General features: G+C 67.9%; 45 protein-coding genes, 2 pseudogenes and 1 riboswitch (2 of these 48 cut by a window edge). Of the genes and pseudogenes, 20 read left to right on the forward strand and 27 right to left on the reverse strand.

Going from position 1 to position 56,792, the window contains the following annotated elements; all coding sequences use genetic code 11:
- The 3 genes in view from AACH06_RS16405 to AACH06_RS16415 are tightly spaced (each overlapping or abutting the next) and all read right to left on the reverse strand, a layout consistent with a single transcriptional unit that may run on beyond the window.
- Window positions 1–509, reverse strand: partial view of an aminotransferase-like domain-containing protein gene (locus AACH06_RS16405; RefSeq protein WP_341426820.1) — the beginning only. Its footprint begins 718 nt before the window's first position; 509 of the gene's 1,227 nt are visible here — the first part of the coding sequence; it begins with the start codon at window positions 507–509; its stop codon lies off the left edge, out of view.
- The gene (locus AACH06_RS16410; RefSeq protein ID WP_341426821.1) at window positions 506–1,231 is read right to left on the reverse strand and encodes an aspartate/glutamate racemase family protein; all 726 of its coding nucleotides are present in this window, start codon (window positions 1,229–1,231) and stop codon (window positions 506–508) included. Before AACH06_RS16410 ends, AACH06_RS16405 begins: the two co-directional genes overlap by 4 nt.
- Window positions 1,228–2,190, reverse strand: coding sequence for a DMT family transporter (locus AACH06_RS16415; protein WP_341426822.1), 963 nt, complete (start codon window positions 2,188–2,190; stop codon window positions 1,228–1,230). Before AACH06_RS16415 ends, AACH06_RS16410 begins: the two co-directional genes overlap by 4 nt.
- Before the next feature lie 91 nt (window positions 2,191–2,281).
- Between AACH06_RS16415 and AACH06_RS16420 the strand changes: the two genes are divergently transcribed.
- From AACH06_RS16420 to AACH06_RS16430, 3 genes are all read left to right on the forward strand, one after another.
- Window positions 2,282–3,721: an aminotransferase-like domain-containing protein gene (locus tag AACH06_RS16420; protein WP_341426823.1), complete on the forward strand. Its 1,440-nt coding sequence runs from the start codon at window positions 2,282–2,284 to the stop codon at window positions 3,719–3,721.
- Between the two features lie 62 nt (window positions 3,722–3,783).
- On the forward strand, window positions 3,784–4,578 hold the full coding sequence (locus AACH06_RS16425; protein ID WP_341426824.1) for a hypothetical protein: 795 nt from the start codon (window positions 3,784–3,786) through the stop codon (window positions 4,576–4,578).
- A gap of 1,246 nt (window positions 4,579–5,824) precedes the next feature.
- Entirely contained in the window at window positions 5,825–6,517 is a 693-nt protein-coding gene (locus tag AACH06_RS16430) for a hypothetical protein (RefSeq protein WP_341426825.1), read from the forward strand.
- A gap of 360 nt (window positions 6,518–6,877) precedes the next feature.
- Here AACH06_RS16430 and AACH06_RS16435 read toward each other — a convergent pair whose 3' ends face one another.
- On the reverse strand, window positions 6,878–8,839 hold the full coding sequence (locus tag AACH06_RS16435) for an aminotransferase class I/II-fold pyridoxal phosphate-dependent enzyme (RefSeq protein ID WP_341426826.1): 1,962 nt from the start codon (window positions 8,837–8,839) through the stop codon (window positions 6,878–6,880).
- Window positions 8,840–8,998: 159 nt separating this feature from the next.
- The gene (locus AACH06_RS16440) at window positions 8,999–10,162 is read right to left on the reverse strand and encodes a benzoate/H(+) symporter BenE family transporter (RefSeq protein ID WP_341426827.1); all 1,164 of its coding nucleotides are present in this window, start codon (window positions 10,160–10,162) and stop codon (window positions 8,999–9,001) included.
- A gap of 71 nt (window positions 10,163–10,233) precedes the next feature.
- On the opposite strand from AACH06_RS16440, the gene AACH06_RS16445 reads away from it, so the two are divergent.
- Window positions 10,234–11,523 (forward strand): M16 family metallopeptidase, encoded by a 1,290-nt coding sequence (locus AACH06_RS16445; protein ID WP_341426828.1) that lies wholly within the window; start codon window positions 10,234–10,236, stop codon window positions 11,521–11,523.
- 3 nt (window positions 11,524–11,526) lie between these two features.
- On the opposite strand, the gene AACH06_RS16450 is transcribed toward AACH06_RS16445, so the two are convergent.
- Window positions 11,527–13,413, reverse strand: coding sequence for a potassium transporter Kup (locus AACH06_RS16450; RefSeq protein WP_341426829.1), 1,887 nt, complete (start codon window positions 13,411–13,413; stop codon window positions 11,527–11,529).
- A gap of 121 nt (window positions 13,414–13,534) precedes the next feature.
- Between AACH06_RS16450 and AACH06_RS16455 the strand changes: the two genes are divergently transcribed.
- On the forward strand, window positions 13,535–17,299 hold the full coding sequence (locus AACH06_RS16455; protein WP_341426830.1) for a glycosyltransferase family 2 protein: 3,765 nt from the start codon (window positions 13,535–13,537) through the stop codon (window positions 17,297–17,299).
- A gap of 41 nt (window positions 17,300–17,340) precedes the next feature.
- On the opposite strand, the gene glmU is transcribed toward AACH06_RS16455, so the two are convergent.
- The 5 genes and pseudogenes from glmU to AACH06_RS16480 all read right to left on the reverse strand — a co-directional run.
- Window positions 17,341–18,717 (reverse strand): bifunctional UDP-N-acetylglucosamine diphosphorylase/glucosamine-1-phosphate N-acetyltransferase GlmU, encoded by a 1,377-nt coding sequence (glmU, locus tag AACH06_RS16460; RefSeq protein ID WP_341426831.1) that lies wholly within the window; start codon window positions 18,715–18,717, stop codon window positions 17,341–17,343.
- 80 nt (window positions 18,718–18,797) lie between these two features.
- On the reverse strand, window positions 18,798–19,436 hold the full coding sequence (locus AACH06_RS16465) for a DUF4136 domain-containing protein (RefSeq protein WP_341426832.1): 639 nt from the start codon (window positions 19,434–19,436) through the stop codon (window positions 18,798–18,800).
- Window positions 19,437–19,486: 50 nt separating this feature from the next.
- Window positions 19,487–20,434, reverse strand: coding sequence for a tRNA 2-thiocytidine(32) synthetase TtcA (gene ttcA, locus AACH06_RS16470; RefSeq protein WP_341426833.1), 948 nt, complete (start codon window positions 20,432–20,434; stop codon window positions 19,487–19,489).
- A 60-nt stretch (window positions 20,435–20,494) separates the two neighbouring features.
- Entirely contained in the window at window positions 20,495–20,869 is a 375-nt protein-coding gene (locus AACH06_RS16475) for a dihydroneopterin aldolase (protein ID WP_341426945.1), read from the reverse strand.
- A gap of 426 nt (window positions 20,870–21,295) precedes the next feature.
- Window positions 21,296–21,829: pseudogene (locus tag AACH06_RS16480) on the reverse strand (NAD(P)/FAD-dependent oxidoreductase); the annotation flags it as partial.
- 71 nt (window positions 21,830–21,900) lie between these two features.
- Between AACH06_RS16480 and AACH06_RS16485 the strand changes: the two are divergent.
- A complete protein-coding gene (locus AACH06_RS16485) occupies window positions 21,901–23,013 on the forward strand; it encodes a class I SAM-dependent methyltransferase (protein ID WP_341426834.1) in 1,113 nt (370 codons plus the stop codon).
- Window positions 23,014–23,298: 285 nt separating this feature from the next.
- The gene (locus AACH06_RS16490) at window positions 23,299–26,898 is read left to right on the forward strand and encodes an indolepyruvate ferredoxin oxidoreductase family protein (protein WP_341426835.1); all 3,600 of its coding nucleotides are present in this window, start codon (window positions 23,299–23,301) and stop codon (window positions 26,896–26,898) included.
- Window positions 26,899–26,910: 12 nt separating this feature from the next.
- Here AACH06_RS16490 and AACH06_RS16495 read toward each other — a convergent pair whose 3' ends face one another.
- The 5 genes from AACH06_RS16495 to AACH06_RS16515 all read right to left on the reverse strand — a co-directional run bounded on the left by AACH06_RS16495 (window position 26,911) and on the right by AACH06_RS16515 (window position 33,052).
- Entirely contained in the window at window positions 26,911–28,146 is a 1,236-nt protein-coding gene (locus AACH06_RS16495; protein ID WP_341426836.1) for a multifunctional CCA addition/repair protein, read from the reverse strand.
- Window positions 28,143–29,132 carry a complex I NDUFA9 subunit family protein gene (locus AACH06_RS16500; RefSeq protein ID WP_341426837.1) on the reverse strand — a complete coding sequence of 330 codons (990 nt, stop codon included), beginning with the start codon at window positions 29,130–29,132 and terminating at the stop codon, window positions 28,143–28,145. Before AACH06_RS16500 ends, AACH06_RS16495 begins: the two co-directional genes overlap by 4 nt.
- A gap of 22 nt (window positions 29,133–29,154) precedes the next feature.
- The gene (locus AACH06_RS16505) at window positions 29,155–31,173 is read right to left on the reverse strand and encodes a lytic transglycosylase domain-containing protein (RefSeq protein WP_423222045.1); all 2,019 of its coding nucleotides are present in this window, start codon (window positions 31,171–31,173) and stop codon (window positions 29,155–29,157) included.
- A gap of 115 nt (window positions 31,174–31,288) precedes the next feature.
- Window positions 31,289–31,972, reverse strand: a complete 684-nt coding sequence (locus tag AACH06_RS16510) for a glutathione S-transferase family protein (RefSeq protein WP_341426839.1) — start codon at window positions 31,970–31,972, stop codon at window positions 31,289–31,291.
- A 75-nt stretch (window positions 31,973–32,047) separates the two neighbouring features.
- On the reverse strand, window positions 32,048–33,052 hold the full coding sequence (locus tag AACH06_RS16515) for a LysR family transcriptional regulator (protein WP_341426840.1): 1,005 nt from the start codon (window positions 33,050–33,052) through the stop codon (window positions 32,048–32,050).
- A 107-nt stretch (window positions 33,053–33,159) separates the two neighbouring features.
- Between AACH06_RS16515 and AACH06_RS16520 the strand changes: the two genes are divergently transcribed.
- Window positions 33,160–33,615 carry a DUF2917 domain-containing protein gene (locus tag AACH06_RS16520; RefSeq protein ID WP_341426841.1) on the forward strand — a complete coding sequence of 152 codons (456 nt, stop codon included), beginning with the start codon at window positions 33,160–33,162 and terminating at the stop codon, window positions 33,613–33,615.
- On the opposite strand, the pseudogene AACH06_RS16525 reads toward AACH06_RS16520, so the two are convergent.
- Window positions 33,600–33,863 (reverse strand): annotated as a pseudogene (locus AACH06_RS16525) (TfoX/Sxy family protein); the annotation flags it as partial. The gene AACH06_RS16520 and the pseudogene AACH06_RS16525 overlap by 16 nt on opposite strands.
- Before the next feature lie 304 nt (window positions 33,864–34,167).
- The gene (locus tag AACH06_RS16530) at window positions 34,168–35,130 is read right to left on the reverse strand and encodes a porin (RefSeq protein ID WP_341426842.1); all 963 of its coding nucleotides are present in this window, start codon (window positions 35,128–35,130) and stop codon (window positions 34,168–34,170) included.
- A 244-nt stretch (window positions 35,131–35,374) separates the two neighbouring features.
- Here AACH06_RS16530 and AACH06_RS16535 point away from each other — a divergent pair, with 244 nt between their 5' ends.
- The gene (locus AACH06_RS16535; RefSeq protein ID WP_341426843.1) at window positions 35,375–35,965 is read left to right on the forward strand and encodes a 5-formyltetrahydrofolate cyclo-ligase; all 591 of its coding nucleotides are present in this window, start codon (window positions 35,375–35,377) and stop codon (window positions 35,963–35,965) included.
- Between the two features lie 104 nt (window positions 35,966–36,069).
- Here AACH06_RS16535 and AACH06_RS16540 read toward each other — a convergent pair whose 3' ends face one another.
- From AACH06_RS16540 to AACH06_RS16560, 5 genes are all read right to left on the reverse strand, one after another.
- Window positions 36,070–36,681 carry an OmpW/AlkL family protein gene (locus AACH06_RS16540; protein ID WP_341426844.1) on the reverse strand — a complete coding sequence of 204 codons (612 nt, stop codon included), beginning with the start codon at window positions 36,679–36,681 and terminating at the stop codon, window positions 36,070–36,072.
- Window positions 36,682–36,869: 188 nt separating this feature from the next.
- Window positions 36,870–37,727, reverse strand: a complete 858-nt coding sequence (metF, locus tag AACH06_RS16545) for a methylenetetrahydrofolate reductase [NAD(P)H] (RefSeq protein ID WP_341426845.1) — start codon at window positions 37,725–37,727, stop codon at window positions 36,870–36,872.
- Window positions 37,728–37,736: 9 nt separating this feature from the next.
- A complete protein-coding gene (locus AACH06_RS16550; RefSeq protein ID WP_341426846.1) occupies window positions 37,737–38,501 on the reverse strand; it encodes a TlyA family RNA methyltransferase in 765 nt (254 codons plus the stop codon).
- Window positions 38,502–38,641: 140 nt separating this feature from the next.
- Window positions 38,642–40,072 carry an adenosylhomocysteinase gene (gene ahcY, locus AACH06_RS16555; protein WP_341426847.1) on the reverse strand — a complete coding sequence of 477 codons (1,431 nt, stop codon included), beginning with the start codon at window positions 40,070–40,072 and terminating at the stop codon, window positions 38,642–38,644.
- Between the two features lie 94 nt (window positions 40,073–40,166).
- Window positions 40,167–40,323: riboswitch (S-adenosyl-L-homocysteine riboswitch) on the reverse strand.
- Between the two features lie 10 nt (window positions 40,324–40,333).
- Complete coding sequence (locus tag AACH06_RS16560) at window positions 40,334–41,578, reverse strand: aminotransferase class V-fold PLP-dependent enzyme (protein WP_341426849.1); 1,245 nt, start codon at window positions 41,576–41,578, stop codon at window positions 40,334–40,336.
- 35 nt (window positions 41,579–41,613) lie between these two features.
- On the opposite strand from AACH06_RS16560, the gene AACH06_RS16565 reads away from it, so the two are divergent.
- Entirely contained in the window at window positions 41,614–42,420 is an 807-nt protein-coding gene (locus AACH06_RS16565; RefSeq protein ID WP_341426850.1) for an HAD family hydrolase, read from the forward strand.
- 27 nt (window positions 42,421–42,447) lie between these two features.
- On the opposite strand, the gene AACH06_RS16570 is transcribed toward AACH06_RS16565, so the two are convergent.
- Window positions 42,448–43,548, reverse strand: coding sequence for a DNA glycosylase AlkZ-like family protein (locus AACH06_RS16570; RefSeq protein ID WP_341426851.1), 1,101 nt, complete (start codon window positions 43,546–43,548; stop codon window positions 42,448–42,450).
- Between the two features lie 142 nt (window positions 43,549–43,690).
- Here AACH06_RS16570 and purT point away from each other — a divergent pair, with 142 nt between their 5' ends.
- The 3 genes from purT (at window position 43,691) to AACH06_RS16585 (ending at window position 46,685) form a co-directional block, all read left to right on the forward strand.
- The gene (gene purT, locus AACH06_RS16575; RefSeq protein WP_341426852.1) at window positions 43,691–44,908 is read left to right on the forward strand and encodes a formate-dependent phosphoribosylglycinamide formyltransferase; all 1,218 of its coding nucleotides are present in this window, start codon (window positions 43,691–43,693) and stop codon (window positions 44,906–44,908) included.
- Window positions 44,909–45,299: 391 nt separating this feature from the next.
- Complete coding sequence (locus tag AACH06_RS16580; protein WP_341426853.1) at window positions 45,300–46,259, forward strand: chemotaxis protein CheX; 960 nt, start codon at window positions 45,300–45,302, stop codon at window positions 46,257–46,259.
- A gap of 54 nt (window positions 46,260–46,313) precedes the next feature.
- A complete protein-coding gene (locus AACH06_RS16585; RefSeq protein WP_341426854.1) occupies window positions 46,314–46,685 on the forward strand; it encodes a response regulator in 372 nt (123 codons plus the stop codon).
- A gap of 99 nt (window positions 46,686–46,784) precedes the next feature.
- Here AACH06_RS16585 and metK read toward each other — a convergent pair whose 3' ends face one another.
- Window positions 46,785–47,963: a methionine adenosyltransferase gene (gene metK, locus AACH06_RS16590; protein WP_341426855.1), complete on the reverse strand. Its 1,179-nt coding sequence runs from the start codon at window positions 47,961–47,963 to the stop codon at window positions 46,785–46,787.
- A 224-nt stretch (window positions 47,964–48,187) separates the two neighbouring features.
- On the opposite strand from metK, the gene AACH06_RS16595 reads away from it, so the two are divergent.
- From AACH06_RS16595 to AACH06_RS16615, 5 genes are all read left to right on the forward strand, one after another.
- Window positions 48,188–49,048 (forward strand): lysophospholipid acyltransferase family protein, encoded by an 861-nt coding sequence (locus AACH06_RS16595; protein WP_341426856.1) that lies wholly within the window; start codon window positions 48,188–48,190, stop codon window positions 49,046–49,048.
- A 24-nt stretch (window positions 49,049–49,072) separates the two neighbouring features.
- Window positions 49,073–49,969 (forward strand): LpxL/LpxP family acyltransferase, encoded by an 897-nt coding sequence (locus tag AACH06_RS16600; protein ID WP_341426857.1) that lies wholly within the window; start codon window positions 49,073–49,075, stop codon window positions 49,967–49,969.
- 396 nt (window positions 49,970–50,365) lie between these two features.
- Complete coding sequence (gene dapF, locus AACH06_RS16605; RefSeq protein WP_341426858.1) at window positions 50,366–51,247, forward strand: diaminopimelate epimerase; 882 nt, start codon at window positions 50,366–50,368, stop codon at window positions 51,245–51,247.
- Window positions 51,244–51,942 carry a DUF484 family protein gene (locus AACH06_RS16610; protein ID WP_341426859.1) on the forward strand — a complete coding sequence of 233 codons (699 nt, stop codon included), beginning with the start codon at window positions 51,244–51,246 and terminating at the stop codon, window positions 51,940–51,942. The genes dapF and AACH06_RS16610 overlap by 4 nt, the downstream gene beginning before the upstream one ends.
- Before the next feature lie 57 nt (window positions 51,943–51,999).
- Window positions 52,000–52,920, forward strand: coding sequence for a tyrosine recombinase XerC (locus AACH06_RS16615; protein ID WP_341426860.1), 921 nt, complete (start codon window positions 52,000–52,002; stop codon window positions 52,918–52,920).
- 37 nt (window positions 52,921–52,957) lie between these two features.
- Here AACH06_RS16615 and AACH06_RS16620 read toward each other — a convergent pair whose 3' ends face one another.
- Window positions 52,958–53,539: a hypothetical protein gene (locus tag AACH06_RS16620; protein ID WP_341426861.1), complete on the reverse strand. Its 582-nt coding sequence runs from the start codon at window positions 53,537–53,539 to the stop codon at window positions 52,958–52,960.
- 186 nt (window positions 53,540–53,725) lie between these two features.
- On the opposite strand from AACH06_RS16620, the gene AACH06_RS16625 reads away from it, so the two are divergent.
- Both AACH06_RS16625 and AACH06_RS16630 read left to right on the forward strand, forming a co-directional pair.
- Window positions 53,726–55,090: a M48 family metallopeptidase gene (locus AACH06_RS16625; RefSeq protein ID WP_341426862.1), complete on the forward strand. Its 1,365-nt coding sequence runs from the start codon at window positions 53,726–53,728 to the stop codon at window positions 55,088–55,090.
- Window positions 55,091–55,158: 68 nt separating this feature from the next.
- A complete protein-coding gene (locus tag AACH06_RS16630; RefSeq protein WP_341426863.1) occupies window positions 55,159–56,394 on the forward strand; it encodes an outer membrane protein assembly factor BamB family protein in 1,236 nt (411 codons plus the stop codon).
- A gap of 84 nt (window positions 56,395–56,478) precedes the next feature.
- Here the strand turns inward: AACH06_RS16630 and AACH06_RS16635 are convergent, their stop codons facing one another.
- Window positions 56,479–56,792: the 3' portion of a hypothetical protein gene (locus AACH06_RS16635; protein WP_341426864.1), read on the reverse strand. Its footprint extends 79 nt past the window's final position; 314 of the gene's 393 nt are visible here — the last part of the coding sequence; the start codon falls outside the window, past its right edge; its stop codon occupies window positions 56,479–56,481.

Consider the following 56,792-nt stretch of genomic DNA (forward strand, 5'->3'; position numbering starts at 1 on the left):
CCGGGCGCATCGTGGGGCAGGCGTTCGATGGCCTCGGGCAGCGGCCCCGAGCCGTCGCTTTCCAGGCTGCGGAAGATGGGTTCGTAGGGGGCGAACGCCTGCAGCGCGCCCAGGTAAGTGGGCGTCTCGACGGCCACCGGGGCGCCCGCATCGATCAACACCTTGCCCACCAGGTCCAGGCCTTGCTGCGAGCCGGTGGTGATCAGCACTTGGGCCGGGGTCACCTTCAGCCCGCGCTGGTTCAGCTGGGCGGCCACCCATTCGCGCAGCGGGCCGAAGCCTTCACTGGCAGCGTACTGCAGGGCTTCCTTGGGCGTGTCGGCCAGCACCTTGGCGGTGGCCTCGCGCATCGCCTCGATCGGGAAGGTCTCGGGCGAGGGCAGGCCGCCGGCCAACGACAGCACGCCGGGCTGTTCGGTCACCTTCAAGATCTCACGGATGATCGAAGGGTTCATGCGCGCCGCGCGTTGCGCCAGATGCCAGGCGCTGGCAGGGGTGGTGATGGTCATGGTGAAGTCTCCTCAAGCAACATCCATTGCACAGCCTCGTGAGCGTGCAAGGCGGTGGTGTCGAACAGTGGCAGCGGCCAGCCGTTCGGTTCGGGGGGGTGATCGGGTGGGGTGAGCAAGGCGATCTCGGTGCAACCGAGGATGACCGCCTCGCAGCCCTGGTCGGCCAGTCGGGCCATGATCTGTACAAATGTCTCGCGCGATGCCGGGCGGGTCAAGCCGCGGCACAGCTCGTCGAAGATCACCCGGTGCACTTCGTCGCGGTCCGCGGCGCCGGGGATCACGGTGGACACCCCGTGGCGCTCGGCCAAGTGATCGACGAGAAAGCGATCTTCCATCGTGAAGCGGGTGCCCAGCAGGCCGACGCGCTGGTGGCCGGCGTGGCGCAGGGCCCGTCCGGTCGCGTCACCGATGTGCAGCAACGGCAGGCCGCAGGCCTCGACGATCGGCGCCGCCACCTTGTGCATCGTGTTGCTCGCGATGAGCAGGCCTTCTGCCCCCGCCAACTTCAACTGCCGCGCCGTCTGGCCGAGCGCCGCGGCGGCGCCCGCCCAGTCCCCTTGGCGCTGTTGGGCCGCGATGCCGTCGAAATCGACGCTGGCGAGCCTCAGGGGGGCGCTGTGCAGCCCGCCCAGCCGCTGCGCGACGCCCTGGTTGAGCAGCCGGTAATAGACGAGCGTGGATTCCCAGCTCATGCCGCCGAGGATGCCGAGTGTTCTCATGCCGTGGGGTCCGTGGTGGCGTTGGATCTCGTCGCGGCCGCGCGGTGGCCAGGCGCCTGCACCGGCATGCGCTTGCCAATGACCACCGTGGCGAGCACCGCCAGGGCGAACAGCACGGTCGTCGGCTCCAGTGTTTCGCCCAGAACCGGCACGGCGAACAGCAGGGCGAGGAAGGGTTGCAGCAGCTGCACCTGGCTCACTCGCAAGGTGCCGCCCAGGGCCAGCCCGCGGTACCAGGCGAAAAAGCCGAGCCACATCGAGAACAGCGTGACATAGCCGAAGCCCCACCAGGCCGAGGCGGCCACCGGCTGAGTGGGCCAGCTGAACCAGGCTGCGGGCAAGGTGAGCGGCAGGCTCAGGCACAGCACCCAGGAGATCACCTGCTCGGCCGGCATTTGAGTGGCCAGCTTCGCGCCGGCCACGTAGCCGCCGCTGGCGCTGAGCACCGCCATCAACAGCCAGCCGTCGGCGGTGGTGAGCCGACCGCCGCCCTCCCGGAAGGCGAAGGCCAGCACCAGGGCGCAGCCGGCGACGGCGCAGATCCAGAAGCCGGCGGAGGCCCGTTGGCGCAAGGCCGCTGCGGCGATCGCGGCGGTGGCCAGCGGCAACACGCCAGTGACCACCGCCGCGTGCATGGCCGGCACCTCACGCAGCGCCAGAGCGATGCCGAGCGGGAAGCCCACCACCGTGCCCAGGGCGCTCAGGCCCAGGGCCACCAGGTGCTGGCGCTGTGGCCGCGGGGCCCCGGTGAGCCACAAGTACAGCAGGCTCAGCAGGCCGGCGCCGGCGGCGCGGCCGGCGGTGACGAAGGCTGGTGGCAACTGCGGTGCGTCCTGCGGCCCGACGGCCAGGCGCGTCATGGGAAAGGTCAACGCGAAGATCACCACGCCCAGGGCGCCGAGCATCAGGCCGCGCTGGGTGGCGTCGACGCGGGGGGCGGTGGCAACAGCGCTGGGCATCTGGACAGTCTAGGTGGCCGACCAGTACAGTGCCGATACAGATCAGCGGCGCAGGAGACCAAACTGTATTGGTCATCGCGCCGACACACCGATGAACACCCGCGACGCTTTCGCCCTCACCCGCGCTGCCGGGGCCACCCTCACCGAGCAGCTGGCCAGCCAGTTCGCCGAGCGCATCCGGCAGCGGCTGCTGGCACCCGGTGCTCGCCTGCCCTCGGTGCGCGACTGTGCGCGGCGTCACGGCGTCAGCGCCCACACGGTGGTGGCGGCCTACGACCAGTTGCTGGCGCAAGGCTTGGTCGAGGCGCGCCGGCAGCGGGGTTTCTTCGTTCGCGAGTCCCAGCGTGCGCCTGCTTCGGGCCCGCATGTGGCGCCCGCGGCGGTGGCGGCCGAGGTGCCGGTGCGCGTGGCGCCGGTGGACGCCACGGCGCTGATCCGCGGCATGTTCCACGGGGTGAGCCACCTTCCCGCGCCGGGCCTGGGCACCCTGCCGCCGGATTGGCTGGACCTGCCGATGCTCGCCAGCGCGCTGCGCCGTGTGCTGAGCCACGGCGACGCCACCTTGGCGCTGCAGTACGGCCAACCCGCCGGCGATGTGCGCTTGCGCGAAGCCCTGGCCACCAAGCTGGCCGACTTCGGCGTGCGCGCACGTTCATCGCAGATCGTGACCGCCACCGGCGCCACCCATGCGCTGGACATCGTGTCGCGTGCGCTGCTGTCGCCCGGCGACGCGGTGCTGGTCGACGAGCCGGGCTGGGCGGTCGAATACGCGCGATTGACGCAGCTGGGCATGCGGCTCTTGCCGGTGCCTCGCACCGCCGACGGCCCGGATCTGGCGGTGATGGCCACGCTGGCGCGCGAACACCGGCCGCGCATGTACGTGACGGTGTCGGTGCTGCACAACCCGACCGGCCATTCCATCAGCCTGGGCGACGCACACCAGGTGCTGAAGCTGGCGGAGGCGCACGACTTTTTCATCGTGGAAGACGACACCTACGCCCACCTGGCGCCGGCCCACCTGCCGCGGCTGGCGGCGCTCGACGGCCTGCAACGCACCTTGTACGTGTCGGGCTTCTCCAAGATCCTCACGCCAAGCTGGCGTGTGGGCTATGTGGCCGCGCCGCCCTCACTCGTGGAGCGGCTGATCGACGTCAAGTTGCTCTCGACCCTCACCACGCCTGCCGTGCTGGAACAAGCGGTGGCGCATTGCCTGGAGCAAGGCAGCCTGCGGCGCCACGCCGAGCGAGTCACCGCCCGCCTGGACGCCGCCCGCCACCGCAGCGTGCAACTCGCCCAGGCCCACGGTTGCCGCTTCGTGACCCCCCCTCAGGGCCTGTTCGGTTGGGTCGACACCGGCGTCGATACCGAATCCCTGGCCCAGACCCTTCTGGATGAGGGCTGGCTCCTCGCCCCCGGCCACCTGTTCCATGCCACCCGCCGCCCGAGCACGGTCATGCGCATCAACTTCGCCACCTCGCAAGATGCTCGCTTCTGGCAGGCGTTTGGGCGGGGGCGGCATCCCTCCTCGTGACAAGCCTGACGGCATGGGTCGAGCAGGTACAGTGCCTGCCATCCAAGATCTTGGGAGATCCCATGCAAACTCGAGAATCGTCTTCGCGCCTGACGTGGCGTTGGTTGGCGGTCGCTTCGGTCGCCAGCCTGATGCTCGCTGGCTGCGGCGGTGGCGGTGATGATGAAGGTGGCGATGACACCACCGGCCTGGTGCCCACCGCGCCGACGCTCGGCGCCACGCTGTACAACGACGCCACGGTGTTGCGGCCGTTGGTGGATGGCGCGAGCTGGTCATACGCCGGCGTGAACGCCGATGGCGTCGCTTACACCAATGTGGTGACGCACGAAGGCGTCAGTTCGGGTGTCGAAGAGACCGCCTCCGACACCTTTGACGCTGGTGAGGGCAGCGTGCACGTGATCGCCTCGAACGGCTCGATCATTCAGCCGGACCCGATCGATGTCAACGAAGACGGCATCCCGGACATCGCCTCGGCCGTCGAACTTCGCTCGCCGGTGCGGGTGAACGACCAGTTCGTCGCACTGGACAAGCGCCTGTCGAACATGGTGCCGGACATCGACGGCGACGGCCGCGGAGAAGCACTCGACCTGGCCACCTATGCCCGCGTGATCGGCAATGAAGACGTCGTCTTGAGCGGCCTGCCGACGATGACCGCCGTGCGCATCGATCGCATCACCGCGGCGCGCGTGGTGTTGTCGAAAGACGGGAGCAAGCTGCCCACCGTCACCTCCACCATCTCGACGTGGTACGCGCCGTCCATTGGCATCATTCGACGGCGCCTGGATGCCCCGGCCGAATCGGGTGTGGGTCGCGATGTGACCGACGAGCGGATCACCGGTTGGTCGGGCCTGCCCTGAGGGAGCGGTCTGGTCTTTGGTTCGCGCACTGGCCACATTCCGCGGGACACACGGCCTCAGGGAAGATCTGATCGGAGCGCTTCTGGCTGTTCGTGAGTGAATGGGTGCGTTGGCCAGATACTGTCCGGCGCGGCACGCACGCCATGGATCGGCATACCAACCAGCCAATTGATCGCATCAGCATCTGCGTGGACAGCGGTCTGGCCTTGTGCGCGACGCCCGCGATGTCCTGACGCGTACCGTGCCGAGTGCTGTTGCGCTTGGGGAGCCCTGGACAGTTGTCGTCGCCACGCCGTCACCCGGAACGCACGCATCCGAGTCCCGACCGTCCGTCGCCGACGTTTCCTCTCATCATGTGGGCAACGATGTCGTAGGCAAGTAACAGGCTGGCGTTCACATCGCCATGCTTCATTGACTCACGGGTCGTTTGGCATGGACTCGCCGCCTTCAAGCTTGGGAACGTCGAGGTCAGTGTCGATCGGCGCGTGGTGGGGCGCCGGACTGACAATTCCCTCAAACTGATTGTTCGGTTCGACGGTCCTCAGCACGCTAGGAATCGACCTGCTTCGGCTTCCGCGTGCTGCACTCAACGCGGCGCGGCTCGCTGACATCAACGGCTTGTTCAGCGTTGCCTTTGATTCATTCTTGGTGCTCGCGCCGTGTGGCCTACTCCGCTGAGAAGCTTCATGAGAGCTTCGGATGGGAATGCGCTGACATCCCGGTCATCCTCGCCTGCCGCCGGTCAATCGTTGCGCAACGAGAGGGTTCACAGGTCGCGTACGCAAGCATTGGCGGAGAGCGTCAAGGGCCTGGACTGGCGGACAGCGGGCGTGCGTTGGTCGCTGGCTGCGCGTCGACCAAGGACCAGACTGGGCTAAGCGGCGCGATCCACGAGAAGCGGACATCGATCCAACAATGCGCCATGCGTCACTGCTTCACTCGCCGTGCTTCGCGAGGGCGCTCAGACTTTCGCACGTTGGCGATTCGAGTCCGGAAGGTCGATGCAGAGTGTCTTCATGGATCAACGGAGGACACGTTCATGAATCGCAATGGCATCGGGCCAGTTCCTGCTCATCCGATGGACTGGGCCCCTACCGGGCCGGCCCAGCAAGACCCCCACGGTCGGCCAGCACTGAATCAAGGACCAGCCCCGCAAGGCTACGGACCACTGAGCAGTCGTGATGGGCCACGGCCGCTTTCGCTTCCGCCTCGCACCCATTTGCGTTTGGCCAATACTGTCGACCCCATGCTTGAGCGCCTTGAGACACAGCCCAACATGGAGGGAGTCCAACTGATGGCGGGTACGGCTGTAGGCTTGCTCGCGCAGTCTGACATCCAGCCACGCCTAGGCGGCAGCATTGCCGCGCGCATCAACGGAGCGCCGCGGCAGCCGCAAGACATCGACCTCGAGTTGCGCAGCCCGACCACCTTGCGGCGAGCGTTCGAGACCCTGGTCAACGCCGATGCCGATGTGGTTCGCGAAGACGGCGCGCAGTTCCGCGTGACGGGCCAGCGCGTTGGGGACCTGACCGACGGCTTGGGCGGTATGGTGCGGCTCGACTTCACCCACCAGCAGTCGGGCGAGCGGCGATCGGTTAACGTCGATCTCACGAACGAGAACAACCCCGTTTTCAATCGACACCTGATTTCCCCGGCGGAGCGCGGGGTGCGCCCAGCCGAACCGCAGTACGTGACGCCGCCCGAGCTGGTCATGAACTACCTCGATCGACTGATGCACAAGACCGATGTCGGCGTTGCCAAAGGGGATGCCGTGCAGATTGCCAGCATTCTGCGGCAGGCCAACTTTGATCCCAACAACCCAGCCGATATTCGCCACATGCGAGAACAGATCGGCGGGCTGGTTCGACCGGAGTCGAGAGCCGCCTTTGGCGAGAAGTTCGACGAACTGGCCCACGCGATGCGTTCAGGTCACCTTTGACGGTTCTTACGCAGGAGCGCAGTTGGTCACGCCGGAGCGGGCCGAGATTGTGGAGCTGTCGGCTGAGCCCGCAAGGCCGAAGCTTGAGCGACACCGCAAGAGCGGCGCCTGCGGCTCACTTTGGGCAGGACGTATTGCGATGTACGCCTGGATTGCCTCGATGACGGGGCGCTGGCTCATTACGCTGATGCGTAAAGGGCGGCGATCGGCCCGAGCGGGTACTTCAGCAGGGAGGCAGCAGGGGCGATTCGAACAATGCTGGCTCCGTGGCACAGCGCAAATCTGCTCCTTGATGATCGGGTCTGTGCCCTGAGGTTCCAGGACCCCACAGTGGCCGTGGCCTCGCCACGGCCAATCGGATCAACGGCTCGGCAGCGCCCGCCGCTCGGCCTCGCTGAGCACCCGCAGGTGCATCTCGCCGTCGACCAGTGCGAGCCCGTGCAGGTCGATCGACTTCTGTGTCTGCAGCAGGCGCACCAGGTAGGCCACGATGTTGGCCTCGATCACCTGGCCGGGCACCAGCACCGGAATGCCGGGCGGGTAGGGCACGATCTGGTCGCAGCAGACGCGGCCTGTCAGCGCCGCGTTCGGCTGCCCCTGCTCGTCGAGCAGCGGCAGGCGCTCGCCGGCTTCGTAGAACGCGTCGCGCGGCAGACAGGCCAGCTCGGTGAAGCGCGGCGCTTCGGGCACGCGGGCATAGGCGCGCGGGGCCCGTTTTTCCTTGGCCAGGCGCAACATGGCGTCGAACAGACGGCTCACCTTGCTGCGCGTGGTGCCAATGGTCAGCAGCAGCGTCAGCGTGTTGTGCGTGTTCTTCTCGACCTGGATGTTGTAGCGTCCGATCAGTTCGTCGCGCAGCTCGTCGGCTGAGTAGCCGCTTTGCGAGATGTCGATCGTCAGCTTGGTCGGATCAAGCCGGATGCCGTCGCCCTTGACTTCATCGGGCAGCAGATCGTCCAGCTCGAGCACGCGGAACGCGCCGGTGGCATTGATCTTCTCGCGCAACTCGTGCGCGAACTTCAGCGACCGGTCCAGCAGGCGGTAGCCCTCCATCACGGCCTGCTTGCGCGCCACGTCGAGGCTGGCAATGAGGTTGTACTGCGGGCTGGTCGACGCATGCATGTTGAAGTTCTCGCGGAACAGGTGCTCGTCGAAACCCGGGTCGTTGACGTGCACCATGCTGGCCTGCGAGAAGGCCGACAGGATCTTGTGCGTGCTCTGCGTGGCGTAGTCGGCACCGCACTCCAGCGCAGTGGGCCGCAACTCGGGGTGGAAGCGGGCATGGCCGAACCAGGCCTCGTCGATGATGACCTTGATGCCGGCTGCGTGCGCCATTGCGATGATGGGCTTCAGGTCGTAGCGCAGGCCGTCGTAGGTGCAGCTGGTGAGGATGAGCACCTTGGCGTCCGGGTGGGCCTCGATCGCCGCCGCCAGCGTGGCCTTGGGCACCGGGCCGAAGATGCCGTAGTGGCGATTGACGGAAGAATCGAGGTACACCGGCCGCGCACCCGAGAGGATCACCCCATGGTGGACCGACTTGTGGCAGTTGCGGTCCAGCAGCAGCTTGTCGCCCGGCGCCAGCAGCGTCTGGAAGATGACCTTGTTCGCGGTCGAGGTGCCGTTGGTGGCGAAGTAGGTCTTGCGCGCGCCGAAGGCCTTGGCCGCCAGCTTTTGCGATTGAGCGATCACGCCCATCGGGTGCAGCAGTGAGTCGAGCTCGGGCACGCTCACCGACAGGTCGGCGCGCAGCATCTGCTCGCCGACGAAGTCGTAGAAGTCACCCACCCACGGGCTGCCCTTGAACGAGTCGCCACCGCCATGGCCGGGGGTGTGCCAGCTGTCCTTCGCCTGGGCCACGTAGGCTTTCAGCGCATCGTAGAACGGCGTCTCGGCCTTTTCGGCCACTTCGGCGGCGATGATGCGGAACCAGCCGTTGTAGTCGTGCTCGCCGCGGAAGAAGTAGCCATCGACGGCATCGCTGGCCAATTGCTCGACCAACAGCTTGTCGGCATCGTCTTCCAGCACCATGTAGAGCGACAGCTCGGGGCGTGCTTCGATGATGCGTTGGGCTGTTCGCACGGCGGGGGCGCCCGTCGAGCTGGCGCCACGGGGTCCGTGATCGATGACGACGACCTGCAGATCCGCCTGCGTGGGGCTGGTGGCGAGTACAGCCTCGACCGTCGCGTCCCCACAGGGGCAACCCACGGCCATCAGGCCCAGCGAGTTGTCGAGCCGCCCTGCGGCTTGGTTGAGGCCCTGCACGACTTCGGTGCGCCAGTCTTCGTCCGCACTGACGACCAGTACATGGGTGGCGGGGTTCATCGTGGGCTCTCCTGCTCGTCAGTGGCCGCTGCGCGGCGCGAAACTTGACAGTTTAGAGGGCTGGCTGCCGACGAAAACTCGGTTCGACCCGCGGTAGACCACGGTTTTGTTCAGCGCCGCGAGGTGCCATGGTCTTGATGGAGCCCGGGCGGTTGCGCTTCAGCCGCCGGCCCGTCGCTGCATCGCCAGTGCCACACCGCCCGCCACCACGCCCCAGAAGGCCGAGCCGATGCCGCCGATCGTGAGGCCGGAGAGCGTGACGATGAAGGTCAACAGGGCGGCGTCGCGGTGGGTCTCGTCTTTCAGGGCGGTGGCCAACCCGGCGGCGATGGTGCCCAGCAGCGCCAGCCCCGCCACGGCGGCCACCAACTCGGGCGGGAAGGCCTTCAGCAGGCCGGCCACCGCGCCGCCGGCGAGGCCGAGCGCGATGTAGAACACGCCAGCCATCGCCGAGGCGGTGTAGCGTTTGGCGGGGTCTTCGTGGGCTTCCCGGCCCATGCAGATGGCCGCGGTGATGGCGGCCAGGTTGAAGGCGTAGCCGCCGAATGGCGCCAGAACCAGGCTGGCGACCCCGGTGGCACCGATCACCGGCGACACCGGGGTCTGGTATCCCGACGCCCGCTGCGCCGCCACGCCAGGCAGATTCTGGGATGCCATCGTCACGACGAACAGCGGCAGCCCGATGCCGATCAACGCGCCGATGCTGAAGGTGGGACTGGTGAACACCGGCTGCGTCCACGCCAGGTGCACCTCGGCCAGGTTGATGCGGCCTTGCAAGGCGGCGATGCCGATGCCGACGACCAGCACCCCCGGCACCGCGTAGCGGGGCCACCAGCGTCGGCCTGCCAGGTAGGCCAAGGCCATGCCAATGACCAACCACGGCGCGGTTCCGGTGGCCAGCGCGGCCTTCAGCGCGAACTGTGACAACACCCCGGCGAGCAGGGCGGCGGCGATCGCCATGGGGATACGACCCATCACGCGTTCGAACAGGCCCGAGTAGCCGGCTACGGTGATCAGCACGGCGCAGGCGATGAAGGCGCCGGTGGCCTCGGGCAAACCCACGCCCTGCGAGGCAGCGATCAGTGCGGCACCGGGGGTGGACCAGGCGGTCAGCACCGGCTGGCGGTAGTACAGCGACAGGCCCAGGCTGGTGACGCCCATCCCGAGGCCCAGCGCCCAGATCCACGACGCGGTTTCGGCGGTGCTCGCGCCCAGCGCCTGCGCGGCAGCGAACACGATGGCGACCGAGCTGGTGAAGCCGACCAGCACCGCCACGAACCCGGCCACGGCGGCAGGCAGGCTGAGATCTCGAAAATCTGGCATCGGGCAGGGGTGAGGCATGGGCGGCGAGCATAGCGGCGACCGGCCTTGCCCTTAAGCTGGCGGGACTTCCGATGAGCACCACCTTCACCCCCGACCCCGACACCCGCGTGCACACGCTGCCCAACGGCGTGCGCGTGCTGACCCTCCAACTGCCCCGGATCGACAGCGTCTGCGTGAGCATCTTCGTGCGCACCGGCAGCCGCCACGAGAGCCCGCGCCTGAATGGCATCAGCCACATGGCCGAGCACATGGCATTCAAGGGCACCCGACACCGCAGCTGCCAGCAGATCAACCTTGACGCCGAGAGGCTGGGCGCCGAAGTCAATGCGCACACCGACAAGGACCACACCGCGTACCACATGCAGGGTCTGGCCGAGCATGCGCCGCTGTTCGTGCGGATGCTGGGTGAGATCGTGCGCGATTCCAGCTTTCCGGCCGATGAGCTGGAGCGTGAGCGCCAGGTCATCCTGCAGGAGTTTGCCGAGACCGAAGACGACGCGTTCGACACGGCCTTCAGGTTGTTCGACGAGGCCTGCTACGGGGCGCACCCGCAAGCGCAGCCGGTGATCGGCCGGCGGCGCAACATCGAACGCTTCACCCGAGAACAGCTGCAGGACTACGTTTCCCGCCAGTACACCGGCAGCAACATCGTGGTCGCCGTCGCGGGAAAGGTCGACGTCCGGACGATCGTGCGTGAGGCCCGCCAGGCGCTGGGTGGCTTGCCGACCGGCCAACCCAACGAATCCGTGCCACCCGAGTTCCAGGGGGGCATCGGCCTGCGTCGTCTCGCCGGCCACAGCCAGGCGCATGTGGTGCTGGGGTTCCCGGCGCCGCCGGTCACCGCACCGCGTCATGCCGCCCACCAGATGGCCGCTGCCTTGTTGGGCGAGGGCATGAGCTCGCCCCTGATGGACAGCCTGCGTGAACGGCTGGGATTGGTGTACTACGCGGCCTGCTCGGCCGACCTGGGTGATCTGGCCGGCCAATTCGTCATCGAAGCGTCCATGTCGCCCGACAACATCCAGGCGTTCACCGATGAGGTCGTTCGCTTGATGCAGGCGCAAACCGAACGCATCGACCCGCTGCAGATGGAGCGGGCGCGCAACCAGGTGGCGGTTCGCCGCCTTCAAACCTGGGAGCGACCCGCGCGGCGGCTGGAAGAGGCGGTGCTCGACCTCTACACCTTCGGTCGGGTGCGTTCCCGCGAGGAGCGGCGTCAGGCCCTGGCACGGGTGACGCCCCGGCAGCTGCGCGCCGTGTTTGCGCAGATGCTGGCCGGCCCGGTGGCCGTGGCGGCTGCAGGGCGCCTGGGCCGTGCAGGCGTCGAGCGACTGAAGGCCGTGGCCGCCGTCCGCGCCTAAAAACTAGATCTCGACCTTTGCACCCAGCTCGACGATGCGGTTCGACGGCAGCGAGAGGAAATCCGCCATGTCGGCCGCGTTGCGATGCATGCTGGCAAACAGCTTCTCGCGCCACATGGCCATGCCTTCGCCGAAGGTCGGGATCACGGTGTCGCGGCTGAGGAAGTAGCTCGTGTCCATCTCGTCGAGCGGCACGCCGCGGCCTTCAAGCAGGCGCAGCGCCTCCGGCACGTCGGGGTCGTTCTTGAACCCGAAGTTCAGCGTGATCTGCCAGCAATCGTGCCCGAGCGACTCCATGGCCAGCCGCTTGTCGAAGCCGATCCAGGGCACCTCGTGGTGCTTCACATGCACGAACAGGTTGTGCTCGTGCAGCACCTTGTTGTGCTTCAGGTTGTGCATCAGCGCGTTGGGCGCCAGGCCCTCTTCGGCCACCAGGAACACGGCGGTGCCGGGCACCCGCACCGGGGGGCTGACGAACACGGCGTCGAGGAAGCCGCGCAGCTCGATCGCCTCGTTGCGCACCCGCTCGTGCATGATCGCCCGGCCCTGCTTCCAGGTGAGCATCAGCACGAACATGCCCGCGCCGATGACCAGCGGGAACCAGCCGCCTGCCAGCAGCTTGAGCGTGTTGGACAGGAAGAACGTGACGTCGATGATGAAGAAGAATCCGGTGGCGAGCACGCACAGCGTCAGCGGATAGCGCCAACCGTAGCGGATCACGAAGAAGGTCATGACGGTGGTGATCGTCATGTCCAGCGTCACTGCGATGCCATAGGCCGAAGCCAGGTTGGACGAGCTCTTGAACAGGGCCACCGCGAGGACGATGAACACGTACAGGCCCCAGTTGATGAAGGGCACATAGATCTGCCCCGTGTCGCGCACCGAGGTGTGGCGCACGCTCATGCGCGGCAGGATGCCGAGCTGGATGGCCTGCTTGGTCACGGAGAAGGCCGCCGAGATCAGGGCCTGCGAAGCGATGACGGTCGCCGCCGTGGCCAGCACCACCAGGGGCAGGCGCATCGACTCGGGGGCCATCAGGTAGAACGGGTTTTCCACCGCATCGGGCGTGCCCAGCAGCAGCGCACCCTGGCCGAAGTAGTTGACCACCAGTGCCGGCATCACGATCGCGTACCAGGCAATGCGGATTGGGCGGCGGCCGAAGTGGCCCATGTCGGCATACAGTGCTTCGCCGCCGGTGACGCACAGCACTACCGCTCCCAGGGCGATGAAAGCCGTCTTCGGATGGCTGGCGAAAAAGCCGATGGCATAACGCGGGTCGAGCGCGATGAGCACGTCCGGGTTCGAGATCACATGGGGCAGCCCCAACGCGACCAGCGCCATGAACCAGACCATGGTGATCGGGCCGAAGAACTTGCCGATGCCGCCCGTGCCAAAGCGTTGCACCGCAAACAGGCCCGTCAGCACCACCAGGGTGATCGGGATCACCCAATCGTGCATGCCCGGGGCGATCACCTGCAGGCCCTCGACGGCCGAGAGCACCGAGATCGCCGGCGTGATCACGCCGTCGCCGTAAAAGATGGCGGTGCCGAACAGGCCGACCACCATCAGCGTGCGGCGAAGCGTTGGCTTTTCGCGCACCGCGGTGGTGGCCAGCGCCAGCATGGCGATCAGCCCGCCCTCGCCGTTGTTGTCCGCCCGCAGGATGAGCAGCACGTACTTCAGCGAGACGATGATCGTCATCGTCCAGAAGATGAGGCTCAGAACGCCGAGTATGTTGACCGGAGTGGTCGGTACGTGGCCGGCGTGGAAGACCTCTTTGAGCGCGTACAGCGGGCTGGTGCCAATGTCACCATACACGACACCCAGCGCAGCCAGCGTCAACGAGGCCAGGGCCGGCAGCGAGCGGCTGGCTGAAGCAGAGGAACTCAAAACAATCTAGGGGGGCGCGGACGGGCCGCTGAAGCTTCTATTGTGCTCGCAGGCCGCAGAGGGGCGAAATCGCCGAAAATCGATATCACCTTCTTTGTCGCTTCGTTGCGCCACGAGTGTCATGCCCGCCGACGCACCAGCCACCACTTCTGACAGCCCCAGCTTGCGGCCCAACGGCGCGCCGGCTGACCTCGAACTCGACCTGGAATTGCCGATGGCCGTGTCGCCCGCGGCCAAGCTGGTGGTCGAGCGCCTGGAGGGCGTGCTGCTCGTCGGCTGGGCCTACGACCCTGCGGCGCCGGGCCGGGAGCCGCTGAGCCTGGTCTGTGGGGATGAGGCCTTGCCGGCGCAGATCCGCCGGGTCTCTCGTGCTGATGTCGCCCGGGCCGTGGGAGCCCAGGGTGGGCTGTTGCTCGGCTTCGAACTGGAGTTGCCGCTGTCGACTTGGGAGGCCCTTGCGCGCCACCCCGGTGCTCTGTGCATGCGATTCGGCGCTGATGGCCTGCCGGTCAAATCGCCCCAGCAGCCGAGCGTGCTGCAGCTGCAAGACTGGATGGCGGCGCTGCGGCAACGCCCCGAGGTGGATCGCATCCAGGCGGAGCTGGCGTCGCTCGCGCCACACCTTGAACACGCGATCCGCTGGGCTGATGCCGCCGTGACCGCCCCGGCTGCAACGCCGCCCGCGCCATCCACACCGTGTCACGTGGAGGGCTGGACGGGTCTGTTGCTGCGCGGTTGGTTGGCTGATACGCCGGAAGTGCGTCAGCCATTGCGCCTGCGTTGTGGCGATCGCCGCTTCGATGTGCCCGTGCGCCGCACTTCCCGTGGCGATGTGGCCAAGAGCCTGAAGCTGGAGCACGACGAGGTCGGTTTCCTGGTCGAAGTGCCGGGCACGTTGTGGAAGGAGTTTCCCACCGCCGAAGAACTGGTGCTGCAGTTGGAAGGCCCTCGTGGCCCGATCGGGCCGCCATGGCGACTCCCTCGCGTCGAACTGCCGGCGCGGCTGAACGAGGCGTTGGACTGGCCCGAGGCAGCCCAGCGCGGCCAGTTGGCGCTGCTGGCGATGGAGCATCTCGCGTGGGCCGGTTTGCTGGGCGAGGTGGCGGGGGCGCCCCGGCAGGCCTTGGCGGTGCTGGCCGAATCGGCCGGTGTCGGCGCCTGGCTCTCGGTGGATTTGCCGTCGCACGGGCCCGACGCTGAGCGCTTTCGCACGCCTTTTCGCATCACGCCACGCGGCCGCCTCGGCCGCTGGCTGCTTCAACCGGCCAATGCAGACCGGGCCCTGAAGTTCCTGCAACGTCTACAGCGACGTCCCAGCACCCAGGGCATGGCGCGGCGTCTCGAAGTGGTGCTGACCCGTGCGGTAGGGCTGTTCGACAAGGGGTGCTACGACCGCCAGATTTCTCCCGCTGAGCGGCAAGACATGCCGGCGCTGCGGCACTATGTGGAGCACGGCGACGCACGGTCGCTGATGCCGATGGTGTTGTTCGATGCGCGTCACTACACCGGGCAGCTTCCTGGGCGCCAGCACCCCGGCATCAATCGACTCCTGCACTACGCGCTCGTGGGGCGCCACCAAGGTTTGTCGCCCTGCGCATGGTTCGACCCGGACTTTTATCTGGCCAACAACGTCGATGTGCGGGGCAAGGGCTTCGATCCCCTGACCCACTTCGTCAATTTCGGCTGGAAGGAACGGCGCCGCCCGGCACCGCGTTTCGAGCCGACCACCGGGACACGCAGCCTGCTGCAACGCCTGCAGCAAGGGCCGGCGCGCGAATCCAATGCCCCCGTCGACCCGATGCAGCGGTACCTGCTCGATGGCCTGCCCGCCGATGCCCAGCCGGTGGACTCTGGCCGTTTGCCGTGGGCGGCACCGGCGCGGCTGGACGGGCGTGACTATCTGAACATCGACCCATGGCGCCACCTGCCGCGGCCGACAGGCGAGCCCCGCGTGGATGTGGTGGTGCCCGTCTACGCCGGCGCCCAGGAAACGCTGCGATGCCTCTGGAGCGTGTTGTCATCGTGGGTCGACACGCCTTACCAGTTGGTGGTGATCGACGATTGCAGCCCCGAGCCGGCGTTGTCGGCGCACCTGCGCGAGCTGGCGGCCATGGGCCTGATCCACCTGATGGTCAACGAGCGCAACCGGGGTTTTGTGGCCACGGTCAATCGGGGGCTGAAGCTGCATTGGGACCGCGACGTCGTCATCCTCAACGCCGACACGCGTGTGCACGCGGGCTGGCTCGACCGGTTGGTGGCCCATGGCGAGGCCGAGCCGAGGGCTGCGTCGGTGACGCCGTTGTCGAACAACGCGACCGTCTGCAGCTATCCCCGGATGCTGCACAGCAACTGGGAGAAGCTCGAGCTGGATGATGGCGAGATCGACGCCCTGGCCGCCCGCGTGAACCGCGGCCGTCATGTCGAGGTGCCGACGGGCGTGGGCTTTTGCATGTGGATGCGCCGTGCGGCGCTCGATGCGATTGGCCTGTTCGACGTTGAGCGCTTCGGTCGCGGCTACGGCGAAGAGAACGACTGGTGCATGCGCGCCAACGCGGCGGGCTGGGTGCAGTTGGTCGCCAGCGACACCTATGTGCTACATCAGGGCTCGGTCAGCTTTGCGGTCGAGTCCAACGCCCGCACCCGTGCGGCCATCGTCACGCTGCTGCAGCGCCATCCGGACTACCAGCAGCGCATCGACGAGTGGATTGCGCACGATCCGCTGATGCCGGAGCGGGCCCGGCTTGATGCTGCGCGTCTGAAGCGCGCCGCTGAGGTCAACGAGGGCGGCGGCTTGGTGCTGATGATCAACCATGCCCGTGGCGGCGGCGCGGCGCGACACGAGTCCGAAGAGGCTGAACGCCTGCGCCGTGAGCGGGGTCTCGGTGTGGTGACGATGCATCCGTCGCGCAAGCCCGGCTGCGTGACCTTGGCCGCGACGCACGGCCACGGCGAGACGCTGGATCTGCCTGCACTGCAGGCGGTACCGTTGCTGACCGACGGCCGGCACGGGCCATGCCACCCGGCCCAAGCCCTGCTCGACGTGCTGGCGGCGCTCGACCTGCGCGAGATCCACCTGCACCACCTGGTCGATCACCCGCCGGTCCTGCGCGAGTTGCTGCCCTACGTCTCCAAGACTCTGGGCGTGCCGCTGTCGGTGACGGTCCATGACTACCACCTGATCTGTCCGCGCATCAATCTCGTCGATGCCAGCGGCCGTTACTGTGGCGAGCCCGATCGCGACACCTGCAACCGGTGTCTGCAGCGCGACGAGTTGGGCCAGGCTGCCGGGCGCATCGGCCCGTGGCGAGCCGCGCATGGCCAGTTGCTGGCGCAGGCGCAACGGGTGATCGTCCCCGACGAAGACGTGGCGGCCCGCCTGTCGAACTACTTCCCCACCGTGCGGGTGCAGGTGCAGCCGCATGAGCCGCTGCACCTGCCAGCGAATCTACCGCCACGCGGCCCGGTACGCCGGGTGCTGGTGATTGGCGCGCTCAGCCCCATCAAGGGGCTGCACGTGTTGCGGGGGCTCGCGAGCAGCCGCGCTGCGGCCGAACTGGGCCTGCACTTCACCTTGCTCGGCTACTCGTCCGACGATGCGGCGTTGCGAGCAGCCGGTGTCGAGGTGCTGGGACGCTATGAGGACAAGACGCTGCCCGCGCGCATCGAGGCGGCAGCACCTGACCTGATCCTGCTGCCGTCGGTCTGGCCCGAGACCTTCTGCTATGTGTTGACCTCGGCAGCTGAATCGGGTCGGCCGGTGGCGGTGTTCGACCTCGGTGCCCAGGCTCGGCGGTTGAAAGAGGCCAAGGCGCCGGCGGTCTACCTGCCGATCGAACTTGCGAGTCAGCCCGAGCTGCTGGCGCGGGCGCTCGTCGCCGGTCGTTGAACGGTCGTTGAGCGGCCGGCCCGGGCGCACCGGGCACGGGTTTACTTCGGCTGCTTTTTCGGACGCTGCCAGCCCGCGAGGCTGACCTGCTTGGCGCGAGCCACGGTGAGCTGCCCGGCCGGTGCATCCTTGGCGATCGTCGACCCCCCACCGATGGTGGCGCCGTCGCCCAGCGTCAGGGGAGCGATCAGCACGCAGTTGCTGCCCACATGCACGTCGTTGCCGATGACGGTGCGGTGCTTGTTCGCACCGTCGTAATTCGCGGTGATCGCGCCGGCGCCGTAGTTCACCCGCTCGCCCACCGTGGCATCGCCCAGGTAGGCTAGGTGGTTGGCCTTGGCCCCCTTGGCGAGCGTCGAGTTCTTCACCTCGACGAAGTTGCCGATGTGCACCTCGTCGCCCAGCACAGCGCCCGGGCGCAGGCGGGCGAAGGGGCCGATCAGCGCACCCGCGCCGATCTGAACGCCCTGCGCTTCGCCGTCGATGTGGGTGAAGGGGTGGATCACCGTGCCAGCGGCGATGCGGGCGTTGCGGATCACGCAGTTCGCGCCGACACGCACGTCATCGCCCAGGTCGACCGAGCCTTCGAACACGCAGTTCACGTCGATCTCGACATCGCGGCCATGCCGCAGCGTGCCACGCAGGTCGAAACGCGCCGGGTCGGCCAGACGCAGGCCGGCGTTCATCAGCGCGTCGGCTTGTCGCCGCTGCAGGCGGCGCTCGAGATCGGCCAGTTGCGCGGGGCTGTTGACGCCCAAGACTTCGGTTTCGTCCGCGGCGGCGGTGGCGACCACCGGCACGCCGTCGGCCACCGCCATCGCGACGATGTCGGTCAGGTAGTACTCGCGCTGGGCGTTGTCGTTCTTCAGCGCCATCACCCAGCGCTTGAGCATCGCGGTGGGCGCGGCCATCATGCCGGTGTACACCTCGCTGATGGTTCGCTGCTCGGCCGTGGCGTCTTTGTGCTCGACGATGGCCTTCACCGCATCGCCGTGGCGCACGATCCGTCCGTAGCCGGTGGCGTCTTCCAGCGTCACAGTGAGCAGCGCCAGGCGCCGGCCGCTGCAGGCCGCTGCCAGCGCAGCGGCAGTGTCGCTGCCGATCAGCGGCACATCGCCGTTGAGGATCAGCGTGGTGTCCGCCGCGTCATCGAGAGCGGGCACGGTCTGCTGCACGGCGTGGCCGGTGCCGCACTGCGGCTCCTGGCGCACACAGACGGCGGTGGCGCCCACCAGTTGTTCCACCCGCTGCGCACCGTGCCCGGTGACCACCACCTGCCGATGGGGTGCGAGGGGCGCGACCCGGTCCAGCACATGCTGCAGCAAGGGCCGGCCCGCCAGCTTGTGCAGCACCTTCGGGGTGGCTGAGTGCATGCGGGTGCCCTTGCCCGCGGCCATGATGACGACGTTCAGCGCCATGGCGTGTTCCTTGATCGTGGTGCGAAAAAAGAGCCGGCGCCCTGGGCGCCGGCTCGGTGGGTGATTATCGGGCGCGGGCCTCAGGGCAGGCTGATCGCCACGTCGTGCGGCTCGTTCTGCACCTTGGGGAACTCCTTCAGCGCGGCGGTGAACATCGCGGTGAGCATCGGCTGGCCACCGTTGGTGATGCCGTCGTTACGGGCTCGCGCCTCGTACAGCGGTTGGCCGGTGGCCCGGTCACGAATCAGCACGCCCACCTCACGCTGGTATTCGGATTCGGTGCGCATGCGCCAAGACCAGAACGGCGAATACGGCCCGGGCCAGCCGGGATAGGCCCAGCGCGGCGACCACGGGCCGCCGTAGGGGCGGGCCCACAGCGGATCCTCCCACGGTGCCCGATCGAAGCGGGTGACCCGGGCGCCGATCTGAACGATCACGTCCGAGGTGGCGCCTTCTTGTGCCGGCACGAATCCGGCGGCCTGCAGCGCCTGGTGGGCACTTTGCTCGATGGCCTGTTGCTGTGCCGAGGTCGATGGCGCCTGCTGCGACGGCATCCGCTCGATCACGTAGGTGCCGGCGGGGCGCTTGTCGGGCCACTCGCCGTAAGTGCTGACTTCGCTGGAAATCGTCTTGAATGATGCACACCCGCCCAGCAGCGAGGTGGCGAGCAGGCCGGCGGCCAGCCAGCGGGAAACAAGCGGACGAGGCGCAGAGGTCATGTCGGGGCTCCTTGGGGCCTTCGCGCCGGATCACGCGTCAGCCAGACAGGCTACTTCAGACCCCATTGAACGACCTGTGGTTCATTCGAGTTGACGGTGGGGGTGCCGCAGCCCTCGTCGTCCTCGTCGAACGCCTTGTCGCCGGCCGGGTCGGGCTGGCCGGTCGCGCGGATGCTGGTGAAGGGGTGGAGCGACCGGTCCATCATGTGCGACAGCGTGATGTTGCCCATCGCCGTGAACATGTTGTCGATCCGGCCCGGGTGCTTTTTCTCCCAGTCGCGGATCATCGCCTTGATCTGGACACGCTGGAGGTTCTCCTGGCTGCCGCACAAGCTGCAGGGGATGATGGGGAACTGGCGGTGAGCGGCCCACTTTTCCAAGTCGGTCTCGGCCACATAGGCCAGCGGGCGGATCACCACATGCTCGCCGTTGTCGCTGACCAGCTTGGGCGGCATGCCCTTCATGCGCGAGCCGAAGAACATGTTCATCAGCAGCGTCACCACCATGTCGTCACGGTGGTGGCCGAGAGCGATCTTGGTCGCGCCCAGCTCGCGCGCCACGCGGTAGAGGATGCCCCGGCGCAGCCGCGAACACAGGCTGCACATGGTCTTCCCCTCGGGGATCATGTTCTTCACGATCGAGTAGGTGTCCTGCTCCTCGATGTGGAAGGGCACGCCGCGCGAGCGCAGGTAGTTCGGCAGCACCTCTTCCGGGAACCCGGGTTGCTTCTGGTCGAGGTTGACGGCGACCAGCTCGAAGCGGATCGGCGCGCGTTGTTGCAGGTTCAGCAGGATGTCGAGCAGCGAGTAGCTGTCTTTGCCCCCCGACAGGCAGACCATCACCTTGTCGCCGTCTTCGATCATGTTGAAGTCGGTGATCGCCTGGCCCACCTGGCGATGCAGCCGCTTGCTCAGCTTGTTGGTTTCGAAGGCGGCCTTCTTCTCTGCGGCGGCGGCCGAGTCCAAGGCGGTCGTTTCAGGGGTCGCTACGTTGTTCATCTCAATCCATCCATCCGGGCGCCCAACCGAGTCGCCACCTGACATTTTCCCCTGCGGGGGTCACCACACCCCGGCTTCGCAGCGGATGGCCACTTCGCAGTCGTCGAAGATCTCGAGTTTGGCCACCTTGATGCGAACGCCCAGCACGCCGGGCAGGCCCATCAGGCGCACGCAGAGTTTGGCGAGCAATGATTCGAGCAGGTCGGTGTGCTCGCGGGTGCACTCGTCAATGATGATTTGGCGCACCTTGCGGTAGTCCAGCACGTGGCTGAGGTCGGCATCGCGCGCCAGCGCAGGCTGGCGGCCCAGGTTCAGCTCCGCATCCACCTGGATGGGTTGAGGGCCGTCGCGCTCGTGGGCCAGCACACCCAGGTTGGCTCCGAACCGAAGCCCGTTCAGGTGCAGGATCTGGCTGTTGAGCGTTGAAGGCGGCACCTTCGCGGCCGAGCCGACCTGATCCGCCCGCGAGGGGTGCAGGAAGGCGGCCACCTGCTGCGCAGCGGCCACGCCGTCGGCCAAGGCGGTCTGCACGCAAGGGTGCCAGCGTCCGCTGGCATCTCCCGCCACAAAGACGCCCAGCGCTTCGGCCGGTTGGCCGGCCGGCACGGTCGGGGTGGGCGAGCCGGCCACCTGCAGCGCCTGGGCCAGCCAATGCCAGGGGGCGGGCTCGGGCTCGTAGCCGAACAGCACGGCCACATGGTCGAACGTCTCGGTGCCGTAGGCCGCCGAGTCCACCGCCACGCTTCCATCGGGAAGGGGCTGCAGCGAGAGCGGCAGCGGGGTGCGTACGCGCTGGGTCACGGTGGGCACTCGATCCAGTCCCGAGACCAGGGCGGCCTGGCCGCGGTAGTCACCGCGCGTCCAGATGGTGACCGCGTGGCCGCGGCCGGCCAGGTAGGCTGCGTTTTCCAGGGCGTTGTCTCCGCCGCCCAGCAACAGCACCCGCCCGGGTGTGAGCCGATCGCGCCGGGCGGTGAGCGAGACGGCATCGAGGGTGCCCGCGCCCGGCCCGAAATACGCCGTCGGGCGCACTGGGCGTACACCGGTGGCCAGCACCAGCGCCGGAGCCGTGAGTTGCTCGCCTGTCGACAGGGCAACCTGCCATCCGCCGGCGGTTCGCTGCAGGCCGCTCACGGTTTGCCCGAGACACCAGCGCAGCCCGGCCATGCCCAGAGCGTGGGCGGCCAGCCGCTCGCCGATCTGGGCCAGCCGAGCGTGCGGATGGCCCAGCACCCAGTCCTGCTCGAAATCCAGCCCGGCCAGCGTGGCGCACGGCGCGGCGGCCCGCTCGACCACGGCCACGCGCAGCCCCATCTGGGCGGCCCACGAAGCGGCGCTGCAGCCGGCCGGGCCGGCGCCGATGACGATGCAGTCGAGCAGGGAGGATGTGTTCATCGGAGGAAGCGGCCGGCCAGAGCTGGCGGCGCAGGCGGTGCGGCGGGGTGGGCGCTTCCTACAATCGGGCGATGACAGAAAGCGAAGCCGGCAGTGTATCGGCGCCCCTGGGCGCGCGCATTCGGGCCGAAATGGACGCGGCCGGCGGCTGGCTGCCCTTCGACCGCTTCATGGCGCTGGCGCTGTACACGCCCGACCTGGGCTATTACGCCAACGCCCACCCCAAGCTCGGCCGCATGCCGGCCGACGGCAGCGACTTCGTCACGGCACCCGAGATGTCACCGTTGTTTGGCCAGGCCTTGGCGGCGCAGGTGCGCGAGGGCCTCGTCGCCACCGGGGGGCAGACGGTGTATGAATTCGGTGCCGGATCGGGGGCCCTGGCCGAGCAGTTGCTGCAGGCGCTGGGTGACGCGGTGCAGCGCTACATCATCGTCGACCTGTCGGGCACGTTGCGGGCGCGCCAAGCCGAGCGTCTGAAGCCGTTCGCGCCGCGCGTGGCGTGGTGCGATACCTTGCCGGATGAACTGCACGGCGTGATCGTGGGCAACGAGGTGCTCGACGCGATGCCGGTGCAGTTGCTGCACTTCGATGGGGGCCAGTGGTCCGAGCGCGGTGTTGCCGTGGATGCCGCCGGCGCCTTCGTCTGGGCCGACCGGCCGACGTCTGCACGGCCGCCGGTGGACGCCCCCTTTGTGCCGGGCACCGTGACCGAGATCCACCCGCAGGCGCAGGCCTTCATTCGCACGCTGGCCGGCCGGATGACGCGGGCCCTGGCGCTGTTCATCGACTATGGCTTTCCGGAGGCGGAGTACTGGCTGCCCCAGCGCCACATGGGCACCCTGGTCTGCCACCGTGCGCACCGGGTGGATGCCGATCCGCTGGCCGACGTGGGCACCAAGGACATCACCGCCCATGTGGACTTCACCGGCGTGGCGCTCGCCGCGCAGGAAGCAGGGCTGGAGGTGGTGGGCTACACCTCGCAAGCGCGCTTTCTCATCAACTGCGGCATCGTGGATCTGATGGCGCAGGCGGGCGTCGCCGAACGCGCGATGGCGCAGAAGCTCATCACCGAGCACGAGATGGGCGAGCTGTTCAAGGTGGTGGCGCTGGCACGGGGCCTGGAGGGGCCGGCCGACCAGCCCCTCGTCGGCTTTCGCGAAGGCGATCGCACGCACCGGCTGTAGGCCGCGGCCCTCATGGTTGCGGCGGCCTCGGCATGGGCCCGCCGGTGGGTTCGTCAGGAGTGATCGCTGCCTATCAGGGTCTGCGTCCGCCGGCAACGATGTTCCGGTGGTCTGCATGGCCTTCGCATCCGATCAACAACTGTCATCGAATCGCAGTCCAACGCCCGGTTGGAAACGTTTTCCGTCGGCCGTCGCGGGTGCTCGCGGAGCAAGATCCTTCAAATTAGGGATATGGACACCCCCACATTGTCGCGAAATTGACAATCTCTGAGCGACAGGAGATGTATGGGCGCCACTCTGATCCGGCCCAAGGCTGAGCGGCATTCGGCAGCGGGGGGAGACCCGGCAGCCGCCGTGCAGGCCTCCATCGTCAATGGCACGCAAGCGTTGCTGGCCTTGCTCATCGCGCAGCGGCGCCGCGATCGGGCCGGCGGATTGTCGACCGCGGCGTTCGTCAGCGGCTACCGGGGCAGCCCGCTGGGGCGTCTCGATCAACTGCTGGGCCAGCAGCAGTCGCTGCTCAAACGCTGGGACATCGAGTTCCTTCCGGCCATCAATGAGGAATTCGCCGCCACCGCCTGCCTGGGCGCTCAGCGGGTGTCGCTGGATCCGCGCCGGCGCGTCGACGGCGTGCACTGCCTCTGGTACGGCAAGGGCCCGGGCCTCGATCGGGCAGGCGACGCGCTGCGCCACGGCCACGTGTATGGCAGCAGCCGGCTGGGCGGCGTGCTGGTGGTGGTGGGTGAAGACCACGGCTGCATGTCATCGACGATGTCGTTTCAGAGCGATGCGGTGATGCAAGCCTGGTCCATGCCGGTGCTGCACCCGGCGGACGTGGCCGAGTACATCGAGTTCGGCCTGTACGGCTGGGCGCTGTCGCGCTTTTCTGGCGCCTGGGTGGGCTTCAAGGCGGTGTCGGAGGTGGTGGCCTCCACGTCGACGGTGGATGTGCGCCCGGTGCCGCTGTTCAGCCCCGTGCAGGTGCGCTGGAAGCCCCCCGAGCCGGTGCATGTGAGGGCGTCCGATCCGCCTTCGTTGGCGCTGGAAGCCCGGTTGGAAACCAAGCTGCAGGCGGTGCGCGAATTCGCTCGGGTCCACGCGGTGGACCGCGTGCTGGCCGATCCCGTCGACGCCAAGTTGGGCGTCATCACCGTCGGCAAGGCGCATGGCGATTTCGTCGAAGTGCTGCGCCGCGAAGGCATGGGCATGCCGCAGCTGGAGGCCGCAGGCATCCGCCTGTACAAGGTGGGTCTGGTCTACCCGCTGGAGCCGACCCGTGTGCGGGCGCTGATGAGCGGCCTCGACCATGTGCTGGTCATCGAGGAGAAGGCACCCATCGTCGAGCGGCAATTGCGTGATCTGTTGTACGACCTGCCGGCCGGCGAGCGGCCCCAGGTCTGCGGCAAGCACGATGTGTGGGGTCGCCCCCTGCTGCCCAGCGTCGAGCCATTGCGGCCCTCGATGATCGAGATAGCCTGGCAAACCTGGCGGGGCCAGGCGCGCGGCATCACGCCGCCTCCGCGCCCTGTGCTGTCGTTGGTGCCGGCTGAAGCGCCGGCCGCGGAAGCAACGCTGCCCCAGCGCGAGCCTTACTTCTGCGGCGGCTGCCCGCACAGCACTTCCACCCAGGTGCCGGCGGGCTCGCGGGCGCTGGCGGGCATCGGCTGCCACTTCATGGCCAGTTGGATGCAGCGCCAGACCACCGGCTCGACGCAGATGGGTGGCGAAGGCGTGGACTGGATCGCCGCATCGCGCTTCACCCGCGAGCCGCACGTGTTCCAGAACCTGGGCGATGGCACCTACTTCCACTCCGGGCACCTGGCCATCCGCCAGGCCGTGGCGGCGGGCACCCGCGTCACCTTCAAGCTGCTGTTCAACGATGCCGTGGGCATGACAGGAGGCCAGGCGCTGGACGGAAAGCTGACCGTGCCGTCACTCGTGGCCCAGGTGCGGGCCGAGGGGGTGCAGCGCATCGCGGTGGTCATCGGCTCGGACGGCACCACCGCCTGGCGTCCGTCAGACCTGCCGCGTGGCGTGAGCGTGCACACGCGCGACGATTTCGACGCAGTGCAGCGCGAGCTGCGTGAGTGGCCCGGCGTTTCGGTGCTCGTCTATGACCAGATGTGCGCCTCCGAGAAGCGGCGACTGCGCAATCGCCACCTGCGGCCCGATCTGCCGATGCGAAGCCACATCCACCAGCCACTGTGCGACGGATGCGGTGAGTGCGACCGCGTGGCGGGCTGCATGGCGGTGGTGCCCGTCCACCGCGGCGGCGTTCGCAAACGACAGGTCGATCTCTCGGCGTGCAACGCCGATCAGGTCTGCCAACAGTCGGCTTGCCACGCCTTCGTGCAGGTGCACGGCGGGCGCCCGCGGCGCGGCCTGCGCCGGCCCGCCGACCGCACCCGTCTGGAAGCCGCCTGTGCGCGCCTGCCGGAGCCGACCTGGCCGGCGCTGCCGGCCGACTACAACGTGGTGCTGGCCGGCGTGGGGGGTGCGGGCGTCGTCACCCTGAGTCAACTGCTGGTACGTGCCGCAGATCTGGACGGGCTGTCGGCCCGTGCGCTGGACCTGATGGGCTTTGCGCAGAAGGGGGGAGCTGCCGTCAGCACGGTGCGCATCGCTGGTTCGGGGGCGCTGTTGAACCAGGCCCGCATCGATGTCGGACAGGCCCATGCGCTGCTGGCTTGCGACCTGGTGGTGGCCGCGGGCGACGACGTGATGGCGACCTTGCGCCGCGGCCGCACGCGTGTGCTGGCGCATCTGCACGAGACGCCCACCGCCCAAAGCAAGCTGGCCTCGGGCAAGCCGCTGCCCATCCAGGCGATGCTGTCGAAGCTTCAGGATGCGGTGGGTGAACAAGGCCTGCATGCCTGCGATGCGTACGCCTTGTCCGAGCGCCTGCTCGGCGACGGCTTGCCGGCCTATGTGCTGTTGCTGGGCATGGCGTGGCAATTGGGCATGTTGCCGGTGTCGCTGGCCAGCCTGCGGCGTGCCATCCAGCAGCAGGGCATCGATGTGGAGCTGAATCTGGATGCGCTCAGCCTCGGCCGGCTGGCTGCGGCCCGGCCACAACGCCTGCAGCGGCAGGCGCAATCGGCCAGTTGGGCGCCGGTGCTGCCGGCGTTCATGTCGGGCACCCGCGAGATCCGGCTGTCCGAATTGATACGCCGGCAGCGCAACCGCTTGCTGCGCTATGCCGGCAACCGGCGGTTGGCATCGCGTTACCTGCGTCTCATCGACAAGCTCTCGTCGCGCGAGGCCGCCTTGGGCATCGAAGGTCGGCCACTCACCCGTCTGGTCGCCGAACAGTTCTCGCGCCTGTTGCAGGTGCCCGATGGCTATGAGGTGGCTCGACGGCTGAGTGATGGCAGCCTGCAGGCCGAGCTGTCGCGCCGCTTCGAAGGCCACCCCCGGTTCACCATGCAGATCGCGCTGCCGTGGTGGCCGCGGCGAGACGGCCGCGGCGGCGTGCGCAAGCTGTCGCTCGGCCCTTGGGCGGTGCCTTTGCTGCGGGTGTGGGCGGCGTGCCGCGTGCTGCGTGGCACGTCGCTGGATCTGCACGCCTGGCAGCCCACCCACCGGGCCGGCCGTGCGTTGACCGACGAGTACGAGGCGATGCTGCGCGACATGCTGCCGACCCTCAGCGTGGCCAACCAGGCCCAGGCGCGAGAGATCGCCAGCCTGCCCGATGATGTGCGGGGTGTGGGGCCGATGCGCCGGCGCGCCATTGCGCAGGTCCGGCAGGCTCTGGTGCAGGCGCGGGCCCAGTGGCTTCAGGCGCAGGCTCCGGTGCAAGCGGTGGTGGCGGGGCACGATCCCGCTGAAGGCGCCGCCGGAGATCCCTCGGCCGCCGTACCGGGCCCGGTGGCGGCCGCGGCGTGAGGCCGCATCGGCTCAGTCGGCGTCGTCGTTCAGCGCGCGTCGCACCGCGTCCACACGCGCCATGTGCACCCGCTCGCCGATCTGCGGCCCGCTCAGGCCCTGCGCCTGGGCCTCACGGGCGACGGTCTTCACGTCGGCCTGCAGCGCGGCGTCGAGGGCCGTTTGCAGCCGATCGCGCTGCGGATAGGGGCGCGACGCGTGGCCCAGCCGGCCACGCGCATCGCATTCGCAGGCCCAGAGCGCTTCGCTGAAGCGATGCGGCCGGCGGAATGCGTCGCAGCGTTCGAACAACCGGGTGATGGTGGCAGGCCGCAGGTCGGCCGCTCGGTGGATGTTGCTGTGTTCACGTGCCACCAGCAACGCCAGCTCAGCTGGCTCGGTGGGCACCTTCAGGCGGGCAGACATGTCACGGGCCAAGGCTTCGCTGCGGCCTTCGTGTTCGATGTGGCGCGGCCACTCGGCCGGCGGTGTCGTGCCCTTGCCCAGATCGTGGCAGAGACAGGCGTAGCGCACGGTGAGCGGGGTCTGCAGCGTGGCGGCCTGGTCGAGCACCATCTCCAGGTGCACGCCGGTGTCGATCTCCGGGTGGTGCGCCTCGGGCTGCGGCACACCGTACAGCCGGTCGACTTCGGGCAGCAGACGTGCCAGCGCCCCGCCATCGCGCAGCACCTGCAGCATTCGGCTGGGCGTCTTTTCCATCAGGCCCGTGGACAGCTCTTGCCACACCCGTTCGGCCACCAGCGCATCCACCTCGCCGGCCTCGACCATCTGCCGCACCAGCGCAAGGGTCTCCGGAGCCACCGTGAAGCCCTCGAAGCGCGCGGCGAAGCGCGCCAGCCGCAGGATGCGCACCGGGTCTTCGGCGAAGGCGTCGCTCACGTGCCGCAGCACGCGGGCCTCGAGATCGCGCGCACCACCGTAGGGGTCGATCAGTCGCCCGTCCTCGTCACGCGCCATCGCATTGATGGTGAGGTCGCGGCGAAGCAGATCCTCTTCGAGCGTGACGCTTGGGTCTGCATGCACGACGAAGCCACGGTAGCCCGGCGCCGTTTTGCGCTCGGTGCGCGCCAGCGCATGCTCTTCATGGGTGTGCGGGTGAAGGAAGACAGGGAAATCCTTGCCCACCGGCAGGTAGCCGGCCGCCACCATGTCCTCAGGGGTGCTGCCCACCACCACCCAGTCGTGGTCGTTGACCGGCCGGCCCAGCAGGGCGTCGCGCACCGCGCCACCGACGATGTAGCGCTTCATGTCGGGTGTCGGGCGCGCAGGGCCTCAAGCCGCGACGTGCCGTGTCGGGGGCTCAGGTATCCCGGGGCGACGCTGTCGAGCGTGGCGGGCTGGATGCCCAGCGCGGGCAGCCCCGGCTGGCCTGGCGTGGCGATGTTGGGCACTTGCATGGAGTCGAGGTTGTCGCGGCTCATCAGCGGCTCGCCAGGCAGGCATTCGAACAAGGCCGCCTGCAGCCGGCCCATCCACATCGGCAGCGGCACGATGGGGCGGGCATGGCCCGCGTACCGTCCGGCGGCTTGCACCAGCTGCGCCAGCGTCAGGACCTCGGGCCCCACGCACTCGTAGGTTTGACCGATGGTGGCGGGTTGTTCCAGGCAGCGGGCGATGGCCTCGGCCAAGTCGCCCACCCACACCGGCGCGAACCGGGCCTCACCACCGGCCAACGCCATCAGCGGCAGCACCCGCTGAAGGCGTGCGAAGAGGTTGAGGAACTGGTCCTGCGCGCCAAACACCACCGAAGGTCTCAGGATGGTGAGGTCCAGGTCGGCCGCGCGCAGGAAGGCCTCGCCGCGGGCCTTGCTGCGCAGGTACTTCGAGGGGGCCTCGGCACTGGCGCCGATCGCGCTCACATGCACCACGCGACGCACGCCGGCGGCCTGGCACGCCTGGGCCAGCCGCCGGGGCAGCGCCGCATGGGCCCGGTCGAAAGCCGCTTCGTCGCCGTGCAGCACCCCGACGAGGTTCACGATGGCCGAGGCGCCCGCCACGAGGCGCTGCAGGTCGCCATCGTCGTGCACGTCGGCTTGCACCACGTCGACCGTGGGCAAATGGCTCAACCGCTGTGCATGGGCCCGGTGCCGAGTGGGCACGAGCAGGCGCGGTCTGCGCGCCTGGTGGGCAGGCCGGCTCAGCACCTCGGCCAGCGCACGCCCCACGAAGCCGGTGCCGCCGATGATCAGCCAGTAGGCCTCGGATTGCTCAAGCCGTTTCGGCAAGTCGTGCATGGTCAGAACACCCCGGTGAGGATCAAGGCAGGTCCGCGTCCACCGGCGGCGCACCGGCTGCGCGCGGCCCGATCGAACGACCCAGACGCGCCTTCAGCGAGGCCGGTTTGCCGCCGATCAGGCCCGCGTAGATGGTGGCGTTGGACAGCACCTTCTTCACATAGTCCCGTGTCTCGTTGATGGGGATGTTTTCGGCCCAGATGGCCGGCTCGACGACGGGGCCTTCGCGCCAGCGGCGCGGCCGTCCCGGCCCGGCGTTGTAGGCGGCGGCGGCCATGGCCTGCGAGCCACTCAGGTCGTCCAGCACCAGCTTCAGGTAGGCGGTGCCCAGGCGCAGGTTGGTGTCCCGGTCGGTGATCATCGTGGGCTTGTAGTCCAGGCCGATCTTCTTGGCCGTCCAGCGCGCGGTGGCAGGCATGATCTGCATGAGCCCCGAGGCGCCGACGTGAGAGCGCGCATCCATGATGAAGCGCGACTCCTGCCGGATCAGGCCGTACACGTAGGCCGGGTCGAGGTCGATGTCCTTCGCCTTGGCGAGCACCTCGGCGCGCATGGGCATCGGAAAGCGCTGCTCGACGTCGATCTCCGATTTCGTGCGCTCGCTGGTGTTGATGCAGCGGTCCCAGATCTCGCGCTCGCAGGCCCATTGCGCCGCAGCCAGCAGCTCGCGATCACTCATGCCGATGAGGGTGAAGTTCCACTCGCGCACCCCTTCGTTGCGCAGGCCGATGCCGATGGCGGCGAGTGCCCGCTGCAAACCGGGGCGGGCCCGCGCCGCGCTGCGTTCGGTGTCGCTGGGCGCCGTGGGCCGCGCGGGCAGGGCCGGGGGGGCGCCCAGTTCCTCGGCGGCGAGCATGCCGTAGAAGTGCAGTTGCCCGGCGAGTGTTTCCATCACCTGCCGGGCCTCGGCGCGGGCGGCGTCACCGGCTTCACCCGGCTTGGCCTGCGCCTGCACGGCACGGGCGCGCCAGTACTGCCAGGTGGGGTCATTGCGCTCGGTGATGCTCATCGCGTCGATCGCGCGTTGCGCCAGCCGCCACCGTTCGGCGCCTTCGCCTTGGCGCAAGGCCGCACGGGCCAGCCAGCCCAGTGTTTCGTCGCTCCAGTCGGGCGTGTCTTCGAGCTTCTTGGGCAGCGTCTTCCAGGCCGTCCGCACATGGGCCAGGGCTTCAGGCTTGAGGCCGAGGGCGGCCTGCTTGGCCACCTGTGCCCGGGCCCAGGCGCCGTGTTCGGCGCCGAGGATGTCGCCCCAGCGGTCGTCGAGCAGGCGAATGGCGGCGTCCAGGTCGTTGGCCGCCACTCGCGCAATCGCCAGCGATGCCAGCTCGGTGCGCAGGTGGCCGATGGCGTTGGCTTTCAGCGCCAGGTAGCGCGCCGGGTTGTCGAAGATGTCGGCCATGGCCTTGCCGGCAGCTTCGCTGAACAGCGAGGCCGTCTGGCGCGCCAGCTTCTGGCGGTTGTTCTCGGTGGCATGGCGCAGCTTGCGCAGCACATCGTCGGGCGTCAGCACTTTCGCCTCGAACAGTGTCTGGCCGAGCAACTGGCAGCCCTCATCGGGCTCGCGTTGCGCCATCCACGCCCGACGGGCGGTGTCGCGAACGTCCTTGCCGGCGAGGTGGTCGATCAGCTGCGCGTAGCAGGTCACCTCGCGGTCGTCGTTCATCTTGAAGCGAGGCAGGTCGCGCGCGAAGGTGTCGAAATCGCGCCGGTGGCCGAGTTCGAGCAGCCAATCGTTGCGCAGCCGGTCTTCGACGTAGCTGCCGGGCCAGCGCGCATAGAAGGCCTCGACCTCGTCGGTGCGGGCCTCGCCCAGCCGCGAGGTCAACTCCCAGTAGTCGACCCAAGGGGCCAGTGGGTGGCGAGCGTCGAGTGCCTGGGCGCGGAGCGAAGAGAGCTTGGTGCGGTCGCGCTTGGCAAAGGCATCGCGTGCGGCGCGGATGAGTTCGTCGCGGTCGCTCGCGGGCGACGGTGTCTGGGCCAGGGCCGAGGTAGGGCTGAACAGCGCCGCGCCGAGCACCACGCCAGACCACGCGATGGCCATGGCAGCGGCCCGACGCCACGCGGCGTGCGTGAAGAAGAAACGGGGCATGCGGTCAATGTACCGCAGCCCCTGACGGCGCTCGGTGTGCGAGGGCTTGCCGTAGGCTCTCTCGTGCTCAGCGCGCGGTGCGGTAGGGTTCTTCGAAAGGCAGGAAGTCGCGCTCGGCCAGCGCGCCGGCCACCCAGGCCTGGACACCTGCTGAGGCCCACAGGTGGTCGGCCCAGGCGGCGGCCGGGCCGGCCAACGGCAGGCCATAGGTGCGCACCCGCGCCACCACCGGCGCGAAGAAGGCATCGGCCCAGCTGTAGTTTCCAAACAGGAAAGGGCCTCCCGAATGCGCCAGCGCGTCTTCCCAGGCCTGTGTCAGCCGCGCCAGGTCGGCTCGCACCGCGGGTTGTTCGGCCATGACGCGGGCGCCCACCTCGGGCAGGTGGGCTTCGATGTTCATGCCGCAGTGGCTGCGCAGGGCGCGAAAGCCGGCGTGCATCTCGGCGCACAGGCTGCGCGCCCGGGCGCGGGCGTGGCCGTCGCGCGGCCACAGGGCGTGCTGCGGAAAGCGCTCGGCCACGTATTCGGCGATCGCGAGCGTGTCCCAGATGGCCAGCCCGTCGTCCACCAGGACCGGCACGGTGCCTGCCGGCGTCACTGTCGCCAGCGACTGCTTGAAGGCCGATCCGGTGTCGAAGCTGTCGAAGCGCAGCATCACCTCTTCGAAAGGGATGCCGAACTGACGCAGCGCCACCCAGGGGCGCATGGACCAGGAAGAGTAGTTCTTGTTGCCGATGTAGAGCTGCAGCATGGGGCGGTCACCGTCCAGGGCGAAAGAGGGCCCCCGATGCTAGAGGTAGCCCGCCGCGCTGGTGATGCGATCTCGTCATGGATGCGATGCGCCCGGCGCATCGGACGGCTCGCTTTCGCCAATCGCGCGCCGTGTCTCGGCTGCGTGCTGGCGCACAAAGGCCAGTAGCGCCGCCAGTTCGGGCCGCGGCTCGCGCCCCGCGCGAGCGGCATGTTGCAGCGGCACCATCCAGTAAGCGAACGGCGATCGCAGCCGCAAGGCAGGGCCGAAGGGCTCGACCAGTTCGCCGCGGGCGAGCGCGTCGTGCACCATCGGCAACCAGGCCAGGCCGACCCCTTGGCCGGCCACCACCGCCTGGATCTGCTGGTGATTGAAATTCACGCTGTACCACCGGCGAGGCGCCATGTGCGCCAAGCCCTGCGCTGACAGCCAGGCCGGCCAGGCCAGGACGGATGCGGCCGGCGTGTTGTCCTCCACTTCCACCAGCGTGTGGTGGGCCAGATCGGCGGGTGTGGACAGCGGTGGTGCGTCGCCGCGCTGGATGGCATCGGCCATGCGGGCGCTCACCACCGGCGTGAGCACCTCGCCGAACATGCGTTCAGAGCCCGGCGGTGCGCGCTCGGGCCGGCAGTGGCGCAACAGCAGGTCGAGTTCGGGGTCGTCGGTGTCGGCCAGGCGGTCCGTCGCCGACAGGCGGATGTCGATGCCCGGGTGGCTGCGCTCGAAATCGGTCAAGCGCGGCATCAGCCAGAGCGTCGCGAACGAGGGAAAGGTGGACAGGCTGATCTGCGCACGGCCCTGCGCGAGGCGGATCTGGCGCACCGTGGCGTCGAGCCGCCCCAGCATCGGCTCGACGGCACGCAACAGGCTTTGGCCCGCGTGGGTGAGCTCCACGCGTCGGGTGCCACGGTTGAACAACGCGGCGCCGAGTTCCTCCTCCAGGCTCTTGATCTGCCGGCTGATGGCAGGCTGGGTGAGGTGCAGGTCTTCGGCGGCGGCGCTGAAGCTGAGCCGCCGTGCCACGGCCTCGAAGCTTCGAAGAAAGTCCAGCGACAGCGGGCGCGTGCTCGGCTTATTCATAACGAAATGTGATCAATCGGGCTTGTCGAAAGCATTGGTGTTAACCCCAGAGATTGCCGAAGATGCAGTCCATCGGGGAACAGTCCCTGACCGACAGGAGATTGATGATGAGCACGCATCCTTTTGCTTCCCTGGCCCTGCCCGAGCTGGACGAGCCCAGCAGCCTGGCCCTGCCGCACGCGCGGCGTTGGGTGGCCACCGATGCGGGCTGGGTCAGCGTCCAGTCCGGCCGCGCCTGGCTGACGCGTGACGGCGATCTGGACGACCACGTTCTCGTCACGGGCCAGCGCCTGTGGCTGCGCCGGGGCGACGTGTTGACCGCCGAGGCCTGGCAGGCGGGCGATCCGGTGTGGCTGGTCTGGCGGCCCGAGCCGGATCAGGCAGGCCCGCTGCCCTTCCTGGGCGGTTTCGTGGCCTTGGCGGCGGGGGCCTTGGCACGCGCGGCGCGCGGCCTGGCGGGTGGCTTGCTGGCCCTGGCCCGCAGCGCCGAAGCCAGCGCCTGCCGTGCCCAGGGCAGCATCTGCGCCGGCGAATCCATGGCGTCGGCCGGAGCGCTCCAGTAACTCGTGGCGGTCTTTCGGCCGTTCGCGGTCTCGAACTCGAAGGGCCGACAGCCCGCGGCCTCGAAGGCTGGCCGGCCCTCGTCGTCGGTCTTCAAGTACAGCTCTTCGCCGATGATGATCGCGACGAAAACCTCGTCGACATACAGCCCGTGCCCACCGAACATGCGCTTGACGCGCACGGCACCGAGCGGGCTCAGCAGTTCGCTGCACCACCGCACGGTTTCCTGGGCCTGGGGGCTGAGAGGCATGGGGCGAGTTTAGGGCCCGGGCGGCGCGTGTGACCTGGCCAGTCTGATACCGAGGCCGCCCAGGCTGGCGGGTGGCTGTACGAACGGAGTCGGGCTGCGCCCTGTCACATTCGGTGGCATTCGACACAACGCCCCGCTGGCGCCATGGCCACCGTGGTCGTGCGGCCCACGCGGGCGAAAAAAAGGGGTCACCGGTGAAGGTGACCCCAACATCTCTTGAGCATGCCTGGGTGCCGCGTCCCCACGCGGCAGCATGCCCGAGACCTCTGAAACGTTGTCGAGTTGATCGGCCGGGCGGCGCCGATCAGAAGTTGTGCTTGATGCCGATGTCGTAACCGGTCGTTTTCAGGTTGTCCGGCACATTGTCTCGGCCTTCGTGCGTGACGTCAGCATAAATCGTTGTGCGCTTGGACAGGGCGTAGTGATAACCCAGGCTGAACTGGCGATCGTTGATCACGTCGGCCGTCGTGTTCTTCAGCTCGCCATAGCTGGCGCGCAGCTCGCCTTGGCCGATCGGCGCTGTGGCCGACACCAGGTACGAGCGGGCCTTCTGGTCGCTGCCGTTGCGGCCGGTGCCGAAGAATGCACCCACCTTGACGACGCCGAAGTTGTAGCTGCCGTTGATGGTGGCCCAGTAGTCGTCTTCGTCGGCCGGGTTCTCGTAACCCACGCCCAGCACGATCGGGCCATTGGTCCAGGCGCCGCCCAGGCTGTACGGGCGCTTCTCCGCCACGCCGGAAGCGGGCGTGTTGCCGTCGGCCTCGGCGACTTGGGCGCCGAAGGTGAAGCCGCTGGCGCTGAAGCGGTAGTTCACGCCGTTGCTGTAGCGGTTGGTGCCGATGCGGCCGTTGACGATGCTGCTGTTGGAGGCCACGGTGTCCGTGCCCCACGGGTCGGCCACGAGCTGGCTCAGCGCGTAGGCCGGGTTGTCTTCACGGCCTAGCGTGATGCGACCGAAGCCACCTTCGAGGCCGACGATGGCCTTGCCGTCCCAGAAGGCGGCCTTGGATTGCGTGCCATCGTCGGCGTTGAAGCGGTGTTCGATCTGGAACACGGCCTTCAGACCGTCACCCAGGTCTTCGGTGCCGCGGAAGCCCAGCCGGCTGCCCGAGCCGTTGCGGACTTCATTGTTCTTGACCGCGTCAGCCTGCTGGGCGACCGACAGGTCGACCCGGCCGTACACGGTGACGGACGACTGAGCGAAGGCGCTACCGCTGAACGCGGCGACCAGGGCCAGAGCAAGGGGAGCCAGGGAGCGAGAGGTCATGGGTACCGATGTCTTCAGAAGGGACGCGAAGTCCGGGAAAACCCGACTCTAGGTGGCGCACCGGAGGGCACCAAGATGGATCTGGCGAACGCTCCATTGCTAAAACAGCAATAACCAGTCATTTGGCTGCCACAGTTCTTGTGGATTTCTTTCCAAATCAAGGCCTTAGGTCAGGCCGGATCGACACCCCGCGTCGTCGCCGCCCCGGCACAATCAACACCTCCGTATCGCCCATGCCACGGTCATGACGCTGCCGTTCAAGCTGAATCTGGAGCCCTCCCGGGACAAAGCCGTGCTGCGCAAGCAATTGCAAGCCGAACGCATGGGCCTGCTGGATCGCCACCAGCGCGCCGCCGACCTGCAGGAGGTCCTGCAGGTGTGGCTGATCACCCGGCGTGAGAAGACGATCGGCGCCTACTGGCCGATCAAGGGCGAATTCGACGCGCTACCGGCGCTGTATCGCTGGAGCGAGGGCCATGACGAGCGCCGCATCGGCTTGCCGGTGATGAATCGCGAGACCAAGCAGCTGCGTTTTCACGTCTGGTACCCCGGCTGCCCGATGGAAGAAGACGCCTACGGCATTCCCAAGCCGAAGGACACCGAAGAGTTCCACCCTGAGCTGCTGCTGGTGCCCTGCGTGGGCTATGGGCCCAAGGGCATTCGCCTGGGCTACGGCGGTGGTTTTTACGATCGCACCCTCGCGGCCATCGAGCCGCGGCCGGTCACGGCGGGCCTGGGCTATGCGCACGGCTTCGTGCCCTGGCTCGAGGGCGAGCCGCACGACATCCCGTTGGACGCCGTGCTGACCGAAGAAGGGGTGGTCTGGCAGCGCTGAGCGCTGTGGCGACGGGGTGGCCGCGTTCAGGCCCATGCAGGGCCGCCGACTGCGGAGGCCTTGCATGCCCAAAGCGACGGCCGGGCGCGACCCGGCTCAGGCGTTCAGAAGCGCTTGCCGAAACCGATGCTGGCCAGCCAGGGGTTGACCTTGAAGTCACCCACCTTGTTGCCGAAGGACGAGACTTCGGTCTGGATCTGAACCTTCTTGACGTCCAGGTTCAGCAGCCAGCCACCGCCCATCGGGATGTCGGTGCCCAGTTGCGCAGCCCAGCCAAAGCTGTCCTTCTTCAGAGAGGGTTGCAGCGCCGCATCGACGTCGGAGTTGAACTGCACGTCTGACAGGTGGGTGTAGTTCAGACCCAGACCCACATACGGCCGCCAACCGCCCAGCTGGGTGAAGTGGTACTGCGCCGTCAGCGTCGGCGGCAGGTGCTTGAGGCTGCCGATCTTGGCGCCGGCCGACTTCACGTCGTGCTTTTGCGGGTAGGTGAGGATCAACTCGAGCGCGAAGTTCGGGTTGATGAAGTAGCTGATGTCGACCTCGGGGATGACCTTGTCGTTCACCGACAGGTCCAGCCCGGTCGAGTCGTCGTTCTCGGACGTGAGGCTGACGGCGCGGGCGCGGACGATCCAATCACCTTGATCCTGGGCCTGCGCGGCGAACGGCGACAGGGTGGCGGCCAGCGCGGCCAGGGCGATGAGTTGGCGCTTCATGAGACTCTCCTTCTAGGTTGCAATAGGCATGGCATGCGTGCCATGGCTCCATTGCATCGAAGGCGCCTGCCTACGCTCTTGCCGTGACGCAACCCGACTGCGGACATACCCGCAAACGGCACGACGTTTTGACGTGCCTCAGAAGTTGGTGAGGCACCGCGATGCGCTGGCGCCACACCTGCCGGGCTTCAGCGCCCGAGGCGCCGACAGATTTCCAGCGTGAGCGGGCTCTGGTTGAGCGTGTAGAAGTGGATGCCGGGCGCGCCGCCGGCGATCAGCCGCTCGCACAGCCGGGTGACGATGTCCAGGCCGAACGCGCGGATCGAGGCCGCGTCGTCGAGGAAACCCTCCATCTTCAGCGCCGCCCAGCGTGGGATCTCGATGCCGTCCCGCGCCGCAAACTGAGCGATACGCGCGTAGTTGTGGATGGGCATGATGCCCGGCACGATGGGCACGTCCACCCCCATGGCGCGCACTTCGTCGACGAAGTGGAAATACGCGTCAGGGTTGAAGAAGAACTGGGTGATCGCCGAGTTCGCGCCCGCGCGCACCTTGTCGGCGAAGAACTGCAGGTCGCGCTTCGCGTAACGCTGCTGCGGGTGGTACTCGGGGTACGCCGCCACCTCGATGTGCCAGTCGTTGCCTTGGGTCTCGCGGATGAACGAGATCAGCTCGCTGGCGTAGCGAAACTCGCCGGCGGTGGCCGTGCCGCTGGGCAGGTCGCCGCGCAATGCCACCAGGCGGCGGATGCCTTGCTCGCGGTAGGTCTGCAGGATCTCGGCGATGCCGGCGCGGGTCGAGCCGACGCAGCTCAGGTGCGGCGCGGCTTCATGGCCCAGCGCCGCGATGTCGCGCACGGTGGCCAGCGTTTTTTCGCGCGTCGAGCCGCCGGCGCCGTAGGTGACGCTGAAGAACTCGGGCTGCACCGCGGCCAGCTCCTTCACCACCGTCTTCAGCTTGTCGCTGCCGACGGGTGTATTGGGCGGGAAGAACTCGAAGCTGATCGGCACGGGGCGCGACGAAGGGGATGACGAGGTGTCGGTCATGAAGGTGTCTCAAGGGGTCGGGGCCCGCCGGGCCTCGATGAAGAACTCGCGGTTGCCATCACTGCCGGTGGTGGGGCTGTCTCGCCAGGCCACCCATTGAAGCCCGAGTCGCGCGCAGGCCTTGCGCATCTTGGCTTCCACATGGCCGTACGCGGCGGGGCTCTTGACCAGGCCGTTCTTGCCGATGTCGACCGGCTGCAGCTCGAACTGGGGTTTGACCAGCATCAGCAGCGTGCCCTGCAGCGACAGCAGGGGCACCAAGGCCGGCAGCACCAGCCCCAGCGAAATGAACGACAGGTCTCCGGTGATGAAGTCAAAGCCGACCTCGGGCATGGCATCGCCCAGCTGCTCGCGGGTCAAAGATCGGGCGTTGACGCCTTCGAGCCCGACGACGCGGGGGTCTGCCGCCAGTCTCGGGTGCAACTGGCCATGGCCCACGTCCACGCCCACCACCCGCTTCGCGCCCGCGGCCAGCAGCACATCGGTGAATCCGCCGGTGCTCTGGCCCACGTCCAGCGCCGTTTGGCCCTGAACCGACAGGCCGCTGTCGCGCAGTGCGCCTTCCAGCTTCAGGCCGCCGCGGGAGGCCCAACGGAGCTCGGCGTCGTCGGTGACTTCAATGTCGCAGCCTTCGGGCAGGTCGTCACCCGCCTTCTTCGGCACCGTCCAGCCTTTGGGGCCCAGCCAGCGCACGGCACCGCGCTCGATCAGCCGCTGAGCGGCCGAACGGCTGGGGGCGAGGCCCTGTGCCACGAGGAGTTGATCAGCTCGCATGTTGAATCGAAGACAAGCGGTGTGGCGAGCGGCCCGCGGACCGGGCGCAGAGGCGCGGGAGTGCGAACGCACGTCCTGTACGTGGGGAACTCCGGCGACTCTGCGACGACGGGCTGCGCGCTAGCCGCGCCAAGGCCGCGTCAGTACCGATAGGTGTCGGGCTTGTAGGGGCCGGCCTTGGAGACGCCGATGTAGGCGGCCTGCTCGTCGGTCAGCTCGGTGAGCTTGGCGTTGAGCTTCTTCAGCTGCAGGCGGGCCACCTTCTCGTCCAGGTGCTTGGGCAGCACATAGACTTTGCCCACTTCGTAGTCGGCCTGCTTGGTGAACAGCTCGATCTGCGCGATCGTCTGGTTCGCGAACGAGCTGCTCATCACGTAGCTCGGGTGGCCGGTGGCGCAGCCCAGGTTCACCAGGCGGCCCTTGGCCAGCATGATGATGCGCTTGCCATCGGGGAAGATCACGTGGTCGACCTGCGGCTTGATCTCTTCCCACTTGTACTTGTCGAGCGACGCAATGTCGATCTCGTTGTCGAAGTGGCCGATGTTGCAGACGATCGCCTGATCCTTCATCTTGAGCATGTGATCGTGGGTGATCACGTTCTTGTTGCCCGTGGCGGTGACGAAGATGTCGGCCTGCGAGCAGGCTTCGTCCATCGTGACGACGCGGTAGCCTTCCATCGCGGCCTGCAGCGCGTTGATGGGGTCGATCTCGGTGACCCACACCTGCGCCGACAGGGCGCGCAGTGCCTGGGCCGAGCCCTTGCCCACATCGCCATAGCCGGCGACCACGGCCACCTTGCCGGCGATCATCACGTCGGTGGCGCGCTTGATGCCATCGACCAGGCTCTCGCGGCAGCCGTAGAGGTTGTCGAACTTGCTCTTGGTGACCGAGTCGTTGACGTTGATGGCGCGGAACAGCAGCGTGCCCTTGGCGCTCATCTCGTTCAGGCGGTGCACGCCGGTGGTGGTCTCTTCGGTCACGCCGATGATCTGGGCGCTCTTGCGGGTGTACCAGTTCTTGTCGACGGCCAGCTTGGCCTTGATCGCGGCGAACAGCTCGCGCTCTTCCTCGCTGCCCGGGTTGGCCAGCAGAGAGGCGTCCTTCTCGGCGCGCTGGCCCAGGTGCATCAGCAGCGTGGCATCGCCGCCGTCATCCAGGATCATGTTCGGGCCTTCGCCTTCGGTGAAGGCCGGGCCGAATTCGAAGATGCGGTGGGTGTAGTCCCAGTAGTCCTTCAAGGACTCGCCCTTGTAGGCGAAGACGGGGGTGCCTTCGGCCACCAGGGCGGCGGCGGCGTGGTCTTGCGTCGAGAAGATGTTGCAAGAGGCCCAGCGCACCTCGGCACCGAGGGCTTGCAGCGTCTCGACGAGCACGGCCGTCTGGATCGTCATGTGCAGGCTGCCGGTGATGCGCGCGCCCTTGAGCGGCTGGCTCGCGGCGAATTCTTCGCGGATCGCCATCAGGCCGGGCATCTCGGTCTCGGCGATCTTGATTTCCTTGCGGCCCCAGTCGGCGAGCTTGATGTCGGCGATGGCGTGATCGGGGGTGGTCTTCAGAACGGCAGCGTTCATGGGGTTCTCCGTGTTCGGGCGTGACTGATCGCCCGCGCCTGCGGTGGAAGGGGTGGAGAAAAAAAGACACACAGCCCACCCACGACACCATCGGTGCGGGTGAGCGCCGTTGCAAAAGCATCGCCTCAAGGTCGTCGCCAGCGACGCTGCACGGTCGGCGATGAGGACATCGCCTGGGCAGCCCGTCGAGGGCCTTGGGGGGTTCCGAGCCTGGGGCCAGGGGTGTCGGCCTTGCAACGCTCCTCGGAACGAGGTGTGATTCTAGCGGCGGCCCGCGAACGCGGCCAAGGCCTTCGTGAAGCGCTCCACGTCCTGCGCGTCGTTGTAGGCCTGCGCCGAGAACCGCCAGTACAGCCGTCCCGGCGGCCCGGCCGAATCCTCGATCGCCAGGATCTGTGCTTCGATCGCGGCGTCGGCGAGCAACTGGTTCTTGAGTTGCGTCGCCGCCCCGGCGCCACGGCCATGCGCTTCGGGCAGCGGCAGCGTCACCATGCTGGCCACCATCGACGGCGGGGTGCGCCATGCCAGGCCCCATTCGTGCGTCAACTGCTCGGCCACTTCCCGGGCGAAGGCATGGTTGCGCGCCCACAGGGCTTCGCGGCCCCCCAACTGCTCGTCGATGAACTTCAGCCCGTCCGGGGCGCAGAGAAACGGCGTCGGGTCGCGCGTGCCAACCCAGTCGAACTCGGCGATCCAGCCGCCGCCAGCACCCCAGCTGATCACCGGCGGGTGAAGGCTGGCTCGGTGCTCGGGGGCTGCCCACAGCAAGCCGGCGCTGCGCGGCGAGAAGGCCCATTTGTGCAGGTTGCCGGTGTAGAAGTCGACGCCGAGCGAGGGGATGTCGAGCGCCATGGCGCCGGGCACGTGGGCGCCATCGGCCAGCACGGCGACGCCGCGCCCGCGGCACAACGCAGCCAGGCGGGCCAGCGGCATCACCAGCGCCGTCTCGGGGCTGACGTGGTCGAGCACGGCCAGCCGTGTGCGCGGGCCCAGGGCGGCGGCCAGCGCATCCACCAACTCATCCTCGCTGGCCACGGGGAAGGGCAGGTGGGCCGATCTGACCGTGGCGCCCGCGCGGGCGGCATGGTGGGCGGCCGCCCGGGAGACGGCGCCGTAGGTGCGGTTGGTCACCAGCACTTCGTCGCCGGGCCGCAGCGGAAACGAAGCCAGCACGGCATTCGCCCCCGCGGTGGCGTTGTCAACGAAGACGATGTCGTTGCCCTGCACACCGAACCACGGAGCGATGGCCGCCGCCGCCGCCCGCAACCGGGATCGGGGGCCATCGGGCAGGGCACGGTCCGGCGCCTCGTCGGGCCGGCCGATGGGGGTGAGCTCCCGCAGCAGGAACCGGGCGGGTTGCCTTTCGATCTCGTCACGCAGCGCGGCCTGGGCGGCCATCACCGCTTTCGGCACGGCACCGACGGTGCCATGGTTGAGGTAGGTGATGGCGGGGTCAAGCGGCCACAGCGGCAGCAGCGCTCGGCCGAAGTTCACGGGGCTGGGCATGCAGGCATTTCAGCACGCATGGGACACTGCCGCGCATGAGCCGTGCTCCATGGACACCGGATCGGGCCTGGGCCCGCGTGCCCCCATCGCGACTGATCGGGTTGAAGGGGGTGTTGACCGACATCGACGACACCCTGACCTGCGACGGTGTCATTCAGCCCGCCGCCCTGCAGGCCCTGCATGCGCTGCACCAGGCAGGCCTGCCCGTCATCGCCATCACAGGCCGGCCGGCGGGCTGGAGCGAGCCTTTCGCTCTGAGCTGGCCGGTGCGCGCCATCGTCGCCGAGAACGGTGGCGTGATGTTGCGCCGCCAAGCCACCGGCGAGCTGCTGCATGAATTTGCCCAGGCCGCGCCGGAGCGCGACCGCAACCTGGCCCGTCTGCGTGCCTGCGCACAGGCTGTGCTGCAGGAGGTGCCGGGCGCTGTGTTGGCGCGGGACAGCGCAGGCCGCCTGACCGATATCGCCATCGATCACAGTGAATTCGCCCACCTGGCCCCGGCACAGATCGATCAGGTGGTGGCGGTGATGCGCTCGCACGGATTGACGGCAACTGTCAGCTCCATCCACGTGAATGGCTGGATCGGCGAGCACAGCAAATGGACGGCTGCGCACTGGGCCGTGCAAGTGCTGGGTGACCCGGCATTCGATCCCGCCCAGTGGCTCTACGTGGGGGACTCCACCAACGACCAGCTGATGTTTGAGCGCATGCCGCTGTCGGTGGCGGTGGCTAACGTGGCGCGCTTCTGGGACGAGCTGCGTGTGAAGCCGACCTTCGTCACCGAGCGTGAGCGTGGCGAAGGTTTCGCCGAGGTCGCGGCGTCGCTGCTGGCCTGCCGCTGAGCGGCCGAAGCTGCCGCGGCGACAGGATCAGGTGCTCACGCCCAGGAAGTCGGCCAGCCGCTGGCGCTCTTCGTCCAGTGCCAGTCTGAAGCTCGCATCTCGGGGTGCCTTGCCGGCCACGTAACCGCAATCGACCTGCAGGCGGTCTTGCCGCACTGAGGCATTGGCCCAGCCGATCACCTGGTCTCGCCACAGCAGCGGCAGCGCGTAGTAGCCCAGTTGGCGCTTGGGCGCTGGCGTGTAGGCCTCGAAACGATAGGCCCAACCCCAGAAGTGCTCGAAGCGGCGTCGGTCCCAGGCCACTGGGTCAAACGGGGCCAACAGGTGCACCCGCTCGGGCACCCGGTGTCGCCGCGAGGACGGGTCTTCGTCCACCGGCCAGAACCAGTCGGTGCCGTTGACCTTCGCCCTGGCCAGCCGCACCTTGGCGCGGGCCAGGGCCTTGCCACGATCAGACTGCCACTGCGGCGCCCCAATGAACACGCGGCTGACCAACTGGCCCAGCGTTGCCAACGGCAAGGGGGCGTACTTCGCGACCACCAGGTCGACGAGGGCGTCCATGCGGGCGTGCACTTCGGCGGGATCATCCACCGGTTCGTGCGTGTTGCCCGGTGCGTAGACACGCACCCCACTGTCCCGACGCGCCACCCGCAGCAGGCCGCGGTAGTGCATCTGGTCGAGCAACTGGGTGCTGGCATTGCTGGAGCCGCCGAACCAGTTGCGGGTCTTGCCGTGAGCGAAATGCGCGTCCACCTCGCGCGGGTGCACGGCGCCCCTTTCGCGGACGAAGGCGAGCACCTCGTGGGCTTGCGCCAGCCTCGACGCCGGCCACACGGTGCGCGGTGTGCGTGGGTGCATCAACGCCAGGTGCGCCCGGGGCAGGAACCCGTAGTTGACAAAGAAGTCTTCCTCGATGCCCAGGCGGGGATAGCGCCGCTCCAGGTCACCGGCGGCGTAGCCGGTGACCCGGTGGCGCAGCGTCAGGTCCTGCGCCCGCGCCGGTGCGCGGATCGGGTCGGCCTGGACGAAGCCCAGGCGTTCGATGGCACGGGGCAGCGTGGTGGGCTTGAAGAGGCTGCGAGCGATGGCGTAGCGGCGCAGGTCATCGAGGGTGAGCGGACGTGGCATGCCGGGATGATGCCGCAGAGCCGTCGGCTCCGAGGGCCCTGCGGGTGTGACTTGACGACAGAACTCGGTGCGCTGATGCGCCGGGTTGGCGACAATCCAGGGTCCAGACCCACAGGGCCGGCGCGGGCCGGTCAGCCGAGATATGAAACCACTGGGAACGCCTCTTTCCAAGGCCGCGATGCGCGTGATGCTGCTGGGCTCGGGTGAGCTGGGCAAGGAGGTGCTGATGGCGCTGCAGCGCCTGGGCGTCGAGACGATCGCCGTCGATCGCTACGACAACGCGCCGGGCCAGCAAGTGGCACACCACGCCCGCACCATCACGATGAGCGATCCTGCCGCGCTGAAGGCCCTGATCGAGGCCGAGCGGCCCGATCTGGTCGTCCCGGAGATCGAGGCCATCGCCACACCGATGCTGGAAGAGCTGGAGGCGCAGGGAGTGGTTCAGGTGATCCCCACCGCTCGCGCTGCCCGCTTGACGATGGATCGTGAAGGCATTCGCCGCCTGGCCGCTGAAACCCTTGGCCTGCCGACCAGCCCCTATCGTTTCTGCAATTCTCAAGAGGAACTGCAGGCGGCGATCGACGGCGCGGACGGCCAGCCGCCCATCGGCTATCCCTGCGTCGTGAAGCCGGTGATGAGCAGCTCGGGCAAAGGGCAAAGCAAGCTCGACGGCCCGGCCGATGTGGCACGGGCCTGGCAGTATGCGATGGCGGGCGGGCGCGTCAGCCACGGCCGGGTCATCGTCGAGGGGTTCATCGACTTCGACTACGAGATCACCCTGTTGACGGTGCGTGCGCTGGGAGCCGACGGGCAGGTCCAAACCCACTTTTGCAGCCCGATCGGCCACAAGCAGGTCAGCGGCGACTATGTGGAAAGCTGGCAGCCTCAACCGATGTCGCCGCTGGCGCTCGAGCGCGCCCAGCAGATCGCGCTGGCGGTGACCAGCAATCTGGGCGGCCGGGGCCTGTTCGGCGTGGAGCTCTTCGTCAAGGCAGACCAGGTGTGGTTCAGCGAGGTCAGCCCCCGACCGCACGACACCGGCATGGTGACGATGGCGACCCAGTGGCAGAACGAGTTCGAGCTGCATGCCCGTGCCATCCTCGGCTTGCCGGTGGATACCTCGCTGAAGAGCCCGGGCGCCAGCGCGGTGATTTATGGCGGCGTCGAGGCGCAGGCGGTGGTGTTCGACGGGGTGGCTGAGGCTCTGTCGGTGCCGAACTCTGACCTGCGCCTGTTCGGCAAGCCCGAAAGCTTCGTCAAGCGCCGTATGGGGGTGGCGTTGGTCCACGACGCCGATGTGGACACCGCGCGCCGGCAGGCGGTGCTGGCGGCCAGCAAGGTCAAGCCTCGGGCGGTCTGACAAAGCGGTGAGCGGACCGCCCAGGGGCCACGCGGCTGGGCGCGGCCGGTCCATGCACGGCGTCGGAGAGGCTGAGAGTCTTTCGCCGATGCTCGTCTTGAACCCCCAAACGCCCCGGCTCTTCGTTGCAAATGCTCGCCATAGCCCGAGCTATGGCTGTGCTTTGCGCCTCGATCCGGGTCGCCTGGGTGCCCCTTTCGGGCACCGTCGAAAAACTCTCAGCCTCTGAGCGCTCGCCGGCCGTTGTCGTGGACGGCGACACACATCCGGCCCTTGGTGAAGGGGGTCGCCAGGGCGGCACTTAAGCCACCGGCTACGGCGACCGATAAGCAGACGAGACCGGCCCGGCAACCGCCGGGTCGCCGACGTCACTTAGCCGCGCCTGACCACCATGTCCGACGGATCCACGCTGGCCGCCAAGGTCCTGCTGCTCGAACACGATCCCCGCCACTACCAGGCCCTGTGGGATTTCGCACAGTCTCTGGGGCTCGTGGTGCTGCCGCGCAGTGCCGTGGAGGCCTTGTCCACGCTGAGCCAGCACAAGGATCTGGGTGGGGTGATGCTCGCCGAAGACCTGCCGTGCGAATCCGGCGACGCACTGGGCTTGGCCGCCGCCATCCATCGGCAACGGCCCGAACTGCCGATCTTCTTGCGCCGCACGGGCAGCCACCCGCTGACCGACGACCAGTCACGCATCATCGCGCACCCGTGGACGGAGATGGGAACCCTCGGCGAGGCCATCGAGCGCAGCCTGTTCAGCCTGCGCTACCCCACCGAACTGGTCAACGGCATCGTCGAGCTGACGAGCAGCGCCATCCGATCGATGTTTCCCCACGCGACGGTCACCAACGAGCCGGCGTATGTGGTGCATGACCGCATCATCTTCGGCCAGGTTTCAACGCTGATCGCACTCGAAAGCACCTGGTGTCGCGGCTACATGATGCTGCAGACCGAGGAAAGCGCGCTGCGCCAGGGGATGATGCAGGGCTTCGGCTACGAAGGTGTGGGCGGCGACCTGAGCTTCCGCGAGCTCAATCACCTCTTGGGCGAAACGACCAATCTGATTTGGGGCGCCTTCAAGAACCGCTACATCCCGCCCAAGGCGTTTGCCAACCAGCAAACCCAGGTGCCTATCGTGATCAACCACGAGCACAAATACATCTCGTTCGGCTCGCAAGACCCGCAGCTGTGCGTGCGCTACCAGCTGGCCGATCCGCGCCGACCCGGGCTGCCGCCGTTGATCATCGTGCAGCGCTTGATCTTCAATCTGCTGTGGTCGCCTGAGAAGTTCACCGAGTTTTCGGCGCCGTCCGAGACGCCGGTCACCACCGGCGAGCTCGAGCTGTTTTGACGCGGCGATCCGCCGCATTCCGTCCAACGTTTGTTCCGCTCAAGGTACCTGCCCATGGCTCAAGTCCTGGTCGTCGACGATTCCAGCACGATGCGAGAGATCGTCTGCAGCTTCCTCAGCCAGAACGGCTTCGATGTGGCCGTGGCCAACGATGGCCGAGATGGCCTGGCTCAATTGAACAAGGATCCCGGCATCCGGCTCATCGTCAGCGATGTGAACATGCCCAACATGGATGGCTTGACCATGGCGGAGAAGATCCGTACCGAGCTGGGCAACAAGGATGTGCGGATCGTGATGCTGACCACCGAAGACAACACGGCCATCCGAGCCCGTGGCCGCGAGATCGGGGTCACCGGTTGGATCGTCAAGCCCTTCCGCGGCGAGGCGGTGCTGGGCCCCTTCAGGAAGTTCTGCGGCCTGGCTTGAGCTGCACGCGACAAAGAACAAGGGCGCCGGGGGCGCCCTTGTTGCTTGTGGGACAGGGTGGCGGCCGGCGGTCTGGCCGCCCGCCGTCACGTCAGCGCTTCAGCGCCCCGCCGCCGCACGCAGGGCGGCGGCCTTGTCGGTACGCTCCCAGCTGAATTCCGGCTCTTCACGGCCGAAGTGGCCGTAGGCGGCCGTCTTCGAGTAGATCGGGCGCAACAGATCGAGCATCTGGATGATGCCCTTGGGACGCAGGTCGAAGTGCTCGTTCACCAGGGCGGCGATCTGCTCGTCCGGGATCACGCCCGTGCCCTCGGTGTAGACCGTCACGTTCATCGGGCGGGCCACGCCGATCGCATAGGCCACCTGGATCTGGCACTGCTTGGCCAGGCCGGCCGCGACGATGTTCTTCGCGACGTAGCGGGCGGCGTAGGCGGCCGAGCGGTCGACCTTGGTGGGATCCTTGCCCGAGAAGGCGCCACCACCGTGCGGGCAGGCGCCGCCGTAGGTGTCGACGATGATCTTGCGCCCGGTCAGGCCGCAGTCACCCTGCGGGCCGCCGACCACGAAGCGGCCGGTCGGGTTGACGAGGTACTTGGTGTCTTGCAGCCACTCTTTCGGCAGCACCGGCTTGATGATCTCTTCGATCACCGCCTCGTAGAACTCGGGCTTCATCTTGTCGCCCAGGCTCATCTCCGGGGCGTGCTGGGTCGACAGCACGACGGTGTCGATCGAATGCGGCTTGCCGTCGACATAACGCATCGTCACCTGGCTCTTCGCGTCCGGGCGCAGGAAAGGCAGGCGACCATCCTTGCGCAGTTGCGCCTGGCGCTCGACCAGACGGTGCGCGTAGTAGATCGGCGCGGGCATGAGCTCGGGCGTCTCATCGCAGGCGTAGCCGAACATCAGCCCCTGGTCGCCGGCGCCGATGTTCAGATAGTCGTCGCTGGCGCGGTCCACACCCTGGGCGATGTCGTTGCTTTGCTTGTCGTACGCGACCAGCACCGCACAGCCCTTGTAATCGATGCCGTACTCGGTGTTGTCGTAGCCGATGCGCTTGATGGTGTCCCGCGCGACCTGGATGTAGTCGACATTCGCCTGGGTCGTGATTTCGCCGGCCAGCACCACCAGACCGGTGTTGCACAGCGTTTCCGCGGCGACACGAGACAGAGGGTCTTGCGTGAAGATCGCGTCGAGGATCGCGTCGGAGATCTGGTCGGCGACCTTGTCCGGGTGGCCTTCCGAAACCGATTCGGAGGTGAAGAGATAATCGTTCGCCACGTTCACGTTGCTTTCTGGTTGCGGGTTCAAGACTGAGCCGAATCGGCTTTGCGTCGTCCCACTTGGCAACCGGGCAAGGGCGGCGAACGCTTTAGCGGTATTTGGCGGGCGGCTCCATGAGCTCAGCCCTGCAGGCGCGCCCAAGGCGTTTGCCTGTGTCGCCCCGCAAGTTGTCCTCTTAACTCGGCGACAAACCCGATTATAAAAGGCCTCGCCTGTCGATCATGACGTTGTTTATGCGCTGGCTGTCACGCTGGCCGCTGGCTTGGTTGCATGCGCTGGGTGCCCCGTTGGGATGGGCCACTTGGCTGCTGTCGCCCAGCTATCGCCGGCGCGTGGCCGCGAATGCAGAATTGGCTGGGCTGACGGCAGCTGAACGACGGCGCTCCATCGCCGAGGCAGGCCGCCTGGTGGCGGAGGTGCCGTGGGTCTGGTTCATGCCGGCGGATCGCCGGGTCAGTGACCATGTGCAATGGCACGGCGAGTCCTTGATCGAGGAGGCCTTGAAGGCCGGGCGCGGTTTGCTGCTGCTCACGCCGCACCTGGGCAGCTTCGAGGTGGCCGCCCGCGCCGCCGCCGAGCGTTTCGACAAGCCGATCACGGTGCTGTACCGGCCCGCCCGCAAGGCTGCGCTGCGGCGGCTTGAGGAGACGGCGCGGGCACGCCCAAACATGGCGACGGCGCCAGCGTCGCTCACCGGGGTGCGCCAGATGCTGCGCGCCCTCAAGCGCGGCGAAATGGTCGGCCTGCTGCCCGACCAGGTGCCACCCGAGGGCCAGGGCGTCTGGGCACCGTTTTTCGGCAAGCCGGCCTACACGATGACGCTCGCCGCCCGCCTGGCGCAGCAGACGGGAGCCGCGGTGGGGTTGGCATGGTGCGAGCGCCTGCCGCGAGGCAGGGGATACTCGATCCACCTTGCGCCGCTCGTTCGGCCCTTGCCGAGCGATCCGGCCGATGATGTCGGCGCGGCGACCGTGATCAATGCCTCGATGGAGCGGGCCATTCGCGCGCTGCCCACCCAGTATTTATGGGGCTACAACCGGTACAAATCACCCCGCAAGCCCAAGCCTGGCGACGGCAGCTGAAGACAGACGACGGAGTAAGACACGATGGATTGGTGGGGGCGCGTCGGTGCACGCGCGCTGCTGGGGCTGCTGTGGCTGGTTCACTGGTTGCCATTGAGTGTTCAGGCTGCTCTGGGGCAGGCTCTGGGCGGCTTGCTGCATGGCCTGGCGCGGCGTCGGCGCCGCATCGCCTTGCACAACCTGGCGCTGTGCTTTCCTGACTGGCCGCCTGAAAAGCGTGCCGCGGTCGTGCGAGAGCACTTTGGCTGGCTCGGGCGCAGCCTGATCGAGCGAGGCCTCATCTGGTATGCGCCGGCCAGCCGGCTCAAGCGCCTGATTCACGTGGAAGGCGAGGTCGACTTTGCCGAGCGACACCCAGGCCCGGTGATGTGGCTCGTGCCGCATTTCATGGCGCTGGATGTCGCGGGCATGGCGACCCAGTTGTTCCAGAAGCGGCGGGTGGCATCGATCTACCAGCGGCAGAGCAACGAGGTGTTCGACGAGCGGATGCGCACGGGCCGGCTGCGATTTGGCAATGCCGAGATCTTCTCGCGCCACGAAAAGGCCCTGCCGTTGGTGCGGGCGATCAAGCGCGGGGCCGTGTTCTTCAACCTGCCGGACATGGACTTTGGCCGAAAGGACGCGGCATTCGTGCCCTTCTTTGGCGTGCCGGCGGCGACCCTGCTGGCCCCCGCGCGCATGTCCTCCAGCCTGGGTCTGACGGTGCAGCCGGTGATCGCTGAGATGTTGCCCGGCGGCCAGGGCTATCGGGTGCGGTTTCTGCCGCCGTGGAAGGATTTTCCCGGCGCTGACGACGAGGTGCAGGCCACCCGCCGCATCAATGCCTTCATCGAAAGCGAGATCCTGCGGTCGCCTGCCCAGTACCTGTGGGTGCATCGGCGGTTCAAGACGCGTCCGCCGGGCGAGGCCAAGCTGTACTGACAGGCCGCTGACCTGCCGCTGACCGACCGCACGCGCATGGCGCGGCCCACTGCGAGGCGGGACATCGGCCGGCGCAGGGGAATGCGGCCTGACCGGGGCCCGCCTCCCAGCAGGGCCCCGGCGGCCGCTGGAGCAAAGGTGCCGGCCCGGCGGCTTGACGGGCCGCCTGGCCGGCTGCGATGACAGCGCGACGAGCCCAGTGTGCTCCCCGCCCTGGCGGCCTGACACTGTCAGGTCTTACAGGGTGGCCTCGTGCCAGGGCAATCGGTGCCCAAGAGTTCTCGCCCTGCGACCCGCTACGGCGCTCGGCCGGGGGGCTCCGTCGGCGGCTCGCGCATCGGAACACCCGGTGACCCCGGCGCCCTGGTCCTCCGCCCCAGCGCCGATAATCGGCCGATGCGTGTCCGTTTCACCAAGATGCATGGCGCCGGCAACGACTTCGTCGTGCTGGACGCCACCCGCGCGCCGCTCGCCCTGAACACAGCGCAGCTGCGCCACCTCGGAGACCGGCGTTTCGGCGTCGGGGCCGATCAGATCCTCGTCGTGGAGCCTGCCACCCAGGCCGGTGTGGACTTTCGCTACCGCATCTTCAACGGTGCCACCGGTGCCGAAGTCGAACACTGCGGCAATGGGTCGCGCTGCTTCGTCCGCTACGTGCGTGAGCATGGCTTGACCGACCGGGACACCATCCGCGTCGAGACGATGAACAACCTGCTCGAATTGCGCCAGCAGGCCGACGGCCGCGTGACGGTCGACATGAACAGGCCGGTGTTCGAACCGGCGTTGGTGCCGTTCAACACCGAAGGCTTGCAGGCCCGCGAGCAGAACGCGTTTGCCCTCTGGCCACTCGATTTGCCCGATGACCGGCGTGCGCGTCGCCCGGGCACCCGAGAGGTCGAAGTGGCGGTGCTGTCGATGGGCAACCCGCACGCGGTGCTGCGGGTGGAGAACGTCAACGAGGCGCCCGTGGCCGAACTCGGCCCCTTGATCGAGGCGCATCCGCGCTTTCCGCGCAAGGTGAATGTCGGCTTCCTGCAGGTGCTCAGCCGCCAGCAGGTGGCACTGCGGGTGTTCGAGCGTGATGCGGGCGAGACACTGGCCTGTGGCACCGGGGCTTGTGCCGCGGTGGTCGCAGGCATCCGCCTCGGCTGGCTCGACCCGCATGTCGACGTGGACATGCGAGGCGGTCGCCTCACGGTGCAATGGGCCGGCGGGGACGCCAGCGTGCTGATGACCGGCCCGGCCGAAACGGTTTTTGAAGGGGAGATCGAGCTGTGACAGTGACCACCGGTGTACAAGGGATCACCGAGGCGGACATTGCCGCCTACCTGGCCAACACGCCCGGGTTCTTCGAGCGCCAGGCCGAGTTGCTGGCGACCATTCAGCTGGCCAGCCCGCACGGCGGCCGCGCCGTCTCGCTGCAGGAGCGGCAGATGGAGATGCTGCGCGAGCGCATCAAGGGGCTCGAGCGCCGGATCATCGACATGATCCGCGCCGGCCACGACAACGAGGCACTGGTCGGCAAGATGCATCGCTGGACCCGCGCCGTGATGCTGGCGCGAAGCACCATCATGCTGGGCCAGGTGCTCGTCGAAGAGCTGAAGCACGAGTTCATGATCCCGATGGTGGCCTTGCGTCTGTGGGGCGTGGCGCCGTCGCATGCGGGCCTGCCCTGGGCGCAACCGGTCAGTGACGATCTCAAGACCTTTGCCTCCAGTCTGGCGGCACCGTACTGTGGGCTCAACAGCGGGTTCGAAGCCGCCCAATGGCTGGCCACCGATGGCACGCCAGCGCAATCGATCGCCTTGATCCCACTGCGCCTGGGCACAGGCACCAGCGAGTGCTTCGGCCTTCTCGTGCTGGGTTCGCCCGATGCGCTGCGCTTCCAGAGCGACATGGGCACCGAGTTCCTGCAGCACGTGGGCGAGTTGGCCAGCGCCGCCATGGCGCGCGCACTGGCCGATGGCGTCTGAGATGGAGCCCGGGCCAGGCGCGCGCGGCACCACCCGTTCGCGACGCGCCGGCTGCCCATGACGCCTTCGCCACCGATCGACAGCTACCTCACCCACTTGCGCACCGAGCGCCGCGTCGCGGCGCGCACGCTTGCCGTGTACGGCGATGCGCTGAGTCGTCTGCGCACAGGCTTGGAAGGCCTGCACATCGGTCTGGATGCCGTGCAGCCCCACCATGTGCGCACGCTGATGGCCCAGGCGCACGCCGGCGGGCTGTCACCCCGCAGCCTCGCGCTGATGCTCTCGGCCTGGCGCGGCTTCTACCGTTGGTGGGGCTTGCAGGGGGCAGTGAAGCTGAACCCGGTCGACGGCGTGCGCGCCCCCAAGGCGGGTAAGCCCTTGCCCAAGGCGCTGCCGGTGGATCAGGCGGTGGCCCTGGCCGATGAACTGCCCGAGCACACCGACCCTGCGCTGGCCGCGCGCGACCACGCCATCGTCGAGCTGCTCTACGGCAGTGGCCTGCGCGTGGGTGAGCTGGTGGGGCTGGACTGCCAGGCTGGCGACGCTGCCCTGGGTTGGGTGGATCTGGTCGATGGCAGCGCGCAGGTGCGCGGCAAGGGCTCGAAGTGGCGCAACGTGCCCGTCGGTGGGCCGGCGGTGCAAGCCCTGCGGGCCTGGCTGGCGCTGCGGCCCGGCGTGGCCGGTGCAAGTGAGCCGGCGCTATTTGTCAGCCGTCGCGGCACACGGTTGTCCACCAGCCAGGTGCGTACCCGATTGAAGGCCTTGGCCCTGCAGGCTGGCCTGCCCACCTCGGTGCACCCGCACATGCTGCGCCACAGTTTCGCCTCGCACCTGCTGCAGTCCAGCGGTGACCTGCGTGCGGTGCAAGAGCTGCTGGGGCACGCCAACATCAGCACGACGCAGGTCTACACCAAGCTGGACTTCCAGCACCTGGCCAAGGTGTACGACGCCGCCCACCCCCGGGCCAAGCGCAAATAGCGCCGCCCACGCGTGGGGCCGCGGCGCGGGTGTCAGCTCAGTTGGCGGCCGCCGGCTTGTCTTCCACCGAGCGGATCAGCGTGATGCGGCTGCCGTCGCCGTCGGCCGACACGTTCACCATCACGTTTTCGTGGGCCTTCGAGTCGTTGATCGACAATGACATGCCGTTGTCTTCGGACGACGAGTCGAACACCATCTTGCCTTCACCGGCTGTCTTCAGCTTGTCGCGGTACCAGGTGGACACCGTCTTGGTGCTGTCGCTGGAATGCAACTCGATGGACATCATCTCGCCGCCGCCGTTCTTGATGCGCGTGCCACTGTTATCGGATGGCTTGGCGCCCGGGTAGAACGGGATCTTCACATCGGCTTCCGTCAGCTGGGCCGAACCCATCTCCATCTTGAAGGCCTTGCCGTGCTCATCGGTGCCCTCGGCCGTGACGCCACCCTTGGTCAGGTCGACCTTGGCGTTGCCGCCGTTCTGATTGATCTGGGCCTCCATCATCTTCTCGGCGGCCTTCTCTCCGGCGATCTCCGAGACCTTGCCGCAGCCGGTCAGGGCGAGTGCGAGGCCGGCCAAGGCCAGGGCGGTTCGAGAGGCGTTGAGGGTGTGTTTGCGCATGGGTTCCTCCATCTTTGCGTCGATCGGCGCGGATTGTGAGGGTCCACAACGCACCGGCGCCTGGGCCGGTGGACTTGAAACTAGGGGCTGGCCGCGGTGCCGCCATGCCAATGGTTGGCCACCAGCGCGGCCGCTGACAATCTGCACTTTCCTTCACCGGGTCCTTCACCAGAGGACGAGCGCGCAATGGTTGGTCAACTCTCCACCTCCTGGCGTTTCCCTGTTCTGGCCTGCTGGCGGCTCGTCGTGGCGTGCGGCTGGCTGCTGGTTGTGCTCATTGGCGCGACGGCCCTGCCGGCGCGAGCCGCCCATGCGCCGGCACCCACCTTCGAGGTCCGCGCCGTCGATGAAGCCTGGCGCGCCGCCTTGCCCATGGCGCCTGAAGCCGCCACGCGGGCCTACCTTGATCGCCTCTCGCCCCAAGCCCGTGCACGCTCCGATGCCTACTTCGAAGGCGGCTACTGGCTGATCCTGTGGAATGCGCTGCTCGGGCTGGGCATGGCCGCGCTGCTGTTGTGGACACGGCCCTCGGCCGCCGTGCGCGACTGGGCACGCCGCGTGGCGCGTTGGCGCTGGCTCGCCGATGCGCTCTACGGGGCGTTCTACGGCGTGGCCACCTGGGTTTTGTCGCTGCCGCTGACGATCTACGAAGGCTTCGTGCGCGAGCACGCCTACGGCATGGCCACGCAGGACTTTGGCGCCTGGTTCGTCGAGCGCCTGGTCTCGCTCGCGGTGATGACGCTGGTGCTGGCCTTTGCCGTGTCGCTGCTGTATGCAGTGCTGCGCCGCGCGGGCGCGGCCTGGTGGATGTGGGCCACCGGCGTGACTCTGGGGCTGATGACCCTGGGCGTGATGGTGGCCCCGGTGTGGATCGATCCGCTGTTCAACACCTACAAGCCGGTGGAAGACGGGCCGATCAAACGTGCGGTGCTGGCGATGGCGCACGCCAACGGGGTGCCTGCCGACAACGTCTACGAGTTCGACGCGTCGCGGCAGACGACGCGCGTCAGCGCCAATGTGTCGGGCATCGGCAGCACGGCTTCGGTGCGGTTGAACGACAACCTGCTGCGCCGTTCCAGCGACGCTGAGATTCGCGCGGTGATGGGTCATGAGATCGGCCACTACGCGATGAACCACATCACCAAGTCGCTCGTGCAGATGGGCGTGCTCATCCTGTTGGGCTTCGCTCTCGCCGCCTGGGCGATGCGCCGCCTGCTGGATCGATTTGGGCCGCGTTGGCAGATCGCCCCCGGCCCGCAAGGCGTGGCCGATGTGGGCAGCCTGCCTTTGCTCGTCGGGCTGATCGGCCTGTACATGTTCGTGGCCACGCCGGTCACCAACACCATCGTCCGCACGATGGAGGCCGAAGCTGACATGTGGTCACTCAATCTCGCTCGCGAGCCACTGGGCTTGGCTGAAACCATGCTCAAGCTGGCCGAATACCGCAAGACCGAGCCTGGCCCGATTGAGGAAATGGTCTTTTTCGATCATCCCAGTGCCCGCAGCCGTATCCTGATGGCGATGCGCTGGCGCGAGCAGCAACTGCCCTGAGCTCGGCCCCCGAGCCGAGCGGCGCTCCATCCGCCCCGCGTCGCCCTTCTTCTTGTCGTGGTGGTGTCATGAGCGTTTCCAGACCGATGCTGTTCTTTCGTTCAGGGGCCCGTTCATGGCGTGGCACGGCGCTGTGCGCGATGCTGGTGGCTGCGGCTCCGCTGGGCGTGGCCCACGCGCAGTGGGCTCAGGACGGGGCCGTCGCGGCCAAGACCTACGCCAACACCGCCGAAGCGGTGCTCAGCCGCCACAACGCGCAGCAACTGGCGCCACGCTGGCAGATGATGATCGGCCAGTTCTACGCCAGCAGCGCCACCGAGGCCGACGGCCGGTTGTTCACCTGCTCGAACCTGTATGGCTCGTCGGCACTGGCCCCGACGACCGGCGAGTTCCTCTGGAGCCGCTCGAACACCGCCGGAGGCGACTGCGGCAACCCGGCCTTGTCTCAAGGCGTGGCTTACCTGGCCAGCTCGTCTTACACGCCCAGCAACCGCAACCTGCTGACCGCGGTCGATCAGGCGACGGGCCAGGCGCAATGGACAGCCGAGTTGCCGGCCGGCCCGGACTATCTGGGGGTGGGTTTCGGCCCGGCGGTCGATGGCGGCCGGGTGTTCCTGAGCACGGGGCGCGATGCCATCGTCGCGGTCGATGCCAGCAACGGCTCGGTCCTGTGGCAAGCCAGCACCGGCGGCGGCGTGGTGCTGAACAACGATGTCGCCGTGGCGGATGGCCGGGTCTTCGCGAGCACCTGGCACGAGTGCTGTGAAAGTGCCTTGCGCCAGCTGTTCGCGTTTGATGCGGTCTCTGGCGCGCCGCTGTGGGTGGCCGAGGTCGATGGCACCAACATGCAACACGCTGCGATGGCACTCGGCCGTCGCGTCATCGTCGGCAGCGACAGCGGCATCGTTCGCGCATTCGCGGCGCGGGATGGCCGCCTGTTGTGGAGCCGTGCACTGGAAGGCTACCTGTCGGCGCCGCTGGTGGGGCAGGGCGCCCGCGTCTACGCGGTCTCGGGCAACCGCCAGGTGCAGGCGCTCGACGCGGCCACCGGCGAGGTCGTGTGGCGCCGTGCCCTGCCGGGCACCTACCAGGTGGCGTCAAACATGGCCTGGGCCAATGGCGCGCTGTATGTCACCGTGCAAGATTTCAGCGGCGACAAGCGCCTGGCCGTGCTGAACGCCGCCACGGGCCATACCACCGCGGCGGTGCCCCTGTCCATCCGCGGCAGCTTCACCAAGCTCAGCGTCTCCGACGGGCAGGTCTACCTCAGCAGCGAAGGGCAGCTCACGGCGCTCGGGCTCTGAGGCTGCTCATCCGCCTGTCGTGCGCAGCCCCCTTGTCGGTGGTGTGGCGCGTCGAGGTGGACGCAGAGACCGCGTCCGCGTGGGTCAGAGCTTCACGCGATTCAGCGTCAAGACGAACGATTGCCCTTTCCCGTCCGTACCCGTCCATCGCTGAGTGACGGTGACCGTGTCCGGCGCCACCCTTTCCCAGCAGAAGGAACTCGGTGCGTTGACAGGCTCAAAGCACGCCTTTGATGCGCTCAACGACGTGGCCTTCCAGGTGAACTGACCCCACGTCGACGTGATCACGCCGTCTCTGAGGGCCACGGTGCTTTCATCCGTGGCCTTGTTGAAGGCGGAGTCCGCATGGCGGATGGAGCGAAGCACCGTGGGCTCGGCCAGCACGTACTCATCAAAGA

It is taken from the genome of Ideonella lacteola, from assembly GCF_038066555.1.
Classification (GTDB): domain Bacteria; phylum Pseudomonadota; class Gammaproteobacteria; order Burkholderiales; family Burkholderiaceae_C; genus Ideonella; species Ideonella lacteola.

What these genes read in the sequence shown, in the direction of transcription:
- AACH06_RS16410 (WP_341426821.1), bottom strand. Translation starts at nt 1,231, where the DNA reads ATGAGAACACTCGGCATCCTCGGCGGCATGAGCTGGGAATCCACGCTC.
- AACH06_RS16415 (WP_341426822.1), bottom strand. Translation starts at nt 2,190, where the DNA reads ATGCCCAGCGCTGTTGCCACCGCCCCCCGCGTCGACGCCACCCAGCGC.
- AACH06_RS16420 (WP_341426823.1), top strand. Translation starts at nt 2,282, where the DNA reads ATGAACACCCGCGACGCTTTCGCCCTCACCCGCGCTGCCGGGGCCACC.
- AACH06_RS16425 (WP_341426824.1), top strand. Translation starts at nt 3,784, where the DNA reads ATGCAAACTCGAGAATCGTCTTCGCGCCTGACGTGGCGTTGGTTGGCG.
- AACH06_RS16430 (WP_341426825.1), top strand. Translation starts at nt 5,825, where the DNA reads ATGCTTGAGCGCCTTGAGACACAGCCCAACATGGAGGGAGTCCAACTG.
- AACH06_RS16435 (WP_341426826.1), bottom strand. Translation starts at nt 8,839, where the DNA reads ATGAACCCCGCCACCCATGTACTGGTCGTCAGTGCGGACGAAGACTGG.
- AACH06_RS16440 (WP_341426827.1), bottom strand. Translation starts at nt 10,162, where the DNA reads ATGCCAGATTTTCGAGATCTCAGCCTGCCTGCCGCCGTGGCCGGGTTC.
- AACH06_RS16445 (WP_341426828.1), top strand. Translation starts at nt 10,234, where the DNA reads ATGAGCACCACCTTCACCCCCGACCCCGACACCCGCGTGCACACGCTG.
- AACH06_RS16455 (WP_341426830.1), top strand. Translation starts at nt 13,535, where the DNA reads ATGCCCGCCGACGCACCAGCCACCACTTCTGACAGCCCCAGCTTGCGG.
- glmU (WP_341426831.1), bottom strand. Translation starts at nt 18,717, where the DNA reads ATGGCGCTGAACGTCGTCATCATGGCCGCGGGCAAGGGCACCCGCATG.
- AACH06_RS16465 (WP_341426832.1), bottom strand. Translation starts at nt 19,436, where the DNA reads ATGACCTCTGCGCCTCGTCCGCTTGTTTCCCGCTGGCTGGCCGCCGGC.
- ttcA (WP_341426833.1), bottom strand. Translation starts at nt 20,434, where the DNA reads ATGAACAACGTAGCGACCCCTGAAACGACCGCCTTGGACTCGGCCGCC.
- AACH06_RS16485 (WP_341426834.1), top strand. Translation starts at nt 21,901, where the DNA reads ATGACAGAAAGCGAAGCCGGCAGTGTATCGGCGCCCCTGGGCGCGCGC.
- AACH06_RS16490 (WP_341426835.1), top strand. Translation starts at nt 23,299, where the DNA reads ATGGGCGCCACTCTGATCCGGCCCAAGGCTGAGCGGCATTCGGCAGCG.
- AACH06_RS16495 (WP_341426836.1), bottom strand. Translation starts at nt 28,146, where the DNA reads ATGAAGCGCTACATCGTCGGTGGCGCGGTGCGCGACGCCCTGCTGGGC.
- AACH06_RS16500 (WP_341426837.1), bottom strand. Translation starts at nt 29,132, where the DNA reads ATGCACGACTTGCCGAAACGGCTTGAGCAATCCGAGGCCTACTGGCTG.
- AACH06_RS16505 (WP_423222045.1), bottom strand. Translation starts at nt 31,173, where the DNA reads ATGGCCATCGCGTGGTCTGGCGTGGTGCTCGGCGCGGCGCTGTTCAGC.
- AACH06_RS16510 (WP_341426839.1), bottom strand. Translation starts at nt 31,972, where the DNA reads ATGCTGCAGCTCTACATCGGCAACAAGAACTACTCTTCCTGGTCCATG.
- AACH06_RS16515 (WP_341426840.1), bottom strand. Translation starts at nt 33,052, where the DNA reads ATGAATAAGCCGAGCACGCGCCCGCTGTCGCTGGACTTTCTTCGAAGC.
- AACH06_RS16520 (WP_341426841.1), top strand. Translation starts at nt 33,160, where the DNA reads ATGAGCACGCATCCTTTTGCTTCCCTGGCCCTGCCCGAGCTGGACGAG.
- AACH06_RS16530 (WP_341426842.1), bottom strand. Translation starts at nt 35,130, where the DNA reads ATGACCTCTCGCTCCCTGGCTCCCCTTGCTCTGGCCCTGGTCGCCGCG.
- AACH06_RS16535 (WP_341426843.1), top strand. Translation starts at nt 35,375, where the DNA reads ATGACGCTGCCGTTCAAGCTGAATCTGGAGCCCTCCCGGGACAAAGCC.
- AACH06_RS16540 (WP_341426844.1), bottom strand. Translation starts at nt 36,681, where the DNA reads ATGAAGCGCCAACTCATCGCCCTGGCCGCGCTGGCCGCCACCCTGTCG.
- metF (WP_341426845.1), bottom strand. Translation starts at nt 37,727, where the DNA reads ATGACCGACACCTCGTCATCCCCTTCGTCGCGCCCCGTGCCGATCAGC.
- AACH06_RS16550 (WP_341426846.1), bottom strand. Translation starts at nt 38,501, where the DNA reads ATGCGAGCTGATCAACTCCTCGTGGCACAGGGCCTCGCCCCCAGCCGT.
- ahcY (WP_341426847.1), bottom strand. Translation starts at nt 40,072, where the DNA reads ATGAACGCTGCCGTTCTGAAGACCACCCCCGATCACGCCATCGCCGAC.
- AACH06_RS16560 (WP_341426849.1), bottom strand. Translation starts at nt 41,578, where the DNA reads ATGCCCAGCCCCGTGAACTTCGGCCGAGCGCTGCTGCCGCTGTGGCCG.
- AACH06_RS16565 (WP_341426850.1), top strand. Translation starts at nt 41,614, where the DNA reads ATGAGCCGTGCTCCATGGACACCGGATCGGGCCTGGGCCCGCGTGCCC.
- AACH06_RS16570 (WP_341426851.1), bottom strand. Translation starts at nt 43,548, where the DNA reads ATGCCACGTCCGCTCACCCTCGATGACCTGCGCCGCTACGCCATCGCT.
- purT (WP_341426852.1), top strand. Translation starts at nt 43,691, where the DNA reads ATGAAACCACTGGGAACGCCTCTTTCCAAGGCCGCGATGCGCGTGATG.
- AACH06_RS16580 (WP_341426853.1), top strand. Translation starts at nt 45,300, where the DNA reads ATGTCCGACGGATCCACGCTGGCCGCCAAGGTCCTGCTGCTCGAACAC.
- AACH06_RS16585 (WP_341426854.1), top strand. Translation starts at nt 46,314, where the DNA reads ATGGCTCAAGTCCTGGTCGTCGACGATTCCAGCACGATGCGAGAGATC.
- AACH06_RS16595 (WP_341426856.1), top strand. Translation starts at nt 48,188, where the DNA reads ATGACGTTGTTTATGCGCTGGCTGTCACGCTGGCCGCTGGCTTGGTTG.
- AACH06_RS16600 (WP_341426857.1), top strand. Translation starts at nt 49,073, where the DNA reads ATGGATTGGTGGGGGCGCGTCGGTGCACGCGCGCTGCTGGGGCTGCTG.
- dapF (WP_341426858.1), top strand. Translation starts at nt 50,366, where the DNA reads ATGCGTGTCCGTTTCACCAAGATGCATGGCGCCGGCAACGACTTCGTC.
- AACH06_RS16615 (WP_341426860.1), top strand. Translation starts at nt 52,000, where the DNA reads ATGACGCCTTCGCCACCGATCGACAGCTACCTCACCCACTTGCGCACC.
- AACH06_RS16620 (WP_341426861.1), bottom strand. Translation starts at nt 53,539, where the DNA reads ATGCGCAAACACACCCTCAACGCCTCTCGAACCGCCCTGGCCTTGGCC.
- AACH06_RS16625 (WP_341426862.1), top strand. Translation starts at nt 53,726, where the DNA reads ATGGTTGGTCAACTCTCCACCTCCTGGCGTTTCCCTGTTCTGGCCTGC.
- AACH06_RS16630 (WP_341426863.1), top strand. Translation starts at nt 55,159, where the DNA reads ATGAGCGTTTCCAGACCGATGCTGTTCTTTCGTTCAGGGGCCCGTTCA.